General features: G+C 62.8%; 55 protein-coding genes (3 of these 55 only partly in view). 20 read left to right on the top strand and 35 right to left on the bottom strand.

Going from position 1 to position 55,828, the window contains the following annotated elements:
- A protein-coding gene (locus PU634_RS15765; RefSeq protein WP_306761765.1) for a PilN domain-containing protein crosses the window boundary here: on the bottom strand, positions 1–61 show its 5' end (the start). 1,013 nt of this gene lie to the left of the window's left edge; only the first 61 of its 1,074 coding nucleotides appear in the window; the start codon lies at positions 59–61; its stop codon lies beyond the left edge, outside the window.
- Positions 1–984, bottom strand: the 5' portion of a protein-coding gene (locus PU634_RS15760) for a type II secretion system minor pseudopilin (protein ID WP_306761763.1). The gene continues 3 nt to the left of window position 1, outside the view; 984 of the gene's 987 nt are visible here — the first part of the coding sequence; the start codon lies at positions 982–984; its stop codon lies off the left edge, out of view. Before PU634_RS15760 ends, PU634_RS15765 begins: the two co-directional genes overlap by 64 nt.
- Positions 962–1,636, bottom strand: coding sequence for a prepilin-type N-terminal cleavage/methylation domain-containing protein (locus PU634_RS15755; protein WP_306761761.1), 675 nt, complete (start codon positions 1,634–1,636; stop codon positions 962–964). Before PU634_RS15755 ends, PU634_RS15760 begins: the two co-directional genes overlap by 23 nt.
- Positions 1,633–2,034 (bottom strand): type IV pilus modification PilV family protein, encoded by a 402-nt coding sequence (locus PU634_RS15750; RefSeq protein WP_306761759.1) that lies wholly within the window; start codon positions 2,032–2,034, stop codon positions 1,633–1,635. Before PU634_RS15750 ends, PU634_RS15755 begins: the two co-directional genes overlap by 4 nt.
- The gene (locus tag PU634_RS15745; RefSeq protein ID WP_306761758.1) at positions 2,027–2,497 is read right to left on the bottom strand and encodes a GspH/FimT family protein; all 471 of its coding nucleotides are present in this window, start codon (positions 2,495–2,497) and stop codon (positions 2,027–2,029) included. Before PU634_RS15745 ends, PU634_RS15750 begins: the two co-directional genes overlap by 8 nt.
- Positions 2,466–2,894 (bottom strand): type II secretion system major pseudopilin GspG, encoded by a 429-nt coding sequence (gspG, locus tag PU634_RS15740; protein ID WP_306761757.1) that lies wholly within the window; start codon positions 2,892–2,894, stop codon positions 2,466–2,468. Before gspG ends, PU634_RS15745 begins: the two co-directional genes overlap by 32 nt.
- 24 nt (positions 2,895–2,918) lie before the next feature.
- Complete coding sequence (locus PU634_RS15735; protein ID WP_306761755.1) at positions 2,919–4,139, bottom strand: type II secretion system F family protein; 1,221 nt, start codon at positions 4,137–4,139, stop codon at positions 2,919–2,921.
- A gap of 1 nt (position 4,140) precedes the next feature.
- Positions 4,141–5,853 (bottom strand): type II secretion system ATPase GspE, encoded by a 1,713-nt coding sequence (gspE, locus tag PU634_RS15730; protein WP_306761754.1) that lies wholly within the window; start codon positions 5,851–5,853, stop codon positions 4,141–4,143.
- Positions 5,854–6,079: 226 nt separating this feature from the next.
- On the opposite strand from gspE, the gene gdhA reads away from it, so the two are divergent.
- Positions 6,080–7,432 carry an NADP-specific glutamate dehydrogenase gene (gene gdhA, locus PU634_RS15725; protein WP_306761753.1) on the top strand — a complete coding sequence of 451 codons (1,353 nt, stop codon included), beginning with the start codon at positions 6,080–6,082 and terminating at the stop codon, positions 7,430–7,432.
- Between the two features lie 118 nt (positions 7,433–7,550).
- Here gdhA and PU634_RS15720 read toward each other — a convergent pair whose 3' ends face one another.
- The 6 genes from PU634_RS15720 to PU634_RS15695 all read right to left on the bottom strand — a co-directional run bounded on the left by PU634_RS15720 (position 7,551) and on the right by PU634_RS15695 (position 15,452).
- Positions 7,551–7,901 carry a RidA family protein gene (locus PU634_RS15720; protein ID WP_306761752.1) on the bottom strand — a complete coding sequence of 117 codons (351 nt, stop codon included), beginning with the start codon at positions 7,899–7,901 and terminating at the stop codon, positions 7,551–7,553.
- A 157-nt stretch (positions 7,902–8,058) separates the two neighbouring features.
- A complete protein-coding gene (locus PU634_RS15715) occupies positions 8,059–10,860 on the bottom strand; it encodes an FAD-binding and (Fe-S)-binding domain-containing protein (protein WP_306761751.1) in 2,802 nt (933 codons plus the stop codon).
- On the bottom strand, positions 10,860–11,513 hold the full coding sequence (locus tag PU634_RS15710; RefSeq protein WP_306761750.1) for a LutC/YkgG family protein: 654 nt from the start codon (positions 11,511–11,513) through the stop codon (positions 10,860–10,862). Before PU634_RS15710 ends, PU634_RS15715 begins: the two co-directional genes overlap by 1 nt.
- A complete protein-coding gene (locus PU634_RS15705) occupies positions 11,513–12,931 on the bottom strand; it encodes a LutB/LldF family L-lactate oxidation iron-sulfur protein (RefSeq protein ID WP_306761749.1) in 1,419 nt (472 codons plus the stop codon). The genes PU634_RS15710 and PU634_RS15705 overlap by 1 nt, the downstream gene beginning before the upstream one ends.
- Positions 12,924–13,694: a (Fe-S)-binding protein gene (locus tag PU634_RS15700; protein WP_306761747.1), complete on the bottom strand. Its 771-nt coding sequence runs from the start codon at positions 13,692–13,694 to the stop codon at positions 12,924–12,926. The genes PU634_RS15705 and PU634_RS15700 overlap by 8 nt, the downstream gene beginning before the upstream one ends.
- Before the next feature lie 57 nt (positions 13,695–13,751).
- A complete protein-coding gene (locus PU634_RS15695) occupies positions 13,752–15,452 on the bottom strand; it encodes an L-lactate permease (RefSeq protein ID WP_442604699.1) in 1,701 nt (566 codons plus the stop codon).
- Positions 15,453–15,619: 167 nt separating this feature from the next.
- Between PU634_RS15695 and PU634_RS15690 the strand changes: the two genes are divergently transcribed.
- The gene (locus PU634_RS15690; protein ID WP_306761746.1) at positions 15,620–16,525 is read left to right on the top strand and encodes a LysR family transcriptional regulator; all 906 of its coding nucleotides are present in this window, start codon (positions 15,620–15,622) and stop codon (positions 16,523–16,525) included.
- Positions 16,526–16,540: 15 nt separating this feature from the next.
- Here the strand turns inward: PU634_RS15690 and glcF are convergent, their stop codons facing one another.
- The 3 genes from glcF to PU634_RS15675 are packed head-to-tail and all read right to left on the bottom strand — an operon-like array spanning position 16,541 to position 20,270.
- Complete coding sequence (glcF, locus tag PU634_RS15685) at positions 16,541–17,755, bottom strand: glycolate oxidase subunit GlcF (RefSeq protein ID WP_306761745.1); 1,215 nt, start codon at positions 17,753–17,755, stop codon at positions 16,541–16,543.
- A gap of 11 nt (positions 17,756–17,766) precedes the next feature.
- The gene (gene glcE / locus PU634_RS15680) at positions 17,767–18,825 is read right to left on the bottom strand and encodes a glycolate oxidase subunit GlcE (RefSeq protein ID WP_306761743.1); all 1,059 of its coding nucleotides are present in this window, start codon (positions 18,823–18,825) and stop codon (positions 17,767–17,769) included.
- Positions 18,825–20,270 carry an FAD-linked oxidase C-terminal domain-containing protein gene (locus PU634_RS15675; RefSeq protein ID WP_306761742.1) on the bottom strand — a complete coding sequence of 482 codons (1,446 nt, stop codon included), beginning with the start codon at positions 20,268–20,270 and terminating at the stop codon, positions 18,825–18,827. The genes glcE and PU634_RS15675 overlap by 1 nt, the downstream gene beginning before the upstream one ends.
- Here PU634_RS15675 and PU634_RS15670 point away from each other — a divergent pair.
- A complete protein-coding gene (locus PU634_RS15670) occupies positions 20,269–20,433 on the top strand; it encodes a hypothetical protein (protein WP_306761741.1) in 165 nt (54 codons plus the stop codon). The two genes, PU634_RS15675 and PU634_RS15670, sit on opposite strands and share 2 nt — an antisense overlap.
- Positions 20,434–20,665: 232 nt before the next feature.
- A complete protein-coding gene (locus tag PU634_RS15665) occupies positions 20,666–21,700 on the top strand; it encodes a Gfo/Idh/MocA family oxidoreductase (protein WP_306761740.1) in 1,035 nt (344 codons plus the stop codon).
- Here PU634_RS15665 and PU634_RS15660 read toward each other — a convergent pair.
- Positions 21,694–22,665, bottom strand: coding sequence for a TDT family transporter (locus tag PU634_RS15660; protein ID WP_306761739.1), 972 nt, complete (start codon positions 22,663–22,665; stop codon positions 21,694–21,696). The genes PU634_RS15665 and PU634_RS15660 overlap by 7 nt on opposite strands.
- A gap of 91 nt (positions 22,666–22,756) precedes the next feature.
- Between PU634_RS15660 and PU634_RS15655 the strand changes: the two genes are divergently transcribed.
- From PU634_RS15655 to PU634_RS15635, 5 genes are read left to right on the top strand one after another with little or no spacing between them, the layout of a single operon-like run.
- Positions 22,757–23,629 (top strand): LysR substrate-binding domain-containing protein, encoded by an 873-nt coding sequence (locus tag PU634_RS15655; RefSeq protein WP_306761737.1) that lies wholly within the window; start codon positions 22,757–22,759, stop codon positions 23,627–23,629.
- A 52-nt stretch (positions 23,630–23,681) separates the two neighbouring features.
- A complete protein-coding gene (locus PU634_RS15650) occupies positions 23,682–24,590 on the top strand; it encodes a metal ABC transporter substrate-binding protein (RefSeq protein ID WP_306761736.1) in 909 nt (302 codons plus the stop codon).
- Positions 24,587–25,480, top strand: a complete 894-nt coding sequence (locus tag PU634_RS15645) for a manganese/iron ABC transporter ATP-binding protein (protein ID WP_306761735.1) — start codon at positions 24,587–24,589, stop codon at positions 25,478–25,480. Before PU634_RS15650 ends, PU634_RS15645 begins: the two co-directional genes overlap by 4 nt.
- Positions 25,464–26,321, top strand: coding sequence for a metal ABC transporter permease (locus PU634_RS15640; protein WP_306761734.1), 858 nt, complete (start codon positions 25,464–25,466; stop codon positions 26,319–26,321). Before PU634_RS15645 ends, PU634_RS15640 begins: the two co-directional genes overlap by 17 nt.
- Entirely contained in the window at positions 26,318–27,142 is an 825-nt protein-coding gene (locus tag PU634_RS15635) for a metal ABC transporter permease (RefSeq protein ID WP_306761732.1), read from the top strand. The genes PU634_RS15640 and PU634_RS15635 overlap by 4 nt, the downstream gene beginning before the upstream one ends.
- Here the strand turns inward: PU634_RS15635 and PU634_RS15630 are convergent.
- The 9 genes from PU634_RS15630 to PU634_RS15590 all read right to left on the bottom strand — a co-directional run bounded on the left by PU634_RS15630 (position 27,096) and on the right by PU634_RS15590 (position 33,756).
- Positions 27,096–27,461, bottom strand: a complete 366-nt coding sequence (locus PU634_RS15630) for a DnaJ family domain-containing protein (RefSeq protein WP_306761730.1) — start codon at positions 27,459–27,461, stop codon at positions 27,096–27,098. The two genes, PU634_RS15635 and PU634_RS15630, sit on opposite strands and share 47 nt — an antisense overlap.
- Before the next feature lie 19 nt (positions 27,462–27,480).
- Positions 27,481–28,842: a tRNA uridine-5-carboxymethylaminomethyl(34) synthesis GTPase MnmE gene (gene mnmE / locus PU634_RS15625; protein ID WP_306761729.1), complete on the bottom strand. Its 1,362-nt coding sequence runs from the start codon at positions 28,840–28,842 to the stop codon at positions 27,481–27,483.
- A 118-nt stretch (positions 28,843–28,960) separates the two neighbouring features.
- The gene (gene yidC, locus PU634_RS15620) at positions 28,961–30,622 is read right to left on the bottom strand and encodes a membrane protein insertase YidC (RefSeq protein WP_306761727.1); all 1,662 of its coding nucleotides are present in this window, start codon (positions 30,620–30,622) and stop codon (positions 28,961–28,963) included.
- Between the two features lie 4 nt (positions 30,623–30,626).
- On the bottom strand, positions 30,627–30,872 hold the full coding sequence (gene yidD, locus PU634_RS15615) for a membrane protein insertion efficiency factor YidD (protein WP_306761726.1): 246 nt from the start codon (positions 30,870–30,872) through the stop codon (positions 30,627–30,629).
- Entirely contained in the window at positions 30,833–31,195 is a 363-nt protein-coding gene (gene rnpA / locus PU634_RS15610; RefSeq protein ID WP_306761724.1) for a ribonuclease P protein component, read from the bottom strand. The genes yidD and rnpA overlap by 40 nt, the downstream gene beginning before the upstream one ends.
- Entirely contained in the window at positions 31,195–31,329 is a 135-nt protein-coding gene (gene rpmH / locus PU634_RS15605) for a 50S ribosomal protein L34 (protein ID WP_014290886.1), read from the bottom strand. Before rpmH ends, rnpA begins: the two co-directional genes overlap by 1 nt.
- A 249-nt stretch (positions 31,330–31,578) precedes the next feature.
- Positions 31,579–32,319 carry an amino acid ABC transporter ATP-binding protein gene (locus PU634_RS15600; protein WP_306761701.1) on the bottom strand — a complete coding sequence of 247 codons (741 nt, stop codon included), beginning with the start codon at positions 32,317–32,319 and terminating at the stop codon, positions 31,579–31,581.
- 10 nt (positions 32,320–32,329) lie between these two features.
- Positions 32,330–32,995, bottom strand: coding sequence for an amino acid ABC transporter permease (locus PU634_RS15595; protein WP_306761700.1), 666 nt, complete (start codon positions 32,993–32,995; stop codon positions 32,330–32,332).
- A 2-nt stretch (positions 32,996–32,997) separates the two neighbouring features.
- Positions 32,998–33,756 (bottom strand): amino acid ABC transporter substrate-binding protein, encoded by a 759-nt coding sequence (locus PU634_RS15590; RefSeq protein ID WP_306761699.1) that lies wholly within the window; start codon positions 33,754–33,756, stop codon positions 32,998–33,000.
- A gap of 461 nt (positions 33,757–34,217) precedes the next feature.
- Between PU634_RS15590 and dnaA the strand changes: the two genes are divergently transcribed.
- From dnaA to PU634_RS15555, 7 genes are all read left to right on the top strand, one after another.
- Entirely contained in the window at positions 34,218–35,600 is a 1,383-nt protein-coding gene (gene dnaA / locus PU634_RS15585; RefSeq protein WP_306761698.1) for a chromosomal replication initiator protein DnaA, read from the top strand.
- Between the two features lie 12 nt (positions 35,601–35,612).
- Positions 35,613–36,713 (top strand): DNA polymerase III subunit beta, encoded by a 1,101-nt coding sequence (dnaN, locus tag PU634_RS15580; protein ID WP_306761697.1) that lies wholly within the window; start codon positions 35,613–35,615, stop codon positions 36,711–36,713.
- Position 36,714: 1 nt separating this feature from the next.
- Positions 36,715–37,821, top strand: coding sequence for a DNA replication/repair protein RecF (gene recF, locus PU634_RS15575; protein WP_306761695.1), 1,107 nt, complete (start codon positions 36,715–36,717; stop codon positions 37,819–37,821).
- Positions 37,814–40,231: a DNA topoisomerase (ATP-hydrolyzing) subunit B gene (gene gyrB, locus PU634_RS15570; RefSeq protein WP_306761693.1), complete on the top strand. Its 2,418-nt coding sequence runs from the start codon at positions 37,814–37,816 to the stop codon at positions 40,229–40,231. The genes recF and gyrB overlap by 8 nt, the downstream gene beginning before the upstream one ends.
- Before the next feature lie 157 nt (positions 40,232–40,388).
- Positions 40,389–42,074, top strand: coding sequence for a dihydroxy-acid dehydratase (ilvD, locus tag PU634_RS15565; protein WP_306761692.1), 1,686 nt, complete (start codon positions 40,389–40,391; stop codon positions 42,072–42,074).
- Positions 42,075–42,222: 148 nt separating this feature from the next.
- The gene (locus tag PU634_RS15560) at positions 42,223–42,645 is read left to right on the top strand and encodes an Hsp20 family protein (protein ID WP_306761691.1); all 423 of its coding nucleotides are present in this window, start codon (positions 42,223–42,225) and stop codon (positions 42,643–42,645) included.
- A gap of 59 nt (positions 42,646–42,704) precedes the next feature.
- The gene (locus PU634_RS15555; protein WP_306761690.1) at positions 42,705–43,148 is read left to right on the top strand and encodes an Hsp20 family protein; all 444 of its coding nucleotides are present in this window, start codon (positions 42,705–42,707) and stop codon (positions 43,146–43,148) included.
- A gap of 308 nt (positions 43,149–43,456) precedes the next feature.
- On the opposite strand, the gene PU634_RS15550 is transcribed toward PU634_RS15555, so the two are convergent.
- The 4 genes from PU634_RS15550 to glyQ form a co-directional block, all read right to left on the bottom strand.
- A complete protein-coding gene (locus tag PU634_RS15550) occupies positions 43,457–44,716 on the bottom strand; it encodes a valine--pyruvate transaminase (protein ID WP_306761689.1) in 1,260 nt (419 codons plus the stop codon).
- A gap of 121 nt (positions 44,717–44,837) precedes the next feature.
- The gene (locus tag PU634_RS15545; protein WP_306761688.1) at positions 44,838–45,179 is read right to left on the bottom strand and encodes an antibiotic biosynthesis monooxygenase family protein; all 342 of its coding nucleotides are present in this window, start codon (positions 45,177–45,179) and stop codon (positions 44,838–44,840) included.
- A 201-nt stretch (positions 45,180–45,380) separates the two neighbouring features.
- Positions 45,381–47,450, bottom strand: a complete 2,070-nt coding sequence (gene glyS, locus PU634_RS15540; protein WP_306761687.1) for a glycine--tRNA ligase subunit beta — start codon at positions 47,448–47,450, stop codon at positions 45,381–45,383.
- A 3-nt stretch (positions 47,451–47,453) separates the two neighbouring features.
- The gene (gene glyQ, locus PU634_RS15535) at positions 47,454–48,365 is read right to left on the bottom strand and encodes a glycine--tRNA ligase subunit alpha (RefSeq protein WP_306761685.1); all 912 of its coding nucleotides are present in this window, start codon (positions 48,363–48,365) and stop codon (positions 47,454–47,456) included.
- A 100-nt stretch (positions 48,366–48,465) separates the two neighbouring features.
- Here glyQ and PU634_RS15530 point away from each other — a divergent pair, with 100 nt between their 5' ends.
- Both PU634_RS15530 and PU634_RS15525 read left to right on the top strand, forming a co-directional pair.
- The gene (locus PU634_RS15530; RefSeq protein WP_306761683.1) at positions 48,466–49,035 is read left to right on the top strand and encodes a DNA-3-methyladenine glycosylase I; all 570 of its coding nucleotides are present in this window, start codon (positions 48,466–48,468) and stop codon (positions 49,033–49,035) included.
- Positions 49,036–49,119: 84 nt separating this feature from the next.
- Positions 49,120–49,770: an OmpA family lipoprotein gene (locus tag PU634_RS15525; RefSeq protein WP_306761681.1), complete on the top strand. Its 651-nt coding sequence runs from the start codon at positions 49,120–49,122 to the stop codon at positions 49,768–49,770.
- Between the two features lie 50 nt (positions 49,771–49,820).
- On the opposite strand, the gene PU634_RS15520 is transcribed toward PU634_RS15525, so the two are convergent.
- The 4 genes from PU634_RS15520 to fadB all read right to left on the bottom strand — a co-directional run bounded on the left by PU634_RS15520 (position 49,821) and on the right by fadB (position 54,514).
- Positions 49,821–50,738: an AEC family transporter gene (locus PU634_RS15520; RefSeq protein WP_306761680.1), complete on the bottom strand. Its 918-nt coding sequence runs from the start codon at positions 50,736–50,738 to the stop codon at positions 49,821–49,823.
- Positions 50,739–50,811: 73 nt separating this feature from the next.
- A complete protein-coding gene (gene tusA / locus PU634_RS15515) occupies positions 50,812–51,057 on the bottom strand; it encodes a sulfurtransferase TusA (RefSeq protein ID WP_306761679.1) in 246 nt (81 codons plus the stop codon).
- A gap of 134 nt (positions 51,058–51,191) precedes the next feature.
- Positions 51,192–52,355 (bottom strand): acetyl-CoA C-acyltransferase FadA, encoded by a 1,164-nt coding sequence (gene fadA, locus PU634_RS15510; protein WP_306761677.1) that lies wholly within the window; start codon positions 52,353–52,355, stop codon positions 51,192–51,194.
- Positions 52,356–52,375: 20 nt separating this feature from the next.
- On the bottom strand, positions 52,376–54,514 hold the full coding sequence (gene fadB, locus PU634_RS15505) for a fatty acid oxidation complex subunit alpha FadB (RefSeq protein ID WP_306761676.1): 2,139 nt from the start codon (positions 54,512–54,514) through the stop codon (positions 52,376–52,378).
- Positions 54,515–54,743: 229 nt separating this feature from the next.
- Between fadB and PU634_RS15500 the strand changes: the two genes are divergently transcribed.
- Positions 54,744–55,364 carry a YigZ family protein gene (locus PU634_RS15500; protein WP_306761674.1) on the top strand — a complete coding sequence of 207 codons (621 nt, stop codon included), beginning with the start codon at positions 54,744–54,746 and terminating at the stop codon, positions 55,362–55,364.
- Positions 55,365–55,385: 21 nt separating this feature from the next.
- Positions 55,386–55,828, top strand: partial view of a TrkH family potassium uptake protein gene (locus tag PU634_RS15495; protein ID WP_306761673.1) — the beginning only. Its footprint extends 1,015 nt past the window's final position; only the first 443 of its 1,458 coding nucleotides appear in the window; it begins with the start codon at positions 55,386–55,388; its stop codon lies off the right edge, out of view.

Below are 55,828 nucleotides of genomic sequence, written 5' to 3'. Positions count from 1 at the left end.
GTTGCTGCGCCAGGTGGCGGCCATACCGGCCAAGCCGGCGGGCAGTTTGCTCCCCATCCATAGGGCGTCTCCGTCAGGGGGAATGTCGGTAAACAGCGGAACGAATTCCTGCTCCGCTTTCAGTACCAGGGGCCGGCCACGGCGGTTAAGCAGGCTGGCGGTCAGCCGGTAGCGATATACCGTATTCATTCGGGCTTCGGTATAAATAGTGTAGTTAACCCCGGGGGCACCGCCAGAGAGCAGCCCGGAAGGAAACAGCTCGGTGGCCGGGGGCGGCTGGCCCGCCTCAAAGCGGGCGCGTCTGTCTTCAATAAACTGATCCACCGTGGCCTCGCTTACCCCGGGCAGGGCCAGCAGCACCTGGCGGGGGGCGAACTGGGGGTTGATGCCCGGGCGCGGATTGCGCAGGGTCAGGCTGTGGCGAATTTGCCGGTACAGCTCCGGGGTCATTTCCAGCACCTTTTGCAGCTCTTCCACCGAGGTGAAGGGGGCATTGGCGGGGCCATAGTCCAGGCCCGCGGCCAGGTAATCGTCGAGCTCGGCACCGTTGAGCCGGCGCAGATCGTCGCCGTCGCGCCAGTCCATAATGGCGTCGGTCAGCCGGGCGCGCAGGGCGTCGTCGGGCTCCACCGTGGCCAGCAGGCCGTTCAGCAGTTCGGGGCCGGCGGTGTTGAGATCGATGCGGCCACTTTCGTTGAACAGCGCCAGGTATACTTCCATGTCGTTGAACGGCACGCCGTGGAGGCTGCCATCCGCCAGCCAGGGTTGCTGTTCGGCACTCTGGGCCAGGGCCAGCAGCGCCAGCTGCAGGCCGGCCTCGGCGCCTTGTTGCAGCCGGGTGGCAATGGCAATGTTGCCGCTCTGGCGGGCCTGGTTGCGACTGTTCACCGACAGCCCGGAGGCCAGCACCGTCAGCAGCAGCAGCAGCCACAGCACGCTGATCAGGGCGATGCCCCCCTGCCTATTCGAGTTGCTTGATAACATGGGGTTGCTCTCCGGGCGACACCACCAGCGCCGGCCAGTGGTCGTTCAGTTGCAGCTTCACCAGTGCCGGCAGCGTCTCCTGCTGCTGCCAGTCGCCCTGCCAGCCGGGTTGCAGTCCGTCTTCCTCCCGGGGCAGATACTCCAGGCTGAACGCGTCGGCGGGCAGGATGAGCAGCGGTGGTGTACCGTCGGGGCGCTGAAAGTCATCCACCAATTGGTACCAGTCAAAGATCAGGTCCGGCTGCTCCGGGGTGGGTTCGTCCAGTCCGGCCAGGGGCTGAGTTTTCAGCACCAGCCAGGGTGCCTCGGGATCGGCATCGTCCAGCGCCAGGTAGAACCAGGCGGTCTGGCTGACCCGGCTGTGGCGCTGGGGCAGGGCCGAGAGAAAAATCAGCGAGCGCTCATCGCCCTGGAACGACAGCAGCGAGGTGTTGCGGGTTTCCGGCACCAGGCGTGCTTCACTGCGCGCCAGCAGCCGGCGCAGAAAGCGCTGGGCCTGTACCGTTTCGCTCAGCTCGGTGTTGTGCTCGTCCACGGTCTGCCAGGCGCGGCTGGCAATGCGAAAGCCGCCGAACATCAGTCCCGCCAGCAGGGTGAGCAGGCTCAGGGCCACCATCAGCTCCAGCAGGGTAAAGCCGCGCGAGCGTGTCATCGGGCCTCCGTACGCACCAGCCGCAGGGTAGCGAGTTCATAGCGGCGGTGGTCGCTCCAGCTCACCACCACCGACAGCCGGTAGGGCAGCAGCAGGGTCTGGTTGTCCATCAGGGCTCTGCTGTCGTATTCCTCAATGCGGGTTTCCCAGGCAAAGCGGTCGTCGAACTCGCCCCGCTCCACCCCGGGGCGCAGGGTCGCGCCGGCGTCCAGCTCCGCCAGTTTCGACTCCGCCAGCAGCACCGCCTTTTGCTGATCCTGGGCGGTCCGGCTGGTCTGAATCGCCAGGGAAAAAAGATTGAGCAGTATCCCCAGGGTAACGGTGAGCACGGCAAAGGCCACCAGCACCTCCAGCAGGGTGAAGCCGGCCTGGTGTTGGCGCGCGCGGGGGCTAGTCATCGAAAACCACCCGGCCGGTGAGCCAGTCGACCCGAATGCGGTAGTGCCGGCCGTTGCCCGCTACCCGTACTGTGCCGCCGCTGCTGGCGCCATCGGGGTAAAACACCAGCCCGGCGGGAACATCGGGAACCGGCAGCGGGCCTGTGCCGGACAGGCTCAAGGTCACGGCCGCCGGCCAGGCATGTCCCCGGGCCTGCCCCGACAACTGGGTTTGCCGTTGCTCGCTGTTCAGCGTCAGGGTGACCGGCTCACCGGTGGCTATGGCCTGGCTGCGGGCCAGCCGCAGCAGCGCGGCGGTTTGCCGGCTATAGCTTTTCAGCTCGGCGCCGGGCAGCAGGGCGGCAAAGCGGGGCAGGGCCACCGCCAGCGCCAGCACGGCGATGGTCAGCACCACCAGCAGTTCCAGCAGGGTAAAGCCAAAGCCGGTGGCGTTACTCCCAGCTGACCACATCCTGAGCTTCACCCGAGCCTCCTTGCTGATTGTCGGACCCCAGGCTGAACAGATCGAACTCGCCGTGCTGGCCGGGAGAGCGATACTGGTAGTCGTTGCCCCAGGGGTCCTGTGGCACCGATTTCTTGTTCAGATAGGGGCCGTTCCAGCCCCTGGCACCGGCGGGGGCGCTGATCAGGGCTTCCAGTCCTTCGGCGGTGGTGGGATGACGGCCCACCTCCAGGCGATAAAGATCCAGCGCCGTGCTCAGCTCCTTGATCTGCAGCGCCGCCGTCTTGGTTTTGGAACCGCCCAGCTGGCGCAGCACCTGAGGGCCCGCCAGGCTGGCCAGCAGCCCCAGGATCACCAGCACCACCAGCAGTTCCAGCAGGGTAAAGCCGAGTCCGAATGGTTTAGGTTGATAACGCACATTTACCTCCCAGGATGGGTCACTTTATATGGGCAGTTCGTTAATGCCGAGAATGGCCACCAGCATGGAAATGATAATGCCGGCGATCAGCACCCCCAGTCCCAGGATCAGCACCGGCTCCAGTATGGTCAGCAGGCGCTGAATGGCGTTTTCCACTTCCCGGTCGTAGGTGTCGGCCACCCGCAGCAGCATGTCTTCAAGCTGGCCGGTTTCCTCGCCCACCCGAATCATCTGTATGGCCAGGGGCGGAAACCGGCCCGAGGCCTGCAGCGGCTCCGCCAGTCGTTTGCCCTCTTTCAGATCGTGGCCGGCCTCCGCCAGCACCTTCATCAGCTGCTGGTTGCCCAGGGTCTGGCGGGCGATGTCGAGGGCGGCCAGCAGGGGCACGCCGCCTTTCATCAGGGTGCCCAGGCTGCGGCTGCAGCGGGCCACCTCCAGCCGCTGAATAAGCGGGCCGGCCAGGGGCAGGCGCAACAGCAGAGTGTGCCAGGCCAGTCGCACTCCGGGCTCGCGCAGCCGGCGGCGGGCATAAAGCAGCCCCAGCAGCAGCCCCAGCAGCAGCCAGAGCCCAAAGCGTTTGATGAAATCGGCGGTGTCGATCACAATGCGGGTTGGCAGGGGCATGGCCTGGCCCATGTCGGCAAACAGTTGCTGAAACTGGGGGATCACGTAGGTGAGAATGATCAGCAGCGAGGCCGCCGACACCAGCAGCAGGATCAGCGGGTAGATCAGGGCCGACAGGGCTTTGTCCCGCAACAGCCGGCTGCGCTCCAGATATTGCGCCAGATCCGCCAGACCCTGCTCCAGGTTGCCCGAGATCTCGGCGGCCCGGATCATGTTGAGGTAAAAGGGCGAGAAGCCGGCGTTTTGCTCCGCCAGCACCGCCGACAGCGCCTGGCCGCGCTGTATGCCCTCGCGAATGCGGCTGAGCAGGCGGGTGTCGTCGTTGCGGTTGCGCACCTGGATCATGATGCCCAGGGCCCGTTCCAGGGGCACGCCGGCCTTGAGCAGGGCCGCCAGATCCTGGGTCAGGGCCTGAATCTGCCGCTCGCTGGTGCCGTTGCGGCCCGGGCCGAGCTTTATGCTCAGCAGGCCGGTGTTGCGTTCGCCGGCGGGCTTCACGCTGAGGGGGATCAGGCCCCTCTGCTGCAGCTGCAGTACTATGGCCTGCTGATCGGCCCCTTCCAGCCGGCCTTCCTGCTCCTCGCCGCTGTGGCTGACCGCCCGAAAGTGAAACAGTGCCATCTCAGGCCTCCTGGGTAACCCGAATCACCTCTTCCACATTGGTGATCCCCTGCCGGGCCTTGAGCAGGCCGTCGCCATACATGGTGCGCATGCCGCCAGCCACGGCGGCGCGCTGGATCTGGCCGGCGTCGGCATGGCTCAGCACCAGCTTGCGAATGTCATCGTTCATCACCAGCAACTCCTGAATGGCCAGCCGGCCGTGATAGCCGGTGTGGGCGCAGTGGCCGCAGCCCACCGGGCGGAACAGCCGCAGCGGCTCGCCGGGCACCAGTGGTTCCAGCTTCAGCTCGCGCACCAGCTCCGGCAGCGGTTCATAGCCTTCCTTGCAGTGGGGGCAGAGCACGCGGATCAGGCGCTGGCCGACCACGCCATTGAGGGTGGAAGTGAGCAGGTAGTCTTCCACCCCCATTTCCAGCAGCCGGGTGACACTGCTGGCGGCGTCGTTGGTGTGCAGGGTGGACAGCACCAGGTGGCCGGTGAGCGCCGACTGCACGCAGATGCGGGCGGTTTCCAGATCGCGCATTTCCCCTACCATGATCACGTCCGGATCCTGGCGCACAATGGCGCGCAGGGCGCTGGCAAAGGTCAGGCCGATGGCGGGCTTGACGTGGATCTGGTTAATGCCCTCCATCTGGTATTCCACCGGGTCTTCCACCGTGATCAGCTTGCGCTCGGTGGTATTGAGCCGGTTCAGCGCGGTATAGAGGGTGGTGGTTTTGCCGCTGCCGGTGGGGCCGGTGACCAGCAGCACGCCGTGGGGAATGGCCAGTACCTGTTGCAACCGCTGGCGGGTGTCGCCGGCAAAGCCCAGGGCGTCGAAGTCGAGCACCACGCTTTCCCGGTTGAGCAGGCGCATCACCAGGCTTTCGCCGTGCATGGTGGGCACGGTGGACACCCGAATGTCGAGATCCTGGCCCTGCACCTTCAGCTCGATGCGACCGTCCTGGGGCAGGCGGCGTTCGGCAATATTGAGCCGGGCCAGGATCTTGATGCGCGAGATAATGGCCGGGGTCATGTTCACCGGCGGCGCCTCGCCCTGTTGCAGTACGCCGTCGATGCGGTAACGAATGTTAAGCCGGTTTTCAAAGGGCTCCACGTGAATGTCCGACGCCCTCAGCTCCACCGCTTTCTGAATGAGAAGGTTCACCAGCCTTATTACCGGCGCCTCGCTGGCCATGTCTTTCAGCTGGGCGATGCGTTCCTCGGTTTCCTCCTCTTGCTGCACCGCCGACAGTATGTCGCCCATCTTGCTCTGGCCTTCGCCGTAGAGCCGCTCGATGGCGGCGTCTATTTCCGATCCGACACCCACCTGGGCCCGCACCGGCTGGCCGCAGAGCATGGCCATGGCCTGCAGGGCAAAGTCGTCGTCCGGATCCACCATGGCCAGCGCCAGGGTATTGTCCTGCTGATAAAGGGGTACCAGGTGGTGCTCCTTGAGAAAACGGTAGGGCAGGGGGTGCTCCAGTGGCGGGGCCAGGGGGTAGCGGTCGGTTTCGGTCAGAGGCAGCTTATGCAGTTCGGCCAGGGTACGGGCCAGCTCCCGCTCCGACATCATGCCGAGGTTGAGCAGCAAACGGGGCAGGGGCACGGCTTCCTGCTGGCCCTGTTGCATGCGTGTCAGCCGGCTCAGCTCCTTGTCGGTGAGTTGGCCCTGCTCGATCAGTTTTTGGCCGAGGGCTTGATCCCGTGCCGACCAGGCTCCGCTGACATCCATATCGATTGCCTCCCTGTGTTCTGATCAAGCATAGACCGCCGGCGACAGGTTGAAGAAAGGCTGTGATCAGGCTCAAAGTTCTAAGGAAGCATAAATATTCTTCTTTTTAGTATATGTATTTGAAAATTAGTCATTGACCCGAGCGCGGCGCCATATTTCAATAGTGCGGGGTCTCGTAAAGGTGCATCCCCAATAGAGGTTTAGAAACAATAACAAGGAAGACATCGTGACGTATATCCATGACACCATTGTCAAACTGCAGAAGACCAGCCCGGCGCAAGCAGAGTTCTACCAGGCCGTAGAGGAAGTGCTCGACTCCCTGCAGCCCATTCTCGAAACCAACGAAAAGTACAAGAAGCATGCCATCATCGAGCGCATGGTGGAGCCCGAGCGCCAGATCATGTTCCGGGTGCCCTGGGTGGACGATCAGGGCAACGTGCAGGTGAACAAGGGTTACCGCATCGAGTTCAATTCCGCCCTGGGCCCGTACAAGGGCGGCCTGCGTTTTCACCCCAGCGTGAACGCCGGCATCATCAAGTTCCTTGGTTTTGAGCAGATTTTCAAAAACGCCCTCACCGGCCTGCCCATCGGCGGCGGCAAGGGTGGCGCCAACTTCGATCCCAAGGGCAAGTCCGACGGCGAAATCATGCGCTTCTGCCAGTCCTTCATCAATGAGCTGTACCGTCACATCGGCCCGACCACCGACGTACCCGCCGGCGACATTGGCGTGGGTGCCCGTGAAATCGGCTACATGTTCGGCCAGTACAAGCGCCTGACCGGCAACTACGACGGCGTGTTCACCGGCAAGAGCCTGCTGTGGGGCGGCTCCCTGGTGCGCAAGGAAGCCACCGGCTACGGTTGCGTTTACTTCGCCCAGTACATGCTGGAAGCCAAGGGCGACACCCTGGCCGGCAAGCGCTGCCTGGTGTCCGGTGCCGGCAACGTGGCCATCTACACCATCGAAAAGCTGTATCAGCTGGGCGCCATTCCGGTGACCTGCTCCGACTCCAGCGGCACCATCTATCACGAGACCGGCATCAACCTGGAGACCCTGAAGGAGCTGAAGGAAGTGCGCAAGGTACGCCTGAACGAGTACGTGACCGCCCATCCGGAAGCCAAGTTCATTCCCGCCGCCGACTACCCGGCCGACGGCCATGCGGTATGGCGCATTCCGGCCCAGCTGGCCTTCCCCTGTGCCACCCAGAACGAACTGACCGAAGCCGATGCCCAGGCCCTGATCGCCAATGGCGTGATCGGTGTGTCTGAAGGTGCCAACATGCCCTCTACCCAGGAAGCGGTGGAAGTGTTCCTGGATGCCAGGATCAGCTACGGCCCGGGCAAGGCGGCCAACGCCGGCGGTGTGGCCACCAGCCAGCTGGAAATGGCCCAGAACGCCAGCATGCAGCGCTGGAGCTTTGAGGAAGTGGACGAGAAGCTGAAGGTGATCATGAAGAACATTTTCCTGAGCGCCAGCGAAACCGCCGCCGAGTTCGGCGAGCCCCACAACCTGGTGCTGGGTGCCAACATTGCCGGTTTCCGCAAGGTGGCCGACGCCATGATCGAGCAGGGCGTGGTGTAACCGCCAGCTCCCTTCGAATAACGTCTAAAGGCCCGGCAGACCGGGCTTTTATTTTTTGTGGCAGTGGTTATTGCAGACTGAACATGCCGGGCTGGTCCCGGCATGTTGCGTTTTATCTTCAGGCCTCGGCGGCCACCACGGAGATTTCCACCAGCAGCTCGGGGCGGGCCATGGCGGCTTCCACACAGGCCCGGGCCGGGGCATGGCCTTCCGGCACCCAGGCGTCCCATACCGCGTTCATGGCGGCGAAGTCGGCCATGGTCTTCAGGTAAATGGTGGCGGACAGAATGTGCTCGCGATCGGAGCCGGCTTCCTGCAGCAACTCGTCCACTTTTTCCAGCATGGTTACCGTCTGTTCGGTAATGTCCTTGGTGGCGTCCTTGCATACCTGACCGCACAGGTAGATGGTGCCGTTGTGCTTGACGATACGGCTCATGCGCTGGCCGATCTGCTGGCGTTCAATAGTCATTTGTATCTCTCTTTGGGGTTATGTCGGTGGTAAAAACACGACCTTACCGCCACGGTCAGCGTTGTAAACCACAGATATGCAGCAATGCCAAACAACCGGGGGTTGATCACGCTGCGGAAGCCGAAATAGTCAAACGCCCCAGCAGGGGCGTTGAGGGTTACTGGCTGGCTTCATCCACCAGGTAGAGAATGGACTCGTAGTGAATGCCGCTGTGGTGGCTGAGCCCCAGCTCGCAGGTGCGGCTGTTGCTCACACCCCGGGTGCAACCCGCCGGCACCTGTTCCCGCAGCGGTTTGAGCGCGGCGGCGTTCAGCTCCGGGGTGGTAAAGCCCTTGTCGCCGGCAAAGCCGCAGCATTCGATGTGTTCGGGCACCACCACCTCTTGTGCGCAGCGCCGGGCCAGCGCCAGCATGGGCTCGGCCAGCCCCATGCGCCGGCTGCTGCAGGTAATGTGCAGCATCACAGTCTCATCCACCGGTTCGATCGCCAGCCGCTCCAGGGCGTGTTCCAGCACAAACTGCACCGGCTCATAAATCTTGAGCGGCCGGCTTGCGGTTTCCAGGCTGCGCTTGGCGCAGGGGCTGGTGTCCATCAGCACCGGCCAGCGGCCCTGTTCACTGGCCTGCCACAGGGCGGATTCCAGCTCGGCGGCCTTGCCGCTGGCCAGCGCCGCCATCCCCTTGCTCTGATAGGGCATGCCGCAGCACAGGCCGGTGAGCGACTCGGGCAGGATCACCTCAAAACCGGCCTTGTTGAGCACCGCCAGGGTGACCTCGGTGAGGGAACGGGGGTCTCGCGCGCCCGGCGACTGCCCCAGAGTGCGGCTGGCGCAGGACGGAAAATACACTACCTTTTCCGGCCCGGAGCCGCCGGCCCTGGGCCGGTGCGGGTTGGCGCCCGGGGTTTCCGGCAGCCACAGCGGCACCTTGTTTTTGCTCGCCTTGCGCAGCCCGGCATTCAGCCGGGTCATGGTGTGGTCGCCAAGCAGCCGGCGACCAAGGTGGGCGGCATTCAGCCCCAGGGCCACGGCCCGGGTGGTGGCGGTAAAGTGGCTGGCGGTCCAGCGGGCGATGGGCTCGAATTTCTGGTAGCGCACGGTGCGCAGCTGGCGTACCAGATCCCCGGTGTTGATGCCCACCGGGCAGCGCTGGGCGCACAGGCCGGTGGCGGCGCAGGTATCCACGCCCTGTTTATCAAACACGCGTTGCAGCGAGTCGGCGGTGGACTCGCCGGCGGCGGCCCGGCGTTGCAGCTCGCGAAACAGCACAATGCGCTGGCGCGGGGTCAGGCTCAGATCCCGGGACGGGCACACCGCCTCGCAAAAGCCGCATTCAATGCACTTGTCGACGATGGCATCGGCGGCGGGCAGGGGCTTCAGGTCTTTCAGGTGGGCCTGGTGATCGTCGTTGAGGATCACCCCGGGGTTGAGCAGGCCGTCCGGGTCGAACAGCGCCTTGATGCGTTGCATCAGGGCATACCCCTCCTTGCCCCACTCCAGCTCCACATAGGGGGCCATGTTGCGGCCGGTGCCGTGCTCGGCCTTGAGCGAGCCGCCGTAGTCCACCGCCACCAGCTGCGCCACGGCGTCCATAAAGCCGCCGTAGCGCTCCAGCTCGGCCTGAGTATCAAACCCCTGAGTGAACACGAAGTGCAGGTTGCCCGCCAGGGCATGGCCGAAGATGATGGCCTCATGGTAGCCAAAGCGCTCAAACAGGGCGGTGAGTTTACGCACCGCCGGGGCCAGCTCTTCTACCGGAAAGGCCACGTCTTCAATGATCACGGTGGTGCCGGTTTCCCGCACCGCGCCCACCGCCGGAAACATGCCCTTGCGCATGGCCCAGAGGGTGGCGCAGGTGGCCTTGTCCTGGGTGAAGGCCACCTGGTTGCGGCGCTCAAAGGGAGTGACGGCGGCCATGGCCCGCTCGCATTTCTGCAGCAGCTCGGCCTCATCGGCGCCGTGCACTTCCACCAGCAGGGCGGCGGCTTCCGTGTCGAGCTCGCGCACAAAGCCGGGCATGCCCGGCTTGTCGGCAATGGAGGCCAGGGCCCGGCCGTCCATCAGTTCCACCGCCGCCACTTCGGTGCCGGCCAGGGCGGTCACCGCCCGGCAGGTGGTTTCAATGTCGGCATACACCAGCAGGCAGGAGGCCTTGAACGGGTGATCGGGCACCGTGTTATAGCTGACCTCGGCCATAAAGCCGAGGGTGCCTTCGGAGCCGATCATCAGGTGGGCCAGCATGTCGACGGGATCGTCAAAGTCGAGCAGGGCGTTCAGGCTGTAGCCGGTGGTGTTCTTCAGCCGGTACTTGTGGCGAATGCGCTCGCTGAGCTCAGGGTTGGCTTTTACTTCTTCGCTCAGTTGTTTGAGCCCGGCCAGCAGCTCGGGCCTGTGCTCGGCAAAACGGGCCCGGCTGGCGGCGTCCCGGGTGTCGAGCCGAGTGCCGTCGGCCAGCACCAGGCTCAGGCCGTGCAGGGTGCGGTAGGAGTTCTGGGCGGTGCCGCAGCACATGCCGGAGGCGTTGTTGGCGGCAATGCCGCCGATCTTGCAGCTGTTGATGGACGCCGGATCCGGGCCAATCTTGCGGCCATAGGGGGCCAGATAGCGGTTGGCGTCGGCGCCGATCACCCCGGGTTGCAGGGCGATCCGTTTGCCGTCGTCCTCGATGCGGTGGCCGCGCCAGTCGTCGGTGAGGGTGATCAGCACCGAGTCGGACACCGCCTGCCCCGACAGGCTGGTGCCGGCGGCACGAAAGGTGCAGGGAATGCCATGCCGGCGGCAGGCCGCCAGCACTCGCACCACTTCGTCCTGGCTTGCCAGCCGCAGCACCAGTTTGGGCAGCAGCCGGTAAAAGCTGGCATCGGTGCCGTAGGCCAGGCACAGGGACGGATCGGCAATAATACGTTCACTCGGCAAAAAGCCGGCCAGCTCGTCGGCCAGCCGCTGGTAGCGTGCCTCCATCAGGCATCCTCCAGAATCAATACCGTCAGGGCGCTGGGGCCGTGGGCGCCGTAGGCCAGGGTTTGCTGTATGTCGGCGGTCTTGGACGGGCCCGACACCAGCAGCAGGTTGGTGGGCATGCCCTGGTTCCAGCCTTCGCTGGCCATCATGGCCGGCAGGTTGGCGTGCAGGGTGGAGGCCTTGAGAATGGCAATGTGATGGGGCGGCACCAGCGACAGGGTGCGCGGCTCTTCCGGCCCCGGCCACAGCACCAGGCTGCCGCTGGCGGCAATGGCGCCGTGGCAGCCGGTGATGCCGGCATCCATGGTGTTGAACAGCTCGTCTTTCCACTCTTCCAGCGGGCGGTCAAAGCAGACCCGCTCGGCGGTGCCGTTCAAGGCCTGGGTGATTTCGTCAAAAAATTCACCGCCGGTGCCGGTGGCCACCCGCTTGATGCCGGCTTCAGCCAGCCGCTCCCGCAGGGTGGACACCAGGGCGGTGCGGGACAGGCGCAGCACCTCGGCATGGTTCTGTTCCAGCAGCCCGGTGAGCCGGGCCAGCATGGTGTCGGGGTCGGAGTCGTTCCAGATGGGGTAGTCCGGCTCCGGCGCGGACAGCGGCAGCGCATTGACCCGGCGCAGCCGGTCAAGAATGGCGGTTCGGGCGGTCGACATTATTTGTTCCTCTCGGCCATGAGTTCACGCAGGGTGCGGGCGGCAGGTTTTGGGGCGGTGCGGCAGCGGGTCCAGGGGCCCAGCTTGCGCGGGATCAGCCAGCGCAGCCGGGTGGCGCACCAGGTCAGCATACGGTACAGCGCCGGCTGGCGGGTGGCCAGGGCAAAGCTGCGCCAGACAAAGGCCTCGGTGTTGCTGGCCGCCGCCTTCTGGCCGCGCAGGGGCAGGGCGCCGGGAGCGGGATCCTGCTTGGCCTCGTGGCGCAGCCGCTGCAGCAGCTCGGGAATGGGAATGCGCACCGGGCACACCTCGCCGCAGGCGCCGCACAGGCTGGAAGCGGTGGGCAGATCCCGGGTTGCCTCCAGGCCCATCAGGTGCGGCGAGATGATCTTGCCGATGGGGCCGGGATACACGGTGCCGTAGGCATGGCCACCAATGCGGGTGTACACCGGACAGTGGTTCATGCAGGCACCGCAGCGAATGCATTGCAGGGTCTTGCGCAGCTCCTCGTCGGCAAAGGCCTGGCTGCGGCCGTTGTCGAGCAGCACCAGGTGCACTTCCTTGGGGCCGTCGAGCTCATTTTCCTTGCGCGGGCCACTGATCATGTTGAAGTAGGTGGTGATCAGCTGGCCGGTGGCGGAGCGGGTGAGGGCGCTGAACAGCGGCGGCACGTCGGCCAGAAATTCCACCACCTTCTCGATGCCGGTAATGGCAATATGCACTTCGGGCACTGTGGTGCACATGCGGCCGTTGCCTTCGTTTTCCACCAGGCACAGGGTGCCGGTTTCCGCCACCGCAAAGTTGACCCCGGACACGCCCACGTCGGCGGTGCGGTATTTTTCCCGCAGCACCCGCCGGCCGGTCTGGATCAGGGTATCCACGTCCAGGGTGTGTTCAAAGCCGGGCACATGCTCGGCGAACAAATCGGCCACCTGCTGCTTGTTCTTGTGAATGGCGGGCATGATGATGTGGGACGGCGTTTCCCGGCCGAGCTGGACTATGTATTCGCCCATGTCGCTTTCCAGGCAGGTGATGCCTTCCTTGGCCATGGCGTCGTTCAGCTCGATTTCCTCGCTCACCATTGACTTGCCCTTCACGGCCAGGGTGCCGCCGTGAGACTGGATGATGTCGGTGAAAATGGCGTTGGCCTGCTCGGCGTTTTCCGCCCAGTGCACGCGAATGCCGTTGGCGATGCAGTTGCTTTCCAGTTGTTCCAGCAGTTCGGGCAGCTTGCTCAGGCAGCGCCGGCGAATGGCCTCGGCCCGATCGCGAATGGCGCTTTCCTCACCGGCGTCGGCAAAGGCGGTTTTGCGCTTGTCGCGCAGGTAGTCCATGGCGCCGCGAAAGTTGGCGCGCAGCTCCTTGTCGGCCAGGGCCGCCTCGGCCTGGGCGTGAAAGTGTTGAGGCTGGTTATGCATGGCTTCCCTCCAGCCGGCTCAGCAGAAAGCTGGCCAGGTGAATGCCTTTGAGGGTGCGGCCCTGGTATTCCAGGGCGCCGTTGATATTGAGCAGGCAGCCCCAGTCGGCACTGACCAGCTGTTCGGCCTGGGTGTCGTTCAGATGCCGGGTCTTGTCCTGCACCATGGCCTCGCTGATGGCCGGGTGGCGCACCGCAAAGGTGCCGCCAAAGCCGCAGCACTCGCTTTCGTAGGCCTGCTCGCGCAGCTCCACCTGCTCCAGCTGGCCCAGCAGCTGGCGGGCGGTGACATGCACCTTCATTTCCCGGCGGGCGGCGCAGGAGGTGTGCAGTACCACTGAGGTGCTGGGGCCCTGATCCTTCAGCCGAATGCGGCAGACGTGCACCAGAAACTCGGTGAGTTCAAATACCCGATCACAGAATTGATTGACGCGGGCCTCGTGCTCGCTGCCGGCAAACAGCCGGCGGTAATGATGGTGCATCATGCCGCCGCAGGAGCCCGACAGCACGATCACCGGCCAGGGCTCGGGAAACAGCGCCATCTGGCTGAGGGCCGTGGTGCGGGCGTCGTCGTTATAGCCGGAGGAATAGGCGGGCTGGCCGCAGCAACTCTGCTTGGGCACGTAGATAACCTCAACCCCGGCCAGTTCCAGCAGGCGAATGGCATCCAGCCCGCTTTGGGGCGAAAACAGATCCACCAGGCAGGTGGCGTAGACGTAGACCTTTTCCGGTCTGGGCGGGTAGAGGCGAATAGCGGACGACATAGGGCAATTCCTGTCAGGGTTACAACAAGGCCGCCAGCGGGCGCCGGCGGCATGGCATCAGGACAGCTGCAGCAGCGGATCCGAGATGCCCATTCCGTAGATGGCAATCATGCCGATGATGCCGATGGCCACCAGGTAATAGAGGGTGGGCAGGGCGGTTTTGCGCAGCGTGGTGCCTTCCCGGCCCAGCAGTCCCACGGTGGCCGAGGCCGCCACCACGTTGTGAATGGCGATCATGTTGCCGGCGGCGGCGCCCACCGCCTGCAGTGCCACCACCATGGCGGTGGACACCCCAAGGGTCTGGGCCACCTCGAACTGGAACTGGGAAAACATCATGTTCGATACCGTATTGGAGCCGGCGATAAAGGCCCCGAGGGCGCCGATGACGCCGCTGATGGCGGGAAAGAACCCGCCCACCAGATCGGCGGCCACCTTGGCGGTCATCACCGGCATGCTGGCAATATCGGCCTCGTTAACGCCGGAGTTGATGAAGATACGCACCATGGGCACGGTGAACATCAGCACAAAGCCGGCGCCGATCAGGGTTCTGCTCGACTCGTGAATGGCCGGGCCCAGATCCTTAAGCGAGCGGGTCTGGCTCAGCACCGCCACCAGCGACACGAACACCAGAATGCCGCCGGGCAGGTACAGGGGCTGAATGCCGGCGCTGATGCCCGCTTCGCCCAGCAGATCGGTAAAAGCGATGTTCCAGCCGGTGAGCATTGCCTTGAAGCCGTCACTGGTGCGGCTCAGCACCAGCAGGGCCGGCAGCAGCAGGTAGGGGAACCAGGCCAGGGCCAGGCCGATGGGCTTTTTCTGCAGATCTTCCTTGTGAATGACCAGGGAACCCAGCCATTCCGCCGGCCAGTCTTTTTCATCGGGAAAATCAAAGGTGTGTTTGGGCACCAGAAAGCCCTTGCGGGCGGCGGTGACGACTATGGCCAGCCCCACCAGGCCACCGATCAGGGACGGAAACTCGGGGCCGAGAAACACGCCGGTGAGGGCGTAGGGCACGGTAAAGGCCAGCCCGGCGAAAATGGCAAAGGGCAGAATTTCCAGACCCTGCTTCCAGCTTTTTTCCTTGCCGAAAAAGCGGGTCAGCATCATGCACATGAACAGCGGCATCAGAATGCCGACAATGGCGTGAGTGACGGCCACGTTGCTGGTGACCGTTTGCAGGTACACCGGCCAGCCCGAGCCGGCGGCACTCAGGGTGCTGTTGATGGCGGCGTTGTCGAGGCCGGTGGTCACGCCCACGATAATGGGGGTGCCCACGGCACCGAAGGAGACCGGTGTGCTCTGAATCATCATGCCCATCAGCACTGCGCCCAGGGCCGGAAAGCCCAGCGCCACCATCAAGGGGGCCGCCACCGCCGCCGGAGTGCCAAAGCCCGAGGCGCCTTCAATAAAGCAGCCGAAACACCAGGCCACAATAATGGCCTGAATGCGCCGGTCCGGGCTGATGGCGGTAAAGCCGTTGCGAATGGTGGTAATGGCACCGGTATGCTTGAGGGTGTTGAGCAGCAGAATGGCGCCAAAGATGATCCACAGCAGCGAGACGGAGATCACCAGCCCCTGCAGGGTGGAGGCCAGCACCCGGGTTCCGGTCATGTCCCAGGCCCAGAGGGCAATGATGACGGTCAGCAGAAAGGCCAGCGGCATGGCGCGTTTGGCCGGCCATTGCAGGCCCACCAGCAGCACGGCGGCGAGCAGTATGGGAGAAAAGGCCAGCAATGCCAGCAGCGTATCATTCATCATGAGTGTTTATCCTTGTCACCTTGTTCTTGGGCGGCGTCTCTCCACCCGTATCCTTAATACTGTAGAGTACGATGGCACTCGGGGTGTTAAACGAATGTAAACTTTAATCCCTTGTTTTTTGTGGATATATAGACTTAATGAAACTCATTGTTTCCAAAACTGGTTAAATGATGCCGAGAACCGACGATCTCATTCTGTTTGCCCAGGTAATTGAGCTGGGATCCTTCAGCAGGGCCGCCGAGGCCCACGGCCTGACCAACTCGGTGGTGAGCAAGCGCATCGCCCGGCTTGAAGCCGAGCTGGGCAGCACCCTGATCCACCGTACCACGCGGCGCCTGACCCTGACCGAGGCGGGCCGGGTGCTGTTTGAGCGGGCTCAGGCGGTGGCGCAGTCGGCTCAGGAGGCCTTCGATGCGGTCACCGGCTACAGCGACACCCTGCAGGGGCACATTCGCATGTCGGTGCCCACCATTTCCGGTGAGCTGCTGCTGGCGGAGGCGGTGGCGCAATTTTGTGAGCTGCATCCGGCCATCAGCGTCGACATGTCGCTGGACAACCGGTTTGTGGACCTGATTGGGGAAGGTTACGACCTGGTGATCCGCACCGGTCATCTGGAGGACTCCAGCCTGATTGCCCGCCATATTCTGGACTCGCGCTGGACCATCTGCGCCGCGCCCGCCTATCTCAGCCGTCACGGCAAGCCCCAGGTGCCGGAAGATCTGCTGCAGCATAACTGCCTGATCTACAGCTATCAGGAGAGCGGCGCCCGGGACTGGCTGTTCAACCGCTTTGGTGAGACCTATTCACTGCGGGTGAGCGGCAACTTCTCCACCGACAACGCCGCCGCCCTGCGCAAGGCCGCCCTGGCCGGCCATGGCCTGGCCTATGTGCCCCGCTGCCTGGTGTATCCGGATCTGCAGGCGGGCCGGCTGATGGAGCTGTTGCCCAGCCGGGTGGGCAAGGTGCTGGGCATTTACGCCGTCTACCCCTACAACCGCCAGCCGCCCCGCAAGATAAAACTGCTGATCGAACACATTCGCGCCCGCTACATGGCAATCAGGCATTACTTCTGACGGTCCCGGCGCGGCTTATTCGCCGGGATCGAGCAGCTCAATCCAGTGTTTTACCGGCACCGTTGCCTTGCTGGCCAGATGCAGCTGGCAGCCCACGTTGGCGGTGACGATCTGCTCGGGCCCACCCGCGGTGAGGGCGTCCAGCTTGTTGCTGAGCAGCTGTTGGCTGAGCTTCGGCTGCAGGATGGAATAGGTGCCCGCCGAGCCACAACAGAGGTGGCCGTCCTTGACCGGGGTCAGCTCCAGTCCGGCCCGGCGCAGTATGGCCTCGACCTGACCGCCCAGTTTGAGCGCATGTTGCAGGGTGCAGGGGCAGTGCACCGCAGTTTTGCGGCCCCGGCCGGCCAGGGGCAGCTTGCTGAGGTCTTCTCCTGCCAGCACCTCGCTCAGATCCCGGGCCAGCTCACTCACCCGGCGTGCCTTGTCGGCATAGGCCGGGTCATGGGCCAGCTTGTCGCCGTACTCCTTCACCATGGCGCCGCAGCCGGATGCGCTGATCACGATGGCCTCGGCGCCGGCCTGAAGATGGGGCCACCAGGCGTCGATGTTGCGGCGCATAAAACCGAGCCCTTCCTCATGGGCCGAGAGGTGATAGCTGACCGCGCCGCAGCAGCCCGCCTCGGGGGCCTGCATCAGGCTGATGCCAAGCCGGTCCAGCACCCGGGCCGCCGCCCCGTGGGTGTTGGGGGTGGCCGCCGCCTGGGCACAGCCGCCCAGCGCCAGCATCACTCTGGCGTGACGACGTTGAGGCAGGGCAGCCGTTGCCTGTGCCGGGGGAACCTTGGCCGCCAGCACCCCGGGCAACAGTGGCCGGGTCATGCGTCCCAGCACCAGCAGCGGCCGCAGCCGGGCCGGAAACGGCAGCACCTTACGCAGCAGCCAGCGCAGCAGGCGCCGGCCCTTGGAGCGGGGTAACTGCTGCTCCATGATGCCGCGGCCGATCTCCGCCAGCCGGCCGTAGCGCACTCCGGACGGGCAGGTGGTCTCGCAGCTGCGGCAGGTCAGGCAACGGTCCAGGTGAGTCTGTGATTTTTCGCTGATCTCGCCGCTTTCCAGCATCTGCTTGATCAGGTAAATACGCCCGCGCGGGCCGTCCCGTTCGTCGCCCAGCTCTTGGTAAGTGGGGCAGGTGGCGGTGCAGAAGCCGCAGTGCACGCAGCTGCGCAGAATCGACTCGGCTTCCTGAATGTCGGGGTGATCCTGGTAGTTCACATGAATGTCTGTACGCATGATGTCGTCCTTTACAGCCAGCGGTAGAGCCGGCCCGGATTGAACAGGCCGTCCGGATCCAGCGCCGCCTTGAGCCGGCGCTGCAGGGCCTGCATGGGGGCCGGCAGGGTATGCAGCACTTCGCCGCTGCGATCGCCGCCCCGGTACCGGGCCACCTGGCCGCCGGCGGCTTCGGCCAGGATTTCCAGCTCTCTTTGGTCGAATTCGCCCCGCAGCCAGCGCTGGCTGCCGGCCCAGTCCAGCAACCAGGGGGCGTCGGGCAATACATGGGCGGCGGTGGAGCCCACTGAAAAGCGCCACAGGGGCGCATTGCCGGCAAAGAACGCCAGCCGCTGCTCGCGCAGATCCCGCCAGAAGGTGTCGCCGTCTTCCAGTACTTTCCCCGGCCACAGCCTGGCGGTGTTGTTGACCGCACTGGCGGCACCGGACAGCCGCAGATAGAGCCGGTTGTCCAGCCAGCAGGCGGCGGTGAGCGGCCGGGGCTGGCCCGCCAGCCGGTTCATTTCCTGTATGGCGGCACCGGCATCCAGCTCGCGCACCAGGGTGAGGCTGCAGTCCGGCACCGGCATTACCTTGAGGCTGAGCTCGGTGATCACCCCCAGGGTGCCCATGGCCCCGGCCTGCAGCCGGGACACGTCGTAGCCGGCCACGTTTTTCATCACCTGGCCGCCAAAGCGCAGGTGCTCGCCCCGGCCGTTGATGAGCCGAATGCCCAGCAGCTGATCCCGAACCGAGCCGGTCCAGGGCCGGCCCGGGCCGGACAGGTGGCAGGCCAGAGTGCCGCCCAGGGTGGCTCGGCCGTCGAACAACGGCGGGTCGCAGGCCAGCATCTGACCCCGCTCCGCCAGGGTGGCCTGCACTTCGGCAAGGGGGGTGCCGGCGCGGGCGGTGAGCACCAGCTCCACCGGCTGATAACTGACAATGCCGCTGTGGCCGGAAAGTGGCAGCGGTTCGCCCTTGGGGACTCTGCCCATAAAGGCCTTGCTGTTGCCGCCGATGATTTGCAGCGGTGTGCCCTCGGCCCGGGCCTGTTGCACTTGCGCCAGCAGGGATGAAGTCAAATCCGCCATCAGCGTGCCTCCTTGTGATCGAGGGTGCGGTATTCCTGGCAGTGTTTGAGCAGGGGAATGCCCTTGCCCGGGTTGAGGGTGCCGAGGGGGTCAAAGGCCGCCTTGATGGCGTGAAACTGGGCCAGCTCCAGCTCGCTGAACTGCACCCGCATCTGCCGGATTTTCTCGATGCCAACGCCGTGCTCGCCGGTAATGCAGCCGCCCACCGCCACGCACAGCTCCAGAATTTTGCCGCCGAATTCTTCGGTTTTCTCGAATTCACCGGGCACGTTGGCGTCGAACAGGATCAGCGGGTGCAGGTTGCCGTCGCCGGCGTGAAACACGTTGGCCACCCGCAGGCCGTAGTGTTCCGACATGGCCTGCATCTCGGTCAGCACATGGGCCAGCTGGCCCCGGGGTATGGTGCCGTCCATGCAGTAATAGTCGGGAGAGAGTCGCCCCACGGCGGGAAAGGCCGACTTGCGGCCCTTCCACAGCAGGGCCCGCTCGGCCTCGCTCTGGGACACGCGAATTTGGGTGGCGCCCTGCTCCCGAAAAATAGCTTCTACCCGGGCTATGTATTCGGCCACTTCCTCTGCGGTGCCGTCCAGCTCGCACAACAGCAGGGCCTGGGCGTCGGTGGGGTAGCCGGCTTGGGCAAAGGCCTCGGCGGCGATGATGGCGTGGCTGTCCATCATCTCCAGTCCGGCGGGAATAATGCCCTCGGCGATCACCGCGCCCACGGCATCGCCGGCCTGCTGCACCCGCTCAAAGCCGGCCATCACCACCTGGGCTTTTTCCGGCAGCGGCAGCAGCTTGACCGTCACTTCGGTGATGATGCCGAGCAGTCCCTCGGAGCCGGTGAGCAGCGCCAGCAGATCCGGCCCCTGGCTGTCGAGACCGTCTCCGCCGAACACCAGCCGCTCGCCGTCCACCGTGAGCAGCTCCACCTTTTGCAGGTTGTGCACCGTCAGGCCGTATTTGAGGCAGTGCACGCCGCCGGAGTTTTCCGCCACGTTGCCGCCGATGGTGCAGGCTATCTGGGAAGAAGGATCCGGCCCGTAATAGAGGCCATAAGGCGCGGCGGCCTCGCTGATGGCCAGGTTGCGCACCCCGGGCTGCAGCCGGGCGGTGCGCGCCAGCGGGTCGATGTCGAGAATATCCTTGAAGCGGGCCATCGACAGCAACACGCCATCGGCACTGGGCATGGCACCGGCGCACAGGCCGGTGCCGGCACCCCGGGCCACCACCGGCACTTGGTGCTGGTGGCACAGCCGCAGCACGTGCTGCACCGCGGCCACCGTGCCCGGCAGCACCACCAGCATGGGCATCTCGCAATACATGGAGAGGCCGTCGCATTCGTAGGGTTTCTGGGTTTCGGCATCGGCTATCACGTATTCCGGCTCGATAAAGGCGCGAAAGGCCTCGGCCAGGGTGTCGCGCAATGCCGTGTGAGGGCTGGTCATGAATTCCTTCTCCCTGCTGGGGCCGGGGCGGGCCCGCTGGTTGATCGGTCACCAGGTCGTCCGGTCGCCGGATCAGCATGGCACCGCCACCGCCGGCCATGCCATGTTTATCTGTACCCAAAACGCTGTTTTTGTCTCGATTTCCGCCTGGATCACAATTTAAGTGTATGTATAAAAAGGAGTATTTTTAACTTCCCCCCGCTCGTGAAGCGACCCGGATGCTTGCTTCCCGTGCTCGTATCCCGCCCCATCATGCCTCGGCACCGGTGCCGCTTGAGCCGCCGGGCGGAAACCGCGAGCCTTGACCCGGTGGCAGGGACTGTGGTTTTTTGTGAGGCCGAATTTCTTTATTTCCTGCCGCGCAAGGACGTGCCGGTGCTCGATGAGGTTTTATCATGATCAAAACCGCCGTGATCGGTTATGGCCAGTCGGCCAGCATTTATCATTTGCCCTTTATCGACAGCCTGCCCGAATTTGAGCTGGTCGCCATTCATACCTCCCGGCCGGAACGGGTGGAGCGGGACTGGCCCGATGTGCGGGTGTATACCGACGTGGATGAGATGCTGCGTGAGTCCGGCGCCCGGCTGGTGGTGATCACCGCGCCCAACGAGGTGCACTACGAGCTGGGGCGCAAGGCCCTGAGCCTGGGCCTGCACGTGGTGATGGAAAACCCGGCGGTGACCCAGCTGCATCAGGGCAGCGAGCTGATGCGCCTGGCCGAGACCAGCCGGCTGTGTCTGATCCCCTTTCACAACCGCCGCTGGGACAGCGACTTTCTCACCATCAAGCGGTTGCTGGCAGAGGGCAAGGTAGGCCCGGTGCATGCCTTTGAATCCCACTTTGATCGTTTTCGCCCCACGCCCAGGGGGCTGGAGGATCAGCCCGGCGTGGGGGCCGGCGCCTGGTTCGATCTGGGGGGGCACCTGGTGGATCAGACCCTGGAGCTGTTTGGCAAGCCGCTGGCGGTGACCGGCCGGTGTCTGTCCCAGCGTCCGGGTTCGAATGTGACCGATTACTTTCACGTGCAGCTGCATTACGCCGACAAGGAAGTGGTGCTGCACTCCAGCTCCTACCACCCCGGGCCGACCCTGCGCTTCAAGCTGCAGGGCGAGCTGGGCTGTTACATCAAGCGGGGTTTCGATCCCCAGGAAGAACGGCTGCGGGACGGCATAGTGCCTGGCTCCCCCTTTCTGGCCAAGGAGGCGGAAAGCGATTACGGGGTGTTTTATTCCGATGGCGAGCCGGAGGTGATCGTGTCGGAAGTGGGCGGCTACCGCCACTTTTACGAAGACACCGCCCGGGCTATTCGTGGCGAAGGCCCGCTGCCGGTCACCATGCGTGAGGCGCTCAACGGGCTCAACATTATTCATCTGGCGGAAAAGAGCAGCAGCGAAGGCCGCACCCTGCCGGTGCCCGACGTCAATTACTGAGCCGGCTGCCGGCCCGGTACCCGCAGCCGGCCAAGGGCGGTGAAGCGCAGGGCGTAGCGCAGCGCCACATAGCTTACCATCAGGGTGGCCACCACCAGCTCCAGTTGTGCCAGACCTTCCAACCGGGCCAGCAGGGTGCCGTCCAGCCCCAGGCCGCTGGCCAGGGCCGCCACCTTGAACAGGGCGGTGGCGCCGATCACCAGCGGAAAGGTGAAGGCGGCATAGCCCGGGCTGAACGGCAGCCGCAGCAGGTGCAGCAGCGCCAGGTAGATGAGTGCCGTCATCAGCACCGCTATGCCCAGCAGCACCGCCACCAGCAGCGGATCCGGCTGAGTGATCACGGTGAGGTAACCGGCCAGCGACAGGCTGGCCGGTGCCGCCAGAATGGCGATGGTGGGCTTGGCGGCATCGGGCACCTGGTCACAGAAGATCAGCCGGTACAGCATCGGCGGCAGCAACAGGCCGTAGCACCCCAGACCGAACCACATCAGCCCTTGCGCCAGGGGGGCCAGCTCGCCTCCCGGGCTGGCCACGGCGGCCACAATAATGCCCACCGGCGGTACAAACCAGCTGGGCACCATGTGGTGCAGACGAAAGGCCTGCAGCCGGTGGCGGGCAAAGGCCAGCAGAAATACCCCGTGCAGCCCGGTGGCCAGCAGCCACAGCAGATCGCGGGCGGTGCCGTCGAGCGATGCCGACACCACCATGGTGGCCATGGCAAAGGTGGGCACCACACTGCCCACCACCGGGTGGGCCAGATCCTCCGCCAGCCGGCGCGGATGCAGCACAAACTTGGCGGCGAGGATCAGCAGCAGCACGGCGGCAATGGCGGCCCCCAGGCTTTGGGCCAGGCCGGCAAACAGGCCGGTGTTTTCCCAGCACCAGCCCAGGCTGGCAATGCCCAGGGCCAGTCCGGCCATGGGGGTGGGGGCGGCGGCAAGACGATGGCGAGTGGTGTTCAGCATAACGGCGCTCCTCAGTGACTGCCGCCATCATAAAAAAGCCACCTCGTTTATAATATCCAAATGATTTAAAGCAACCATTTGGAAAAATCAAATGATCACCCTGAAACAACTGCAGGTGTTTGCCAGCATTGCCCGTCACGGCAACCTGGGCAAGGCGGCGGAAGAAGTCTGTCTGAGCCGGGGGGCGGTGTCCCAGTCGCTGAGCGAGCTGGAACGGCGCCTGGGCAGTCCGCTGTTCGACCGGGTGCACCCCCGGCTGCAGCTCAACGATCAGGGCCTGCGGCTGCAACCGCTGGCGGAAGACGTGCTCAGCCGGGTGGCAGATATTGAACGGCAGTTCGAGGGCGGCGGCGAGCTCGCCGGCCAGCTGCGCCTGGGTGCCAGCCAGACCATCGGCAACTACCTGCTGCCGGCACTGCTGGCGCGCCAGCCCTGGTTGCAGGCGGCGGTCACCATTACCAATACCCAGACCCTGTGCGACATGGTGGCCCGCTTTGAGCTGGACATGGCGCTGATTGAGGGGGAGAGCCGCCATGCCGAGCTGGAAACTCACCCCTGGCTGCAGGATGAAATGCTGATCATCGCCGCCCCGGCTCATGGACTGGCGGGGCAGTCGTGCCTGACGCCCGCCTGCCTGACCGGCTGTGACTGGGTGCTGCGCGAGCCCCGCTCCGGCAGCCGGGAACAGTTCGATCGTGAACTGGCACCGCACCTGGCCGGGCCGGGCAGGGTGCTGGAGCTGAACACGCCGGAAGCGGTGATGCAGGCGGTGGAGCAGGGGCTGGGGCTGGCGCTGATCTCCCGGCTGGCGGCGGCGGACCGGCTGGCCCGGGGGCGGCTGGCGGTGATTGATGTGGGCCTTGAGTTGCCGCGCACGCTCAGGCTGGTGTGGCACCGGCAAAAGTTCCATTCCGCCCTGTTGCGCCGGTTTGTGGAAATCTGTCGCGACACGGCCGAGCCCTGAGGCTGGCCGGAACGCCGGTCAGGCACCATCATAGAGTAATAAGGGAGGGGCCATGGCTGACAGCATCATCAAACACGCATTGCGAGCTCTGGCGCTGTTGCTGGTGCTGGCAACAGCGCCGGTCGGCGCGCAGGAAAAGTTCCGGGTGGTGACCACCTTTACCGTGATCGCCGACATGGCACAGAACGTGGCCGGCAGCGCCGCCGTGGTGGAGTCCATCACCAGGCCGGGGGCCGAAATCCACGAATACCAGCCCACGCCCGGCGACATGCTGCGCGCCCACGATGCCCGGTTGTTGCTGTCCAACGGCCTTAATCTGGAGCTGTGGTTCGAGCGCTTCTACCAGAACCTGAAAAACGTGCCGGAGGTGGTGGTGAGCGAGGGCATCACGCCCATCGGCATTGATGAAGGCCCCTATCGCGGCAAGCCCAATCCGCACGCCTGGATGTCGCCCGACAACGCCCTGATTTACGTCGACAACATTCTCGCCGCCCTGGTGCAATACGACCCGGCCAATGCCGCGGTCTACCGGGCCAATGCCGAGGCCTACAAGGCGCGCATCATCGCCGAGACCGCCCCCCTGCGGGCCCTGTTTGCCACCATTCCCGAACATCAGCGCTGGCTGGTGACCAGCGAGGGCGCCTTTTCCTACCTGGCCCGGGATTATGGTTTGAAGGAGCTGTATCTGTGGCCGATCAATGCCGATCAACAGGGCACCCCCCAGCAGGTGCGCCGGGTTATCGACACCGTGCGCGAGCACCGTATTCCGGCGGTGTTCAGCGAAAGCACCATTTCCGACAAGTCAGCCCGCCAGGTAGCCCGGGAAACCGGAGCGCACTACGGTGGCGTGCTTTATGTGGATTCCCTGAGCGAGCCGGACGGCCCCGTGCCCACCTACCTCGATTTGCTGCGGGTGACTTCGCAGACCATTGCTCGGGGGCTGACCGAGGGGCTGAAATGAGCACCATCGACACCCTGGCCGCCTCGCCCGATGGCGCCGGCCTGGTGGTGCAGCGGGTAACCGTGACCTACCGCAACGGTCACAGCGGCCTGCGCGACGCCAGTTTTCACCTGCCCCTGGGCACTATTGCCGCCCTGGTGGGGGTGAACGGCTCCGGCAAGTCGACCCTGTTCAAGGCGATTATGGGCTTTGTGCGGCTGGCGACCGGCGATATTCGCGTGCTGGGCCAGCCGGTGGCGGCGGCACTGCGCAGCAATGCGGTGGCCTATGTGCCTCAGTCGGAGGAGGTGGACTGGAATTTTCCGGTGCTGGTGGAAGACGTGGTGATGATGGGCCGCTACGGCCACATGGGCCTGCTGCGCCGGCCGAAACAGGCGGATCACCGTGCGGTGGAGCGGGCGCTGGCGCGAGTGGGCATGAGCGACTGCCGTTATCGCCAGATCGGCGAGCTTTCCGGCGGCCAGAAGAAGCGGGTGTTTCTGGCCCGGGCCCTGGCTCAGGACGGCCGGGTGATCCTGCTCGATGAGCCCTTTACCGGAGTGGACGTGAAAACCGAGGATCGCATCATCACCCTGCTGCGGGAGTTGCGCGACGAGGGCCGGGTGATGCTGGTGTCTACCCACAATCTGGGCTCGGTGCCCGAGTTCTGTGACCGCACCATTCTCATCAAGGGTACGGTACTGGCTCACGGCACTACCGCCAGCACTTTTAACCAGGCCAACCTGGAGCAGGCCTTTGGCGGCGTGCTGCGTCATTTCATGCTCACCGGAAAAAGCGCCTCCATCGGTGTGATCAGCGACGACGAGCGGCCGCTGATCATAGAGGGCGGCCAGGTGCAGAGCCGGAAAGGCCGGGCCGAACGGGAGCGAAGCGATGACGACTCTGCTTGAGCCCTTTGGTTACGGTTACATGATCAACGCCATCTGGGTGTCGGCGCTGGTGGGGGGGGTGTGCGCCTTTCTGTCCTGCTACCTGATGCTCAAGGGCTGGTCGCTGATCGGCGATGCCCTGTCCCACGCCATCGTGCCCGGGGTGGCCGGCGCCTACCTGCTGGGGCTGCCGTTTTCCCTGGGCGCCTTTGTGGCCGGTGGCCTGGCCGCCGGTGCCATGCTGCTGCTGCATCAGCGCAGCAAACTCAGGGAAGACGTGATCATCGGCCTGATTTTCTCGGGCTTTTTCGCTCTCGGGCTGTTCATGATGTCGCTCAGGCCGATGGCGGTGAACATTCGTACCATAGTGCTGGGCAACATTCTGGCCATCGATCCCTTTGATATTATCCAGCTGGTGATCATCGCTGTGACCTCCCTGCTGGTGCTGCTGTGCAAATGGAAGGATCTGCTGGTGGTGTTTTTTGACGAGCACCAGGCTCGCTCGGTGGGCATTAATCCCATGCACATCAAACTGCTGTTCTTTACCCTGCTGGCGGCCTGCACGGTGGCTGCCATGCAGACGGTGGGCGCCTTTCTGGTGGTCTGCATGGTGGTGACCCCCGGCGCCACCGCCTATTTGCTCACCGACCGCTTTCCGGTGCTGCTGGTGATCGCCGTTGGCCTTGGCACGCTTACCAGTGGCCTGGGGGCCTATGCCAGTTATTTTCTCGACGGCGCCACCGGCGGCCTGATCGTGGTGCTGCAGACCCTGATCTTTGTGCTGGTCTTTGTGTTTGCTCCCAGGCACGGCTATCTGGCCGCCCGCCGGCGTGCCGGGCTGGCACGGGAAGGGCGCTCATGAGCCTGCCGGATTTGCTGCTGCCCTTTCAGTTCGCCTTTATGACCCAGGCGCTGATCATTTCGGCCCTGATTGCGGTGCCGGCGGCGCTGCTGTCGTGTTTTCTGGTGCTCAGAGGCTGGGCGCTGATGGGGGATGCCATGAGCCATGGCGTGTTTCCCGGTGTGGTGCTGGCCTATCTGGCGGGCGTGCCGCTGGCGTTGGGCGCCTTTGGCGCCGGCATGGTGTGCGCCCTCAGCATCGGCTTTCTTTCCGCCAACAGCCGTGTGCGCCAGGACACCGTGATGGGCATTGTATTTTCCGGCATGTTCGGGCTCGGTCTGCTGGTGTATGTGAGCATCAGCACCGAGGTGCATCTGGATCATATTCTGTTTGGCGACATGCTCGGGGTGGGCCGTTGGGACATTATGGAAACCGGGGCCGTGGCCCTGCTCACCGTGCTGGTGCTGGCCATGAAGTGGAAGGACTTTTTGCTGCACGCCTTTGATCCGGTGCAGGCCAGGGCGGTGGGGCTCAGGGTAGGCTGGCTGCACTACGGTTTGTTGTGCCTGCTTACCCTGACCATAGTGGCGGCACTGAAGTCGGTGGGCATTTTGCTGGCCATCGCCCTGCTGATCACCCCCGGTGCCACCGCCTTTCTGCTGACCCGCCGTTTTGGCCTGATGCTGCTGTGGGCGGTGCTGGCGGCGGTGCTGGCGTCTCTGGCGGGCGTCTATCTGTCGTTCTTTCTCGACAGCGCCCCGGCACCCACCATAGTGCTGCTGATGATGGTGTTGTTTATGCTGGCCCTGATGTTTTCCGGACGTGCAGCACCCGCTGCGTGAGCGCCACCGGCAGCTCGCGAAAGCGCTCGCCCAGCAGGATCTCCAGCCGGCGCAAATCGCGCTCCAGTTTTTCCCTCTCGGTGTGATGCTCGGTGGCGGCCAGCAGATCCGTCAGCCGCAGGTATTCCTTGCGGGCTTCCAGCTCCGGCGGCAGGTAGCCGGCGTTTTTCAGCAGCCGGTAACCGGCGCGCAGGTGCGCGGGCACCAGGCTGTCGTCTTCCAGCTGCTGGGGCCGGCCGGCACCGGACAGGTGGTCGAACAGCCCTTCCCGCCGAGCCTGACTGATGGCCTGTTCGGCCCGTTGATCGATTAACCACATGGTTGCCTCCCGGCAAGGGTTACTTGCCGATACAAAACGACGAAAAAATCCTGCCCAGCAAATCATCGGAGGTGAACTCGCCGGTGATCTGGCTGAGTTGCTCCTGGGCCAGGCGCAGTTCTTCCGCCACCAGCTCGCCGGCCATGTATACTTCCAGCTGCTCTCTGGCCATGATCAGGTGCTGATCGGCGTGGTGCAGGGCGTCCAGGTGGCGCTGTCGGGCGCTGAAGCCACCTTCGCCGCCGCCCTGAAAGCCCATGCAGGCTTTCAGGTGCTCCTTGAGCGCCTCCACCCCTTCGCCGGTGCGGGCGGAGATGGGATATACCGGGTGCTCGCCGTCGCTGCTCACGGTGAGCGGCTCGCCGGTGAGATCCGCCTTGTTGCGTACCACGGTCAGGCCGATATGGGCCGGCAGCCGGTCGATAAAGTCGGGCCAGATGTCTTTCGGGTGCAGCGCCGTGGTGGTGGTGCCGTCCACCATAAACAGAATGCGGTCGGCCTGCTCGATTTCGGCCCAGGCCCGCTCGATGCCGATGCGCTCCACCGCGTCGCTGGCCTCGCGCAGGCCGGCGGTGTCGATAATGTGCAGGGGCATGCCGTCCAGGTGAATGTACTCCCGCAGCACGTCCCGGGTGGTGCCGGCAATGTCGGTGACAATGGCGGATTCCTTGCCGGCCAGGGCGTTGAGCAGGCTGGACTTGCCGGCGTTGGGCCGGCCGGCGATCACCACCTTCATGCCTTCACGCATGATGGCACCCTGGCGGGCCTCCCGCTGCACCTCGGCCAGCCGGTCCATGATGCCGTACAGCTCGCCGGCAATCTTGCCGTCGGAAAGAAAGTCCACTTCCTCGTCGGGAAAGTCGATGGCGGCTTCTACATAGATGCGCAGGTGAGTAAGCGCTTCCACCAGGCCGTGCACCCGGGTGGAAAACTCCCCCTGCAGCGACTGCAGCGCCGAGCGGGCGGCCTGCTCGCTGGACGCTTCAATCAGATCGGCAATGGCCTCGGCCTGGGCCAGATCCAGCTTGTCGTTGAGAAAGGCCCGCTCGCTGAACTCGCCGGCCCGGGCCGGGCGCAGGCCGGGCAGGGCCAGAATGCGGCGCACCAGCATGTCCAGCACCACGGGACCGCCGTGCCCCTGCAGTTCGAGTACGTCTTCGCCGGTAAAGCTGTTGGGCCCCTTGAACAGCAGGGCGATGCCCTGATCCAGCACCGTGCCCTGTTCGTCCCTGAACGGCAGGTAGTCGGCGTAGCGCACTCTGGGCACCTTGCCCAGCACGGCCCGGGCCACGGCCTCGGCCCGGGGGCCGGAAACGCGAATAATGCCGACGCCGCCGCGTCCGGGGGCGGTGGCCTGAGCGACAATGGTGTCGTTGGACATGGGTTCTGTTACTCCGGAATTAGCTGTTCGGTTCAGTATGGCGGTGATGTCCGCCAATAAAAAAGGCGGCCCTCAGGCCGCCCAGTGTATTGCGTTAACGCCGCTCGGGCCAGTGACCTCAGGAGGCGGCCTTGCTGTGCAGGCCCTTCTTCTCCAGCTGGCGGAAGATGTACCACTGCTGGGAGATGGTGACCACGTTGCTCACCAGCCAGTACAGGGTCAGACCGGCGGGGAACCACAGGAAGAAGAAGGTAAAGATGATGGGCATAAACTGCATCACCTTCTGCTGCATCGGGTCGGTGATGGTGGTCGGGCTCATCTTCTGAATCACGTACATGCTGGCACCCATCAGAATGGGCAGCACGAAGTAGGGATCGCGCACCGACAGATCGTCAATCCACAGCATGAAGGGGGCGTGACGCAGCTCAACGGATTCCATCAGCACCCAGTACAGGGAGATGAAGATGGGCATCTGGATCAGGATGGGCAGACAGCCGCCGAGCGGGTTGACCTTTTCCTTCTTGTACAGCTCCATCATGCCCTGAGACATCTTCTGGCGGTCGTCGCCGTAGCGCTCGCGCAGGGCCATCAGCTTGGGCTGCAGCATACGCATCTTGGCCATGGAGGTGTACTGGGCCTTGGTCAGCGGATACATGATGCCGCGCACCACAAAGGTGGTGAGCACGATGGCCAGACCCCAGTTGACCACAAAGCTCTGCAGGAACTGCAGCAGCTTGAACAGCGGCTGGGCGATGAACCACAGCCAGCCGTAGTCCACGGTCAGATCCAGGTTGGGAGCCACCACGGCCATTTCATCCTGCAGCTTGGGACCCAGCCACAGCCTGGCGCTCAGGCTCTGCTCGGCACCCGGCGCTACGGTAGTGACCGGGGCCTTGAAGCCGATAATGCCCTGGCCCTGATTGTTCAGGAAGCGGGTATACAGCTGGTTTTCGCCGTTTTCCGGGGCCACCCAGGCAGACACGAAGTAGTGCTGCAGCATGCCGACCCAGCCGCCTTCGGTGGTCTGGTTGAGATTGGCTTCACGCACGTCCTGGAAGGTGTACTTGCTGTAGCGGGTTTCGCTGGTGGAGTAGGCCGGGCCGCGGTAGGCGGAGGCCATCAGCATGCTGCCGCCGTCGTCACCGGGCTTGCTCTCGCTTTGTTTGAGCTGGGCGTAGAGCTGGGCCTGAACCGGCTTGTCGCTCTGGTTGCGAATGTCGTAGCTCACTCCCACCACGTAGCGGCCGCGCTCCAGGGTGAAGGTTTTGGTGAAGGTGACGCCGGCCTCGTTGGTGAAGGTCAGCGGCACGCTCAGGCGGTCTGCATCTTCGGCCAGGCGGTATTCGCCCTGCTCGGCCTGGTAGACCGGGCGTCCGTCGGCGCTGGCGTCGGGGCCGTCGCGGCCGATAAGACCGCTTTGCGCCACGTTGACGAAGTTGGCGCCATTGCTCAGCAGCACGAACTTGTCGTCGGAATTGAGCTCGTCGTTATGTTCCAGCAGCTCGGCACGCACAATGTCGCCGCCCTGGGTGTCGATGGTCAGCTCCAGGGTGTCGGAGACAATGGTGACCAGCTGGCGGCTGGCGACCACGGGGGCGTCGGCGGGCACTTCGCCGCCGGCCTGGTCCGACTCGGGAATAAAGCTGTCATCGCCCGTGCTGGTTTGAGTGCTTTGCTGCGCCGTTTCTGGCTGGGGCGCCTTATCCGTCTGCCACTGTTGCCAGATGAGAAAGCTCACCAGCAGCAGCGCAATAACAAGTATGTTGCGTTGGGATTCCATAGTGTCAGTTTCTTCGCTTTGTCGGGACCGGATCGTGGCCGCTTGGACCTAAAGGGTGGCATTTTAATAGACGTTTGATGGTTAACCAACCGCCTTTTGCAAAACCGTGGAGCCGGATGGCTTCAATGGCGTATTGAGAGCAGGTGGGAGTAAAGCGGCACCTGGGACCGAGCAGGGGACTGATGACCAGCTGGTAGAGCCTGACCAGGCCTATGCCGAGTCTTTGCAACGGCGAGAGAGGGTGCGCCATAGCCTTTCCAGCAGCTCGAACAACTCGTCGTTGGGCACGTCTCCGATGCCTTTCTTGGCGATCACCACAATGTCGACCGGGGGCAGCTTGTGCTGCTTCAGACGAAAGGATTCGCGCGCTACCCGCTTTACCCGGTTGCGCCACACGGCGCGCTTGAGCGCTTTCTTGGGCACGGCAAGACCGAGTCGGGGATGTTCCAGACCATTGGGTTTGGCCAGCAGGGTAAGGTGGGGAGAGGCGGCTCTGACGGGGTTGTCGAAGACGTTTTTGAATTGAGCGGGAGTTAACAGACGTAACTCCCGTGAAAAGGCATGCCGGGCCATCAGGCGCTCAGACGGGCACGACCTTTGGCGCGACGGGCAGCCAGTACCTTGCGACCGTTTTTGGTGGCCATGCGGGCACGGAAACCGTGGCTGCGCTTACGCTTCAGATTTGAAGGTTGAAAAGTGCGTTTCATTGTTATTACCGCTTCAGTTAACTGTACAGTTTGACCGCCATGGCGAAATGCCGTGCACTCACCGAGACGACCCATAAAAGAGGCCGAATTCTAAACAGTTAAGTGCGTGTCGTCAATCGACATGGCATGAATACCGAGCCGTCGCCGTTGCATGCATGGCAGAGCGGATCGATCCCGGATCCGAAAGGATCGCGGGGCAGGCATTATACCCATGCCTGCGCCCTTGGCAACCACCAGCCGTTGCCGGCCTCAGCCGGCGGGCAGTACCTTGCGCAAAAAGGCGCGGGTGCGCGGATCCTGCGGATTGGTGAGCAACTCGGCCGGTGGGCCCTGCTCCACGATGCGGCCGCCATCCATAAAGATGACGCGGTCGGCCACGTCCCGGGCAAAGCCGATTTCGTGGGTCACCACCACCATGGTCTGGTGCGCCAGCGCCAGCTTTTTCATCAGCCCCAGCACCTCGTCCACCCATTCCGGATCCAGCGCCGAGGTGGGTTCGTCAAACAGCATGACCCTGGCGTGGCTGGCCATGGCCCGGCCAATGCCCACCCGTTGCTGCTGGCCGCCGGACAGGGATGACGGATAGGCGTTGGCCTTGTCTTCCAGACCGATGTCGCCAAGAATGCGCAGGGCTTCCGCCCGGGCTTCGGCCTTTGGCTTTTTCCATACGGTGATCAGCCCCTCGGCGATGTTGTCGCGGGCGGTCTTGTTGGCGAACAGGGCGTAGTTCTGAAATACAAAAGAGGTGCGCTTGCGCAGCTCGATGGCCTGCTTGCCGCTGTGTCTGGCCAGATCGATGGCAAAGCCGTCTATCTCCAGGCTGCCGGCTTCCGGGGTTTCCAGCAGGTTGAGGCAGCGCAGCAGGGTGGACTTGCCGGTGCCCGAGGGCCCCAGGATCACCACGATTTCGCCCTTGTCGATGTCCAGGCTGATGTCGTTCAGTACCGTCTGGCCATGATAGACCTTGGTCAGATTGCGTAACTTGATCATGTTGCCTCGGTCAGTAAGCCGCATTCAGGCGGCGTTCCAGCCGGCCCTGCAGGTGGGTAAAGAACACCACCACCGCCCAGTAGATCAGCGCCACGGCAATGAAGGACTCAAAGAACTTGAAGCTGCTTGAGGCTTCCTTCTGGGCCGAGGCCATGATTTCGGCCACCCCCAGGGTAAAGGCCAGGGAGGTGCTCTTGATCATGTCGATGAAGTAGTTCATCAGCGAGGGCGTGGCAATACGCGCCGCCTGGGGCAGGATAATGCGTTGCATGGCCTGGCCCCGGGTCATGCCGATGCTCATGGCCGCTTCCATCTGGCTTTTGTGAATGCCCAGAATGGCGGCACGGATCGACTCGGCCATGTAGGCGGCAAAGTGCAGGGTCAGCCCGATCACCGCGGCGGTAAAGGCGTTCATGCCAATAAAAATGGGCATGATCTGGGGCAGGCCGTAATACAGCAGAAACAACTGCACCAGCAGGGGCGTGCCGCGGAAAAACGAGATAAACAGCCGGGCCAGGGCGTTCAGCCCCGGCAGCTCAAAGGTTCTGATCACCGCCAGAAAGCCGGCGATGATCAGCGCGAATACAAAGCCCAGCAGCGCCATTTCCATGGTGGTGCCCAGATACCTGAACAGGATGGGAAACAGCGCCAGGGTGTAGTCGAGATCGAACTGCATGTTTATTTACTGGTGATGTCGGCGTTCAGCCATTTTTCGGAAATGGCTTTCAGGGTGCCGTCGGCGCGCATGTCGGCCAGCGCCTGGTTCACCTCGGCCAGCAGCGCCTGTTGCTCGGGCTTTTTCACGAACGGAAAGGCGTTCTCCATGGTTTCAAAAGGCTTGCCCGCCAGCTGCAGCGGCAGGCCGGCTTCCTTGATCAGCTGGGCGGAGCCCACCCGGTCCATTACGAAGGCGTCAATCCGGCCCAGGGCCACGTCCTGTTCCAGGTTGGTTTCGTAGGTGATGATGTCGATCTCGTTATTGGTGTCGTGCTTGCGCATCAGCTGCTCGAAGTTGGAGCCCAGGTTGACCGCCACCTTCTTGCCCTTGAGATCCTCAAGGCCCTGAATGCTGTCATTGCCCTGCCGAACCACGATCTGCGCGCCGTCATACACATAGGGCTCGGCGAAGTCGTATTTCTCCTGGCGCTCGGGAGTAATGGTGATCTGGTTGGAAATGGTGTCGATGCGGCCGGTGTCGAGCATGCCGAACAGGCCGGAGAAGTTGGTGGTTACAAACTCCACGTCCCGCCCGATGCGCTTGCCGATCTCGTTCCATACATCCACTTCAAAGCCCTGCAGTTCATCCTGCTTGACGAAGGTGAAGGGAAAATAGCGGCCGGACATGCCCACCTTGACCGGATCGGCGGCCATGGCGGGGGTGACAAGGGTGGCGGACAGGGCCAAGGCGGCGCCCAGACGACGAAGGGATGCGAACATGGTAACTCTCCTTATTATGAACCCGGACGAAAACAACAGCGCCCGGCATCATTACAGCATAAATGACGGGGGTCTTTTTATACCAGCCGGGGCCATGAGGCCAGTTTTTTACAATTCAACAACCTGAAAAACGACCTGGGTGCGGCAAACGCCGAAAAAATGCGCCGCCCATGAGGTGAATACTTACTTCGGCAGGCCGCTCCCCCTTCTTCTCTGCCTGGGTCAGGATCGCCGGCATCGGCGTTGACCTGCCGGCCATCGGATCCTCTGTTCACCCGGCGGTATACAAAATGTGTGTAGCTTGTTTATAAGGTTGAGGATCCTGTGCATTGCGGTGTGGTTTATTCACATAAGTCAAGGATCATATTTTTCAGGATCGGCATGATCCGGCTAGAGATCCTGAAGTCGGGCAAGTAGAATGACGTCCCCCTTGATTGATCCCTTTTGTTTCAGGAGTTCGAATGAGCGCTATGCTTTGGCAGCAGTGTCTTGCCCGGCTACAGGACGAATTGCCTTCCGCGGAATTCAGCATGTGGATCCGGCCGCTGCAGGCGGAGCAGGGCGACGACACCCTGACCCTGTTCGCCCCCAACCGTTTTGTGCTCGACTGGGTGCGTGACAAGTACCTGATCCGCATCAACGGTCTGCTGGGCGAGTTTTGCGGCAACCAGTGCCCCCAGCTCAAGTTCGAGGTGGGCAACAAGCGCGCCCAGGTGAACCTGATGGCCAGCAGCGCCAGCCCCAACGGCAGCAAGCCCCAGGCCCGGCCGCAGCTGGTGCCGTCCTGGAGCGAACAGGCGGACGACAGGCCGCAGATCAATCACAAGAGCAACATGAACACCAACTACACCTTTGACAACTTCGTTGAAGGTAAGTCGAACCAGCTGGCCCGGGCCGCCGCCCGTCAGGTGGCCGACAACCCGGGTGGCGCCTACAATCCGCTGTTTCTCTACGGCGGCACCGGCCTGGGCAAGACCCACCTGCTGCACGCGGTGGGCAACGGCATTCGCGAGCGCAAGGCCGATGCCCGGGTGATCTACATGCACTCCGAGCGCTTTGTGCAGGACATGGTGAAGGCGCTGCAGAACAACGCCATTGAAGAGTTCAAGCGCTATTACCGCAGCGTGGACGCCCTGCTGATCGACGACATTCAGTTTTTCGCCAACAAGGAGCGCTCCCAGGAGGAGTTTTTCCACACCTTCAATGCCTTGCTGGAAGGCAATCAGCAGATCATTCTGACCTCGGATCGTTACCCCAAGGAGATCGACGGGGTGGAGGATCGGCTCAAGTCCCGCTTTGGCTGGGGACTGACGGTGGCGATCGAACCCCCCGAGCTGGAAACCCGGGTGGCGATCCTGATGCGCAAGGCCGCCGAGAACAAGATCCACCTGCCCGACGAAGTGGCCTTCTTTATCGCCAAGCGCCTGCGCTCCAATGTGCGTGAGCTGGAAGGGGCGCTGAACCGGGTGATTGCCAACGCCAACTTTACCGGTCGCTCCATCAATATCGACTTTGTGCGCGAGGCGCTGCGGGACTTGCTGGCGCTGCAGGAAAAGCTGGTCACCATCGACAACATTCAGAAGACGGTGGCGGAGTATTACAAGATCAAGGTGGCGGATCTGCTGTCCAAGCGCCGCTCCCGCTCCGTGGCCCGGCCCCGCCAGCTGGCCATGGCCCTGGCCAAGGAGCTGACCAACCATTCATTGCCCGAGATCGGCGACGCCTTTGGCGGCCGGGATCACACTACCGTGCTGCATGCCTGCCGCAAAATTGGCCAGCTGCGGGAAGAGAGTCATGATATAAAGGAAGATTATTCCAACCTGATTCGAACCCTGTCTTCCTGATCGGAGAGCCCCATGCAGTTTACCATCAGCCGCGAAGCCCTGTTGCGCCCCCTGCAACTGGTATCCAGTGCCCTGGGAGGCCGGCCCAACCTGCCGATCCTCAACAATATTCTGCTGAGCGTCGGCGACGATGCCCTGTCGATGACCGGCACCGATACCGAGGTGGAAATGGTGGCCAGAGTGCCGCTGGAAGGGGCGGTGACCGCCGGCCGCACTACCGTGCCGGCGCGCAAGCTGCTGGATATCTGCCGGGGCCTGCCCGATGGCGCCGGGCTGACCTTCAGCCAGGAAGGGGATCGTCTGCTGCTGCGCTCCGGGCGCAGCCGCTTTAACCTGTCCACCCTGCCGGCGGAAGACTTTCCCAATATCGAGGAGTGGAGCTCGGAACTGGAATTCGACATCAACCAGCTGGCGCTGAAAAAGCTGATCGAGGCCACTCAGTTCTCCATGGCCATTCAGGATGTGCGTTATTACCTCAACGGCATGCTGTTTGAAACCGACGGCAACAGTCTGCGCACCGTGGCCACCGACGGCCACCGCCTGGCCACCTGTCAGCGCGAGCTGGAGCAGGAACTGCCGGCCCAGCAGGTGATAGTGCCGCGCAAGGGCGTACTGGAACTGGGCAAGCTGCTGGAGCACGAGGATCAGGACGTGCGCCTGCAGGTGGGCAAGAACAATCTGCGTGCCGTGACCCAGGGGTTTATTTTCACCTCCAAGCTGGTGGACGGCCGCTTTCCCGATTACCGCCGGGTGCTGCCCCGGGAGAGTGACAAGACCCTGATCTGCGATCGGGAAGGGCTCAAGCAGGCCTTTACCCGGGCGGCGATCCTGTCCAACGAAAAATTCCGCGGCGTGCGCCTCAACCTGCAGCAGCAGACCCTGAAGATCACGGCCAACAACCCGGAGCAGGAAGAGGCGGAAGAGGTGCTGGATGTCAACTACCAGGGCAGTGACCTGGAGATTGGCTTTAACGTCTCCTATGTGCTCGACGTGCTGGGCACCCTCAAGTCGGAGCAGGTCAAAATCAGCCTGAAGGACGCCAGCAGCAGTGGCCTGATCGAAGCCGAAGACAACGGCGATGCCCTCTACGTGGTGATGCCCATGCGGCTGTAACATGGCCCTGCTCAACCTTCAGCTCAAAGACTTTCGCAATATTCGCCATGGCCGGCTGGTGCCGGCCTCAGGCATCAATGTGCTGGCCGGGCCCAATGGCAGCGGCAAGACCAGCATTCTGGAAGCCATTCACTATCTCGGCGTTGGCCGCTCTTTTCGCACTCATCTCACCGGCCGGGTGATCCAGCAGGGTGAGCCGGCCTTTACCCTGTTTGCCCGGGTGCAGCAAAGTGAGGGTGAGGGCCTGCCGGTGGGTCTGTCCAAAACCCGGAGTGGCGACACCCGGCTCAAGGTGGCGGGGCGCCAGGCCGAGCGCCTGGCCGATCTCGCCCATATTCTGCCCATTCAGTTGATCCACCCGGAAGGGTATAATCTTCTGACCGGCGGACCCAAATTGCGGCGGGCCTATCTGGACTGGGGGCTGTTTTATTCCCGGCCGGAATTTTTTGCCGCCTGGGGGCGCTACCGGCGCCTGCTCAAGCAGCGCAACGCCCTGCTGCGGCAGCTGCGGCCCTGGCGGGAGCTGGGCTACTGGGATCCGCAGCTGGTGGCGGCGGGCGAGGCGCTGAGTGCCCACCGCCAGGACTATGCCGACGCCATTGCCCCGGTGATTGCGGCCATGGCCGCCGACTTTTTGCCGGAATTCGAGTTCAGCTTTGATTTTTTTCGGGGCTGGGACCGGCAGACCGGCCTGGCCACGGTGCTGGAGCAGGGCTTTGAGCGGGACGCCAGCCTGGGCTACACCCAGGCGGGGCCGCATAAGGCCGAGATAAGAATAAAGGCCCGGGGCATGCCGGTGCAGGATTTGCTGTCGCGCGGCCAGCTCAAGCTGCTGGTGTGCGCCATGCGTCTGGCCCAGGGGCTGTATTTAAAGCAGCAGTCCGGACAGGACTGTATTTTTTTGATCGACGACTTTGCGTCCGAGCTGGACCAACACAAGCGGGGATTGCTGGCGGCACGGCTGAAGGAGCTGCAGGCCCAGGTGTTTATCTCCGCCATCGACATTAACCAGCTCGGTGACATGATCACACGGGATAACAGTAAGCTGTTTCACGTGAAACAGGGTGAAATCACCGAAACCCAGGAGTGCAAGCAAGCCAATGAGTGAACACACTTACGACTCTTCGAGTATCAAGGTATTGAAAGGTCTGGATGCGGTCCGCAAGCGTCCGGGCATGTATATCGGCGACACGGATGATGGCACTGGCCTGCACCACATGGTGTTTGAGGTGGTGGACAACTCGATCGACGAGGCCCTGGCCGGCCACTGTAAAGATATCGTCGTGACCATTCATGCCGACGGCTCGGTGTCGGTGTCCGATGACGGCCGGGGCATTCCGGTAGACATTCACGAAGAGGAAGGTCGCTCCGCCGCCGAGGTGATCCTCACCGTGCTGCATGCCGGCGGCAAGTTTGACGACAACTCCTACAAGGTCTCCGGCGGTCTGCACGGGGTGGGGGTGTCGGTGGTCAACGCCCTGTCGGAAAAGCTGCAGCTCACCATCTGGCGCCACGGCAAGGTGCATGAGCAAACCTACCGTCACGGCGAGCCCCTGGCTCCCCTGGCGGCGGTGGGAGAAACCACTCGTTCCGGCACCCAGATCCGGTTCTGGCCCAGTGCCGAGACCTTTACCGACACCAATTTCCATTACGACATTCTGGCCAAGCGCCTGCGCGAGCTGTCGTTCCTCAACTCCGGCGTATCCATCAAGCTGCTGGACGAGCGTGATGGCAAGGAAGTGCACTTTCAGTACGAGGGTGGCATTCAGGCCTTTGTGGAATACCTGAACCGCAACAAGACGCCGATCCATCCCAAGGCGTTTCACTTCACCACAGAGCGGGAAGACGGCATTTCGGTGGAGGTGTCCATGCAGTGGAACGACTCCTATCAGGAGAATATCTTCTGCTTTACCAACAACATTCCCCAGCGCGATGGCGGTACTCACCTGGCCGGTTTCCGGGCGGCGCTGACCCGTACCCTGAACGGCTACATGGACAAGGAAGGTTTCAGCAAGAAGGCCAAGACCTCCGCCTCCGGTGACGACGCCCGGGAAGGCCTGACCGCGGTGATTTCGGTCAAGGTGCCGGATCCCAAGTTCTCGTCCCAGACCAAGGACAAGCTGGTGTCTTCCGAGGTGAAAACCGCGGTGGAGCAGGCCATGGCCGAGCGTCTGCAGGAATTCCTGCTGGAAAACCCCAACGACGCCAAGATCGTGGTCAACAAGATCATCGATGCGGCCCGGGCCCGGGAAGCGGCGCGCAAGGCGCGGGAAATGACCCGCCGCAAGGGTGCGCTGGATCTGGCCGGTCTGCCCGGCAAGCTGGCCGACTGCCAGGAGAAGGATCCGGCGCTGTCCGAACTCTACATAGTGGAGGGTGACTCGGCGGGCGGCTCCGCCAAGCAGGGTCGTAACCGCAAGTATCAGGCCATTCTGCCGCTCAAGGGCAAGATCCTGAACGTGGAAAAGGCTCGTTTTGACAAGATGCTGTCGTCTCAGGAAGTGGCCACCCTGATCACCGCCCTGGGCTGTGGCATCGGCCGGGACGAGTACAACCCCGACAAGATGCGCTATCACCACATCATCATCATGACCGATGCGGACGTGGACGGTGCTCACATTCGTACCCTGCTGCTGACCTTCTTCTACCGGCAGATGCCGGAGATCATCGAGCGTGGCTACGTCTATATTGCCCAGCCGCCGCTGTACAAGGTGAAGAAGGGCAAGCAGGAGCAGTACCTGAAGGACGAGCCGGCCATGCTGCAGTACCAGACCAGCCTGGCGCTGGACGGCGCCACCCTGCACGTGAACGAGTCGGCCCCGGCCATCGGTGGCGAGCAGCTGGAGAAGCTGGTGAACGACTATCGCAAGGTGCAGGAGCTGATTGTGCGGCTGTCGCGCCGGGCGCCGGAAGTGGTGCTGAACGAGCTGATTTACCAGCCCGAGCTGAGTCTGGAAGCCCTGACCGATCAGGCTCGAGTGAACGCCTGGATTGAGGCCATCAATCAGTCTCTGGAAAACAGCAATACCAATGGTACCCAATACCTGCTGGATGCGGTGTTCTCGGAAGAGCGCAACTGCTATCTGCCGCGGGTGAAGGTGCGTCAGCACGGCATCGAGCGCGAGTTCCCGATCAGTTACGACTTCTTTGCTTCCGGCGAATACCGCAGCATTGTGGAGCTGGGCAAGGGCATCGCCAACCTGATCGAGGAGGGCGGTTACGTCAAGCGCGGTGAGAAGACCAAGGCCGTGGACAGCTTTGCCGAGGCCCTGGAGTGGCTGATGAACGAGAGCAAGCGCGGCCTCTATGTGCAGCGCTACAAGGGGCTGGGCGAGATGAATCCGGAGCAGCTGTGGGAAACCACCATGGATCCGGAAACCCGCCGCATGCTGCGGGTGACCATCGAGGACGCCGTGGCCGCCGATCAGCTGTTCTCCACCCTGATGGGCGATCACGTGGAGCCGCGCCGCGACTTTATCGAGACCAATGCCCTCAAGGTGGCCAACCTGGATATCTGATAACGGGTTTGTGCACCCTGACCAAAGGCAGCCTGCGGGCTGCCTTTTTTATTGGTTGTCGACTCGCTCCAGCCGGGCAATCAGGGCGACCTTGCCGCCGATAAAACGGGCCTGCACTAGACTGGAATAAGTCAGATGCAACGATAAGGGGAGCACCATGAGCAACCACAGCCGCAAGTATTCCAGCCGGGTGGTGGACGGGCTCGAACGAGCGCCGGCCCGGGCCATGCTGCGGGCCACCGGCTTTACCGACGACGACTTTCATAAGCCTCAGGTAGGCATAGCGTCCACCTGGAGTAATCTGACTCCCTGTAACATGCATATCAACGGTCTGGCGGAAGCCGCGGCACGCGGGGCTGACGGCGCTGGTGGCAAGAGTATTATCTTTAACACCATCACCATTTCCGACGGCATCGCCAACGGCACCGAGGGCATGAAATATTCCCTGGTGTCCCGGGAGATCATCGCCGACTCCATCGAGGCAGTGGCCGGCTGCGAGGGCTTTGACGGCCTGGTGGCCATTGGCGGCTGCGACAAGAACATGCCCGGTTGCCTGATTGGTCTGGCCCGGCTCAACCGGCCGGCGGTGTTCGTGTATGGCGGCACCATAGCGCCCGGGGACAATCACACCGACATTATTTCGGTGTTCGAGGCGGTGGGCGCCCATGCCAAGGGCGACATGAGCGCCATTGAGGTAAAGCAGATTGAAGATACCGCCATTCCCGGCCCGGGCTCCTGCGGCGGCATGTATACCGCCAACACCATGGCCTCGGCCATTGAGGTGATGGGCATGAGCCTGCCGGGCAGCTCGGCCCAGAACGCCACTTCCGACACCAAGCTGAAAGACTGCCAGCGGGCCGGTGCGACTGTGCTGCAACTGCTCAAACGCAACATTCGCCCGTCCGACATCATGACCAAACCCGCCTTTGAAAACGCCATTACCTTGGTGATTGCTCTTGGAGGGTCTACCAATGCGGTGCTGCACCTGCTGGCCATGGCCCATGCGGTGGGGGTGGAGCTGACCCTGGACGACTTTACCCGCATTGGCAAGCGGGTGCCGGTGCTGGCGGATCTGCGCCCCAGCGGCCATTACATGATGTCGGAGCTGGTGGACATCGGCGGCATACTGCCGCTGATGAAAATGCTGCTCGACGCCGGGCTGCTGCATGGCGACTGTCTGACGGTGACCGGCAAAACCCTGGCCGAGAACCTGGCCGGGGTCAAACCTTACCCCGACGGCCAGAACATCATTCGCCCCCTCAATAATCCCATCAAGCCCGACAGCCATCTGCGCATTCTTTATGGCAATCTCGCCCCCGGCGGTGCCGTGGCCAAAATCACCGGCAAGGAAGGCCTGAGCTTTACCGGCCCGGCCCGGGTGTTTGACTCGGAAGAGGAAACCCTGGCGTGCATTCTCGATGGTACGGTACAAAAGGGTGATGTGGTGGTGATCCGCTATGAAGGCCCCAGGGGAGGGCCGGGCATGCGGGAAATGCTGAGTCCCACCTCGGCCATCATGGGCCGGGGGCTGGGCAAGGGGGTGGCGCTGATCACCGACGGCCGTTTTTCCGGTGGCAGCCATGGTTTTGTGGTGGGCCATGTCACTCCGGAAGCCCGCCAGGGCGGTCCGCTGGCCATTGTGGAAGACGGCGATATCATCACCATAGACGCCGAGCACAACCGGCTGGAGATGGAGCTGACCGACAGCGTGATCGCCGAACGGCTGGCCCGCTGGCAGCCCCCCGAGCCCCGCTATCGCCGGGGCGTGCTGGCCAAGTATGCCCGCACCGTGGGCTCGGCGTCTCACGGTGCGGTCACCGATGGTCACGAGGAGGGACACTAAGCGGGCAAAAAATCATCGAGTTACCGCTTGAAAGCGTAAAAGTCCGTCCCTATATCTGTTAGTGAACAAGGCGGGTTGCTCGGTTGAGGGCCCGCACCGCCCGTCCGGTTGGAGGGCAAATCCATATCGCTCACAGGAGGATAGATTTATGTCACGCTTCGATTTTTCACCCCTGTACCGCTCCGCCATCGGCTTTGATCGCCTGGCGTCACTGATGGAAAACGCCGCCAGCAATGGCAGCAACGGCAACAGCGGTTATCCCCCCTACAATATTGAGCTGCTCAGCGAGAATCAGTACCGCATTTCCATGGCGGTGGCCGGCTTCGCCCGGAATGAGCTGGAAATCACCAGCCATGAAAACACCCTGACCGTGAAGGGGCACAAGACTCCCGAGCAGCAGAGCCGCAATTATCTGTATCAGGGCATTGCCGAGCGTGGCTTTGAGCGACGTTTTCAGCTGGCCGATCACATAAAAGTGACCGGCGCCGATCTGGAAAACGGCCTGCTGCACATCGACCTGGTGCGGGAAGTGCCGGAAGCCGCCAAGCCGAGAACCATCAGCATCGGCTGACAGCAAGACCGCTTGTTACAACACCATTAACCTATTGCTTGCGATTGGAGGATAGGATTATGAGTCGTTTTGATTTGAGCCCCCTGTACCGTTCCGCCATTGGGTTTGATCGTCTGGTGGGCGATCTGGAGCACCTGCTGCATGGCAAGAGCAGTGAGCAGCCACCCTACAACATTGAAAAGCAGGACGATGATCGCTATCTGATCACGGTGGCGGTGGCCGGCTTCGCCGAGCCGGAGCTGGAACTGTCGGTGGAGCAGAATACCCTGCTGGTGAAGGGCAAGCGAGAACAGCCTGCCGAAGAGCGCCGCTATCTGTATCAGGGCATCAGCGAAGGGAACTTTGAACTCAAGTTCCGGCTGGCGGATCACGTGCAGGTAAAAGACGCCAAACTGGAGCACGGCTTGCTGCGTATCAGCCTGCTGCGGGAAGTGCCGGAAGCGCTCAAGCCACGCCGTATTGAAATTGGCGAAGGGCGCACCCTGGAGCACAAGAGCGAATAACCTGCAGTCCGAAAACAACAACGCCGGCGGAAGCCGGCGTTGTTGTATGTGAGGGAGGTGAAGCGAAGCCGCAGCAGGGTTACCTCCACCGACACGCTGCGAGCCCATCCCTGGGGCGCTCGGCACATGCCGTCCCTGGCATGTGACGGTCGGTTACGGCAATCCCTGCTGCAGCTTCGAGCAACATTGGTGTTGTCTGCATGAAGCCAGTACGTAGGTTGGGATGAGTTTACGAATCCCAACACTTTGCCGACAGCTTTATGTTGGGATTCGCTGCGCTCATCGCCAACCTACGCCATAAGCCCATTTCAGTTTTGGCTCTCGCCGTAAATCGCCAGCACTTCCTTCGCCAGGATTTCGATGCCGGCTTTGACGTCCGCTTCCGGCTGGGCGTAGTTGAGGCGAATGCATTGCTTGCTGTGGGCCCAGTCGCCGTCTTCGATACCGGGGAAGAAGTAGTGCCCCGGCACCACCAGCAGGCCTTTTTGCTTGAGGCGCTGATACAGCTCCTGGCAGTGTACCGGCAAATCCTCAAACCACAGCCACAGAAACAGCGCGCCTTCTGGTTTGTGAATATGGAACTGGGGCAGGGGAATGGCCTGTTGCAGCCATTCTACTGCCTGTTGCGCCTTGGCCTGGTAGAAGGGTTTGATAACGTCGTTGCTCAGGCGAATGATGTCACCATTCTGAATCATCGGCAGGGTCAGGGCCGGGCCCATGCTGCCCGGCGCCAGGTTGACGATGCCGCTGATGTTGGTGATGGCCTGCACTATGGTGGGGTTGGCGATTACAATGCCGCAGCGCACCCCGGGCAGGCCCAGCTTGGACAGGCTCATGCACAGTATGGTGTTGTCGTTCCAGAACGGCGTGGCGTTGCTGAAAATGATATTGGGAAAGGGCGTACCGTAGGCATTGTCGATCAGCAACGGAATGCCCTTGTCTTGAGCAATCTGATCCAGGTGGCGAATTTCTTCGTCGGTGAGCACGTTGCCGGTGGGGTTGGTGGGGCGGGACACGCAGATAAGACCGATATCGTCGCCCACTTCCAGCCGGTCAAAGTCCACGTAATATTTGAACAAGCCATTGTCGAATCGGCGGATCTCCGGCTTGCAGGCCACAAAGTGGTCTTCGTCCAGAGCGCTGTCGCCATAGCCGATGTATTCCGGTGCCAGGGGGAACAGCACCTTCTTTTTGCGGCCATCCGGGAACTCCCCCGCCAGCAGGTTGAACAGATAAAAGAAGGCGGTCTGGCTGCCGTTGGTGAGGGCGATGTTTTCCGGACCCACCTGCCAGCCCAGCTCTTTGGAGAGCAGATCGGCCAGGGCGCGAATAAAGCTGTCCTTTCCTTGCGGGCCGTCGTAATTGGCAATGGCTTTCAGCAGATCTCCGGTTTTCAGCAGTTGCTGGGCCTGAGTATCCAGGTAGGCCATCACTTCGGGAATGGCGGCCGGGTTGCCGCCGCCCAGCATAATGGTGTTGGGGGCGGTGAGGCCCTGGTTGAGATCGTCCATCAGCTGAGTAATGCCGGAGTGACGGGTAAACTTCTGTCCGAAGGCTGAAAATTCCATGTTCGAGCTACCAATTGCGATACGGTTACCAAAGCTTCACGGTATCCGATATTGCCATGGGTGTCGACCGGACGAAGGTCGGTATGAACCCCCTGTTTCACGTGAAACAGGGGAAGAAGGATTAATAGGTATAGGTCTGGGTGGGGCGGACAAATTTTGAGGGTTTGGCTTCGTAGCTGACCTTCAATGCCAGTACCGTGCATTTCTCGTCCTGCTCCAGCAGCGGCGCCAGTTCACTGAGCAGGCGCTGGCGTTCCGGTGAGTTTTGCCAGTGTTCCCAGCTTTCTATGCTCTGCCAGTTGGAGATCACGTAGAAATGGTTGGGGTGGTGCACATCCCGGTAGGCATCGCCCTTGAGGAAGCCGGGGCGCTCGGTGATCTGCAGCATCAGGTTGCGAATGGTTTCCTGGTAAACGGTCTCCAGCCCTTCCGCCACGTGGCGTTCAATAATGACCTTGATCATCGGCATCGTCCTTGTGCGAGTTGAGTCACATTAAGTATTAACACAAATCCCGACATTATTGGTAAGACCAGGAAAACAAAAAGGCTGGGTGCAGGGGGGCCAGAGCCACAGCAGGGTTACCTTCACCTGCACGCTTCATTGATAGCCACTGTAAAAAGCCCCACAGATGCGGGGCTTTGAACAATTGCCTTGCTTGTCGGCTTATTGCAGCAGAGAAATGTCGGCTACCCGCAGGAACAGGTTGCGCAGCTGATTGAGCAGGGCCAGGCGGTTGAGGCGAATGGTGTCGTCCTCGGCCATCACCATCACCTGGTCAAAGAAGGCATCCACGCCCTCACGCAGGGACGCCAGCTCGGCCAGGGCCTTGCTGTAATCGCCGTCGGCAAACAGCGGTGCCAGGCGTTCGGTCAGTTCGGCGACCTGGCCGGCCAGTACCTTCTCGGCCTCGTCCTGCAGCAGGCTGGCATTTACCTCGGCGGGAATATCACCCTCGAACTTGGCCAGAATATTACCCACCCGTTTGTTGGCGGCGGCCAGAGCGGCGGCGGCCTCCAGCTCGCGGAAGGCGCTGACCGCTTTTACCCGGGCGTCGAAGTCGGCGGGGCGGGTGGGGCGGCGGGCCAGTACGGCCTGGATCACATCCACGCCGTAGCCCAGATCCTGATACCAGGAACGGAACCGGCCCAGCATGAACTCGAGCACGTCTTCGGCCACATTGTCGTTGGAGATCTTGTGGCCGTAGAGAGCCCGGGCCTGGTCGATCAGCATCAGCAGATCGAGGCGGTAGCCTTTCTCCACAATGATGCGCAGGGCGCCCAGGGCGGCGCGGCGCAGGGCAAAGGGATCCTTGTCGCCCTTGGGCGCCTGACCGATGCCGAAGATGCCTACCAGGGTGTCCAGCTTGTCGGCCAGGGCCACGGCGGCAGATACGTCCTGGCCGGGCAGAGAGTCACCGGCAAAGCGCGGCTGATACTGCTCCTTCAGCGCCAGGGCCACGGCTTCCGGCTCGCCGTCGTGACGGGCGTAGTGCATGCCCATCACACCCTGGGTGTCGGTGAATTCAAACACCATGTTGGTGACCAGGTCGCACTTGGACAGCAGGCCGGCACGCTCGGCCAGCGCCTGATCGGCACCGATGGCGGCCGCCACGTAGCTGGCCAGGGCGCTGATGCGCTCGGACTTTTCCTTTACCGTGCCCAGCTGCTGCTGGAACAGCACGTTGTCGAGCTGTTCCAGGCGGGACGCCAGGGTAGTCTTGCGGTCGGTGTTGAAGAAGAACTCGGCATCGGCCAGGCGCGGGCGTACCACTTTCTCGTTGCCCTGTACGATCTGGCTCGGGTCCTTCGACTCGATATTGGTGACGAAGATGAACTTCGGCAGCAGCTTGCCGTCGGTGTCGTACACCGGAAAGTATTTCTGGTCGCCCTTCATGGTATACACCAGGGCTTCGGCCGGCACCTTGAGGAATGCTTCCTCAAAGGACGCGGTCAGTACCACCGGCCATTCCACCAGCGAGGTGACTTCTTCCAGCAGGTCGTCGTCCAGATCGGCAATTCCCCCCACCACGGCGGCGGCGTCCTTGACGCCGGCTTCGATAATGGCCTTGCGGCGCTCGAAGTCGGCCAGCACCCGGCCGCGTTTTTCCAGTTGCTCCAGGTAATGGTCGGCGTGATCCAGCTGGAATTCCCGCTCGCCCATAAAGCGGTGGCCGCGAATGGTGCGGGCCGAGTCCACGCCCAGAATGGTGGCGGGCAGCAGTTGCTCACCCAGCAGCAGGGTAAGGGTATGTACCGGGCGAATAAACTGGGTGGCCTTGTCGCCCCAGCGCATGGCCTTGGGGATCGGCAGCCTGTTCAGGGCCTGCTCCACCATGGCGGGCAGCAGCTCGGCGGCGGCTTTGCCCTTAATATCGGCCACGTGTACCAGCCATTCGCCCTTGTCGGTTTTCAGGCGACCGGCCTGCTCCACACTGATGCCGTTACCACGGGCCCAGCCCTCAGCGGCCTTGGTGGGGTTGCCATCGGCGTCAAAGGCGGCCTGCACGGCGGGGCCGCGTTTTTCAATTTGCTTGTCGGGCTGGGCTTCGGCCAGGTGAGTGACCTGTACCGCCAGCCGGCGGGGGGCGGCGAACCAGCGAATGCTGTCAAAGGCCAGATCGGCACTATTGAGTTCGTTCTGCAGGTTGTCGGCAAAGGCCTGGCCCAGGCTGCGCAGGGCCTTGGGCGGCAGCTCTTCGGTACCGATTTCTACCAGGAAATTCTGTTCTGCCATGCCTTATCCTTCCTTCTTGCACATGGGGAAACCGAGGGCCTCGCGGGAGGCGTAATAGGCTTCGGCAACGGCCTTGGTCAGGGTGCGAATGCGCAATATGTAGCGCTGACGCTCGGTCACCGAAATAGCCTTGCGGGCATCCAGCAGGTTAAAGGCGTGACCGGCCTTGAGAATGCGCTCGTAGGCGGGCAGGGGCAGGGGCTTTTCCAGCTCCAGCAGTCGCTGGCACTCCTTCTCGCACTGCTCGAAAAAGCCGAACAGAAAGTCGACGTCGGCGTGCTCGAAGTTGTAAGTGGACTGCTCCACCTCGTTCTGGTGGAAGATGTCACCGTAGGTGGTCTTGCCCAGGGGGCCGTCGCACCACACCAGATCGTAGACCGAGTCGACGCCCTGAATGTACATGGCCAGACGCTCCAGGCCATAGGTGATCTCGCCGGTTACGGGTTTGCACTCCAGGCCGCCTACCTGCTGGAAGTAGGTGAACTGGGTGACTTCCATGCCGTTGAGCCAGACTTCCCAGCCCAGACCCCAGGCGCCGAGGGTGGGGTTTTCCCAGTTGTCTTCCACGAAGCGAATATCATGCACCTGAGGGTCCAGGCCCAGCGCCTCGAGCGAGCCCAGATACAGCTCCTGCAGGTTGTCGGGCGATGGCTTGATGATTACCTGAAACTGGTAATAGTGCTGCAGGCGGTTGGGGTTTTCGCCGTAACGGCCGTCGGTGGGACGGCGGGAAGGCTGTACGTAGGCGGCCGCCATGGGCTCGGGGCCGATGGCCCGCAGGCAGGTCATGGGGTGGGAGGTGCCGGCACCCACTTCCATGTCCAGCGGCTGCACCACGGTGCAGCCCTGGCGGGCCCAGTAATCCTGCAAAGTGAGGATCAGACCCTGAAAGGTATTGATATCGAATTTTTGCATGATGATAGCGCCTTGATATAGGTGCGTTTGCTGAGTGAAACTAGGTTACCGAGTATACCCGCTGACCCGGTGTGAATATAGGCTGAATTGGGGAGGAGCCATGGTGCCACGCTGTGCCTGGGTCAGTCAGGACCCGCGTTACATTCATTATCACGACAACGAATGGGGCGTGCCCGAGTACGACAGCCGGGCGCTGTTTGAGAAGCTGTGCCTCGACGGTCAGCAGGCGGGTCTGAGCTGGTTTACCATTCTTTGCAAGATCCCGGCCTACCGCGAGGCCTTTGCCGGCTTTGAGCCGAGCAAGATCAGCACCTTTACGCCACAGGATGTGGAGCGGTTGATGCAAAATGCCGGCATCGTGCGCAACCGGCGCAAGATTGAGGCCATTATCACCAATGCCCGCGCCTATTTGGCCATGGAGCGAGAAGGTATCGACTTCAGCCGCTGGCTGTGGGCATTTGTGGGGGGGCAGCCGGTCATCAATCACTGGGTCGAGGCCGCCACTGTGCCGGTGACCACGCCCGAGTCCGATGCCATGGCCCGGGCGCTGAAGAAGCGGGGGTTTGCCTTTGTGGGCAGCACCAGCTGTTACGCCTTTATGCAGGCCACCGGCATGGTGAACGATCATCTGCTGGGCTGCCATTGCCATCCCGAACACGTCAGCCGTTGACCACAAGCCCCAATCCGGACTTGGTTTAATGCATGACACAGGGCTATATTGTCGGTTACTTGTGCTTTTTGAACGGGATTTACCATGAAGAAGATTTGTCTGGCCGTGGCGGCGGCCCTGGCTCTTTCCGCCTGTACCACCAACCCCTACACCGGTGAGCGTCAGGCCTCCAAGGCGGCCATCGGCAGTGGCATTGGCGCCCTGGCCGGTGCCGTGATCGGCGGTGCCTCCGCCAGCTCCAGCGACCGTGAAAAAGGCATTCTGATCGGTGCCGCCAGCGGTGCGGCCCTGGGCGGCGGTGTGGGTTACTACATGGATGTGCAGGAAGCCAAGCTGCGGGATCGCATGCAGGGCACCGGCGTGAGTGTGACCCGCAATGGTGACCAGATCATTCTCAACATGCCCAGCAACGTCACCTTTGCGGTCGACAGCGCCGATATTTCCCCCAGTTTCTACAACACCCTGAGCGGCGTGGCCATGGTGCTGAAAGAGTACGACAAGACCTGGGTGAACGTAGTGGGTCACACCGACAACACCGGCTCTGCCAGCTATAACCAGGCGCTGTCCGAGCGTCGCGCCGCCGCCGTGGGTCAGTTCCTGATCAGCCAGGGTGCCGCCGCCAACCGCTTCAACATTCGCGGTGTGGGCTTTAACCAGCCTGTTGCCAGCAACGCCACCGAGCAGGGCCGGGCCCAGAACCGCCGGGTGGAGATTACCCTGAGCCCCATGGGTTAACCGACGATAGCCGCACATTGATGAAAAATGCCCGCCTATGCGGGCATTTTTTATTGCACCAGGGGCAGCAGTGCCATCCAGGCCGGCAGCACCGCCATGGCCAGCAGGGTTTGTCCGGTGATGATGGCGGCCATCAGCGGCGCGTTGCCGCCCATCTGCCGCGCCAGAATATAGGAGGAAGTGGCGGTGGGCAGGGCACTGAACAGCACCACCACCCCCAGCTCCACCGGAGCCAGGTTGATTGCCCGGCCGATCCCCGCTGCCAGTAGCGGAAACAGGCCGAACTTGATGGCGCAGGCCTGCCAGAAGGCGGCACCGGTGCCGCGCAGCGCCCTGGGCTGCAGTGCCACACCCACGGCAATCAGCCCCAGAGGCAGGGCCGCCTTGCCGGCCAGAGCCAGAGTATCCCGGCTCCAGCCGGGCAGGCCTATACCGCTGAGGTTGAGTGCGATGCCGGCGGCACAGGCGAGCAGCAGGGGATTACGGGTCAGTGCCTTGAGGGCACGCCATGGGCCGGGGGCCCCGTGGCGGTCACCGGCCACAAATATCAATACGCAGAGCATGTTGACCAGGGGCACCATCACCGCAATGGCCACGGCGGCAGCGGTGATGCCGGCCTCGCCATACAGGGCGGCGGCGCCGGCCAGGCCAACATAGGTGTTAAAGCGCAGTGCCCCCTGAAACACCGAACTGAACGAGGCCGGATCCGACCGGTGACGTTGCAGCCAGAGCAGGGCGGCCAGCAGCACCAGCAGGATGCTCAGCAGGCCGATCATGCCCCCAAAGGCCACCTGGCTGAAATCGGCCGTGGCCAGAGTGCTGATCAGCATGGCCGGAAACAGCAGAAAATAAATAAAACGCTCTGCCCCGGGCCAGAACTGATCGTCGGGAAAGTGCAACCGGCGCAGCACAACACCGGCCAGGATCAGCAGAAACAGGGGGCCTAGGGCATGAATCACGTCCAGCATGGGGGCTCCGGCACAACGAGGGGAGCCCAGCATAGCAGCTTGCCGGGGCGGGCGGCGTGCGCCCGCTCGCGGTTCAGTTACCTTTCTGGATCAGAAACTGGTAGGGCAGTTCGCTCACCTGGCTGGACAGCAGCCGGTGATCCATAAAGCGGCAGAAACTGGGAATGTCGCGGGTGGTGGACGGATCGTCGGCGGTGATCAGCAGGGTCTCGCCGGCGGCCATGGTGCGCACCTGTTTGCGCACCATCATCACCGGCTCCGGGCAGCGCAGGCCGGTGGCGTCGAGGTGATGGTGAGCATCGGAAAGAGAAACGGTCATATCGGTCAACCAGATGGTAAAAACCCGCCTATCTTAATGCTGCCGAAAAAATGGTCAACCCTAAATCAGTGAGGAGACAAGCGTGAGGGGGGAGGCGAAAACCGAACTTCGTCTCACCCTTTATGTCCCACGTCTCACGTTCTTTCAAATACGGTGGCGATACCCTGACCCATGCCGATGCACATGGTGGCCAGGCCCAGGGTGGCGTTTTGCTGCTCCATCAGATTAATCAGTGTGGTGCAGATACGCGCTCCCGAACAGCCCAGGGGGTGCCCCAGGGCGATGGCGCCGCCGTTAAGGTTGACCCTGTCGTCCATGGTGTCGAGCAGGTTCAGCTCCTTCAATACCGCCAGCGACTGGGCAGCAAAGGCCTCGTTCAGTTCAAACAGTTCAATGTCATCAAGAGTAAGTCCGGCACGTTGCAACACCTTGTGCACCGCCGGCACCGGGCCCATGCCCATGATGGACGGATCGCAGCCGGCCACCGCCATGGCGCGCACCCGGGCTCTGGGCCTGAGCCCAAGGGCGGTGGCCCGCTCGGCAGACATCACCAGCATGGCGGCGGCGCCGTCCGACAGTGCCGAGGCGCTGCCGGCGGTGACGGTGCCGCTGGCGGGGTCAAACACCGGGCGAAGGGCGGCCAGGGATTCCGGGCTGGTGTCGGGGCGAATGACCTCGTCGCTTTCCAGCAGAAACGGCGCACCGTCGGCGTCGTGACCGTGCGTGGCCAGAATTTCGTGACTGAAGCGGCCCTGCACCGTGGCATCATGGGCTTTCTGATGAGAACGCAGGGCAAAGGCGTCCTGCTGCGCACGGCTGATATGGTGCATTCTGGCCAGCATTTCCGCGGTCAGGCCCATCATGCCGGCGGCTCTGGCCACGTTCAGGGCCAGCCCGGGATGCAGGTCCACGCCGTGATCCATGGGCACATGGCCCATGTGTTCCACGCCGCCCACCACAAAGATATCGCCGTCGCCCACCATAATGGCGCGGGCGGCATCGTGCAGTGCCTGCATCGAGCTGCCACACAGCCGGTTGACGGTGACCGCGCTCACCGATTTGGGCAGGCCGGCCAGCAGGGCGGCGTTTCGGCCAATATTAAAGCCCTGTTCCAGGGTTTGCTGCACGCAGCCCCAGATGATGTCTTCAATGTCGCCGGCATTGATCGCCGGATTGCGGGCCAGCAGGCCCAGCATCAGGTGGGCCGACAGATCCTCGGCGCGCACATGGCGAAAGGCGCCGCCCTTTGAGCGGCCCATGGGGGTGCGAATGCAGTCCACAATAACCACGTCTTTCATGCTCTGTCTCCTGCCGCCAGTCAGTAAAAGGTGTCACCGCTTTGTGCCATGTGGCGCAGCCGGTCGCTGACCTGATAAAGCGGGCCGAGGTGGGCGTGGCGATCCGCCATGGTCAGGTATTCGTTCAGGCCAATGGTATCCAGCCAACGGAACACGCCGCCGCGAAAGGGTGGAAAGCCCAGACCGTAGACCAGCGCCATGTCGGCTTCGGCAGGAGAGGCGATAATGCCTTCCTCCAGGCAGCGCACCACCTCGTTGACCATGGGCACCATGATACGGGCAATAATATCGTCGGCTTCAAAAGGGTGGGGCTCACCAAACGCTTGTTTTAGCAGAGTTTGCCCTTGTTCGTTGGTGGTTTTTTGCAACCGGCCTTTTTTGTCCGGCTGCCAGGCATAAAAGCCAGCACCGCTTTTTTGCCCCAGACGACCCTGCTCAAACATAAGGTCGATGGCGGTGTGGCCGTGCTGGCGCATGCGCTCGGGAAAGCCCTCGGCCATCACGGTGGCGGCATGGTGGGCGGTGTCCATGCCCACCACGTCCAGCAGCCGGGCCGGGCCCATGGGCCAGCCAAAGTTTTGTTCCATGACCCGGTCGATTTCAACAAAATCGGCACCGTCGGCCAGCAGCCGGTTAAAGCCAAAAAAGTAGGGGAACAGCACCCGGTTAACAAAAAAGCCGGGACAGTCGTTCACCACAATCGGGGTTTTGCCCATGGCCGCGGCGCAGGCCACCACCCGGTTTAGGGTGGCCTCGCTGGTGTGCTCGCCACGAATGACTTCCACCAGGGGCATGCGGTGCACCGGATTGAAAAAGTGCATGCCGCAGAATTGCTCGGGGCGCTTAAGGTTTTTCGCCAGAGTGGAGATGGGAATGGTGGAGGTATTGGAGGCGATCACCGTATGCTCACCGACCTTGTGCTCCGCCTCGGCCAGCACCCGCACCTTGATGGCGGGGTTTTCCACCACGGCTTCCACCACCAGATCCACCCCGGCCAGTTCGTCATCACTCAGGGTGGGACGAATGCTGGACAGCACTTCGGCCAGACGGGGACCGTCGATCTTGCCCCGCTCCAGCTGCCGGTTGAGCCGCTTGCCGGCCTCAGCCATGCCCAGGGCCAGAGCCTTGTTGTTAATGTCTTTCATCACCGCCGGAATGCCCTTCACCGCCGCCTGACAGGCGATGCCGCCGCCCATGATGCCGGCGCCCAGTACCGCCAGCCGCGTTACCGGGGGGGCGGTGCTGGCCGCCTGTTTGGCCTTGCTCTTCACCACCTGATCATTGAGAAAAATGCCCACCAGTGCATGTGCCGCCGGTGTGCGGGTGAGCTTGATAAAGTTGTTCTGCTCCACTCGCAGGGCGTCGTCACGGCTCATGCCGGCGGTGCTTTCCATGGTCGTTACCGCCATCATGGGCGCCGGATAATGGCGCCCGGCCCTGGCCGCCACCATGCCCTTGGCGGTGGTAAAGCTCATGGCGGCCTCCGTTTCGCTCAGAGTCAGGGGCGTGGTTTTTTGCCGGCGGCGGGCCAGCCAGTCGTGCTCCTTTACCTGTTGCAGCAGGCGCTGGCCGGCATCATGAAGTTTGTCGGTGCTTACTATGCCGTCCAGCAGACCCAGACGCAGGCAGTCGTCGGCGCCGTGATCCTTGCCTGTGGTGATCCATTCCATGGCGTTATCGGCACCCAGCAGCCGGGGCAGTCGTACTGTGCCGCCAAAGCCGGGCATGATGCCCAGCCTGGTTTCCGGCAGGCCAATGCGGGCACTGGCATCGCCCAGGCGAAAGTCGGTGGCCAGAATACACTCGCAGCCGCCGCCCAGGGCATGGCCGCGCACCAGGCTTAAAGTGGGAAAGGACAGATCCTCAATGCGGTTGAAAAGGGTGTTGGCCCGGCTCAGCCAGCCGGCCAGCTCGGCCTCGGGCAGGTCGAACTTGTGGAGAAACTCGGTGATGTCGGCACCCACAATAAAGGCCTCCTTGGCGCTGGTCAGCATCAGGCCTTTTACTCCGGCGGTTTGCTCCAGCGCCGCAACGGCCGCTTCCAGCGACAGCAGGGTGTGGCTGTCCAGCTTGTTGACGCTGCCGGGAGCGTGAAAGCACAGCTCGGCGATACCGTTATCCATAAGGGTGACCGAAAGGGTTTCACCTTGGTAGATCATACACATGTCTCCTTGCATTCCCCGGTGCGGCGCCCTGTACAAGCGGCTGCGATGAAATCACTATGGACAGTAAACAGGCACTTTTCAACGTGCTTTAAAACATGTGTTTAAAAGCAAACTGCGTGATCCTGGCTCGGCGTGGCGAGCGGGCAGCTGTGCTATCATGGCCGGCCTTATTGCACATGTACCGGCCTGAACTGCGCCGGCAAGAACCGTTCAGGGACGATTCATGACCCCTTCTCCTTATCTGGTTCCGGCGGCTTCCGTGGTGTGGGAGCAGGAAATCAAAAAGAGTCGCTTTATTGCCTGCCTGGCCCACACGCCCAATGCAGAGGCGGCCAGGGCCTTTATAGAACGATTGCGCAGCGAATATCCCGGGGCGGGGCATCATTGTTCGGCCTTTATTGCGGGCGCACCGAACGATTCTCAGGCGCTGGGCTTCAGTGATGACGGCGAGCCGTCAGGCACCGCCGGCAAGCCCATGCTGGCCGTGCTGCAGGGGGCGGGCATTGGTGAAATCACCGCCGTGGTGGTGCGCTACTTCGGCGGCATCAAGCTCGGCACCGGTGGCTTGGTGCGGGCCTATGGCAGCTCGGTAAACGGCGCCCTGGCGGAGCTGACCACGGTGGAAAAGGTCATTGAAGGACGACTGGCGCTGGCTGCCGACTACAGCGATATGGCCCAGCTGGAGAGCCTGCTGGCGCAAAGCGGTGCTCAGTGGGAGCAGGTCGATTACGGCGCGGCGGTCAGTGGCGTGTTGCGGGTCGATACTCGGCTGCTCGACGGTCTGGCCCGGCAGATTAAAGACAGAACTCAGGGAAGGGTTATCGCACGCCCGCTCACCGATTGACACTCGAGCTTTGGAACAAGCATGCATATTCGCTCCATTATTCGCATTGTAGGCATTCTGGTTGCCCTGTTCAGCGTCACCATGCTGGCGCCGGCGCTGGTGGCCTACATCTACCGGGACGGTGCCGGTCTCGACTTTTTCAGTGCCTTTGTGATTTGTCTGGTGCTGGGGCTGGTGCTGTGGTTTCCCAACCGCACTCACCACAAGGATCTGCGGGCCAAGGAAGGTTTTTTAATTGTGGTACTGTTCTGGACCGTGCTGGGCAGTGTGGGGGCCATCCCCTTTCTGCTCAGTGAGGTGCCGGCCATGACGGTGGCCGAGGCGTTTTTCGAGTCCTTTTCAGGGCTGACCACCACCGGAGCCACCGTGATCAGCGGCCTCGACACCCTGCCCAAGGCTATTCTGTTTTACCGGCAGATGCTGCAGTGGCTGGGGGGCATGGGCATTATCGTGCTGGCGGTGGC

It is taken from the genome of Oceanimonas pelagia (assembly GCF_030849025.1).
Taxonomy (GTDB): domain Bacteria; phylum Pseudomonadota; class Gammaproteobacteria; order Enterobacterales; family Aeromonadaceae; genus Oceanimonas; species Oceanimonas pelagia.
This window is presented reverse-complemented; position numbering and strand designations above follow the sequence as displayed.

Bases quoted from the DNA above. Each gene is read 5' to 3' on its own strand.
- yidD (WP_306761726.1), bottom strand. From the start codon at position 30,872: ATGGCGCACCCTCTCTCGCCGTTGCAAAGACTCGGCATAGGCCTGGTC.
- recF (WP_306761695.1), top strand. From the start codon at position 36,715: ATGGCCCTGCTCAACCTTCAGCTCAAAGACTTTCGCAATATTCGCCAT.
- mnmE (WP_306761729.1), bottom strand. From the start codon at position 28,842: ATGTCCAACGACACCATTGTCGCTCAGGCCACCGCCCCCGGACGCGGC.
- PU634_RS15690 (WP_306761746.1), top strand. From the start codon at position 15,620: ATGATGCCGAGAACCGACGATCTCATTCTGTTTGCCCAGGTAATTGAG.
- PU634_RS15735 (WP_306761755.1), bottom strand. From the start codon at position 4,139: ATGGCACTGTTTCACTTTCGGGCGGTCAGCCACAGCGGCGAGGAGCAG.
- PU634_RS15675 (WP_306761742.1), bottom strand. From the start codon at position 20,270: ATGACCAGCCCTCACACGGCATTGCGCGACACCCTGGCCGAGGCCTTT.
- gyrB (WP_306761693.1), top strand. From the start codon at position 37,814: ATGAGTGAACACACTTACGACTCTTCGAGTATCAAGGTATTGAAAGGT.
- PU634_RS15650 (WP_306761736.1), top strand. From the start codon at position 23,682: ATGGCTGACAGCATCATCAAACACGCATTGCGAGCTCTGGCGCTGTTG.
- PU634_RS15670 (WP_306761741.1), top strand. From the start codon at position 20,269: ATGAATTCCTTCTCCCTGCTGGGGCCGGGGCGGGCCCGCTGGTTGATC.
- PU634_RS15660 (WP_306761739.1), bottom strand. From the start codon at position 22,665: ATGCTGAACACCACTCGCCATCGTCTTGCCGCCGCCCCCACCCCCATG.
- rpmH (WP_014290886.1), bottom strand. From the start codon at position 31,329: ATGAAACGCACTTTTCAACCTTCAAATCTGAAGCGTAAGCGCAGCCAC.
- dnaA (WP_306761698.1), top strand. From the start codon at position 34,218: ATGAGCGCTATGCTTTGGCAGCAGTGTCTTGCCCGGCTACAGGACGAA.
- PU634_RS15595 (WP_306761700.1), bottom strand. From the start codon at position 32,995: ATGCAGTTCGATCTCGACTACACCCTGGCGCTGTTTCCCATCCTGTTC.
- PU634_RS15710 (WP_306761750.1), bottom strand. From the start codon at position 11,513: ATGTCGACCGCCCGAACCGCCATTCTTGACCGGCTGCGCCGGGTCAAT.
- PU634_RS15530 (WP_306761683.1), top strand. From the start codon at position 48,466: ATGGTGCCACGCTGTGCCTGGGTCAGTCAGGACCCGCGTTACATTCAT.
- PU634_RS15560 (WP_306761691.1), top strand. From the start codon at position 42,223: ATGTCACGCTTCGATTTTTCACCCCTGTACCGCTCCGCCATCGGCTTT.
- PU634_RS15630 (WP_306761730.1), bottom strand. From the start codon at position 27,461: ATGTGGTTAATCGATCAACGGGCCGAACAGGCCATCAGTCAGGCTCGG.
- PU634_RS15635 (WP_306761732.1), top strand. From the start codon at position 26,318: ATGAGCCTGCCGGATTTGCTGCTGCCCTTTCAGTTCGCCTTTATGACC.
- dnaN (WP_306761697.1), top strand. From the start codon at position 35,613: ATGCAGTTTACCATCAGCCGCGAAGCCCTGTTGCGCCCCCTGCAACTG.
- ilvD (WP_306761692.1), top strand. From the start codon at position 40,389: ATGAGCAACCACAGCCGCAAGTATTCCAGCCGGGTGGTGGACGGGCTC.
- glcF (WP_306761745.1), bottom strand. From the start codon at position 17,755: ATGCGTACAGACATTCATGTGAACTACCAGGATCACCCCGACATTCAG.
- PU634_RS15715 (WP_306761751.1), bottom strand. From the start codon at position 10,860: ATGGAGGCACGCTACCAGCGGCTGGCCGACGAGCTGGCCGGCTTTTTG.
- PU634_RS15640 (WP_306761734.1), top strand. From the start codon at position 25,464: ATGACGACTCTGCTTGAGCCCTTTGGTTACGGTTACATGATCAACGCC.
- glyQ (WP_306761685.1), bottom strand. From the start codon at position 48,365: ATGCAAAAATTCGATATCAATACCTTTCAGGGTCTGATCCTCACTTTG.
- PU634_RS15750 (WP_306761759.1), bottom strand. From the start codon at position 2,034: ATGACTAGCCCCCGCGCGCGCCAACACCAGGCCGGCTTCACCCTGCTG.
- PU634_RS15545 (WP_306761688.1), bottom strand. From the start codon at position 45,179: ATGATCAAGGTCATTATTGAACGCCACGTGGCGGAAGGGCTGGAGACC.
- PU634_RS15720 (WP_306761752.1), bottom strand. From the start codon at position 7,901: ATGACTATTGAACGCCAGCAGATCGGCCAGCGCATGAGCCGTATCGTC.
- PU634_RS15500 (WP_306761674.1), top strand. From the start codon at position 54,744: ATGACCCCTTCTCCTTATCTGGTTCCGGCGGCTTCCGTGGTGTGGGAG.
- yidC (WP_306761727.1), bottom strand. From the start codon at position 30,622: ATGGAATCCCAACGCAACATACTTGTTATTGCGCTGCTGCTGGTGAGC.
- PU634_RS15755 (WP_306761761.1), bottom strand. From the start codon at position 1,636: ATGACACGCTCGCGCGGCTTTACCCTGCTGGAGCTGATGGTGGCCCTG.
- PU634_RS15600 (WP_306761701.1), bottom strand. From the start codon at position 32,319: ATGATCAAGTTACGCAATCTGACCAAGGTCTATCATGGCCAGACGGTA.
- PU634_RS15550 (WP_306761689.1), bottom strand. From the start codon at position 44,716: ATGGAATTTTCAGCCTTCGGACAGAAGTTTACCCGTCACTCCGGCATT.
- PU634_RS15705 (WP_306761749.1), bottom strand. From the start codon at position 12,931: ATGCATAACCAGCCTCAACACTTTCACGCCCAGGCCGAGGCGGCCCTG.
- rnpA (WP_306761724.1), bottom strand. From the start codon at position 31,195: ATGGCCCGGCATGCCTTTTCACGGGAGTTACGTCTGTTAACTCCCGCT.
- PU634_RS15520 (WP_306761680.1), bottom strand. From the start codon at position 50,738: ATGCTGGACGTGATTCATGCCCTAGGCCCCCTGTTTCTGCTGATCCTG.
- PU634_RS15525 (WP_306761681.1), top strand. From the start codon at position 49,120: ATGAAGAAGATTTGTCTGGCCGTGGCGGCGGCCCTGGCTCTTTCCGCC.
- fadA (WP_306761677.1), bottom strand. From the start codon at position 52,355: ATGAAAGACGTGGTTATTGTGGACTGCATTCGCACCCCCATGGGCCGC.
- PU634_RS15590 (WP_306761699.1), bottom strand. From the start codon at position 33,756: ATGTTCGCATCCCTTCGTCGTCTGGGCGCCGCCTTGGCCCTGTCCGCC.
- PU634_RS15645 (WP_306761735.1), top strand. From the start codon at position 24,587: ATGAGCACCATCGACACCCTGGCCGCCTCGCCCGATGGCGCCGGCCTG.
- PU634_RS15665 (WP_306761740.1), top strand. From the start codon at position 20,666: ATGATCAAAACCGCCGTGATCGGTTATGGCCAGTCGGCCAGCATTTAT.
- PU634_RS15700 (WP_306761747.1), bottom strand. From the start codon at position 13,694: ATGTCGTCCGCTATTCGCCTCTACCCGCCCAGACCGGAAAAGGTCTAC.
- PU634_RS15655 (WP_306761737.1), top strand. From the start codon at position 22,757: ATGATCACCCTGAAACAACTGCAGGTGTTTGCCAGCATTGCCCGTCAC.
- tusA (WP_306761679.1), bottom strand. From the start codon at position 51,057: ATGACCGTTTCTCTTTCCGATGCTCACCATCACCTCGACGCCACCGGC.
- fadB (WP_306761676.1), bottom strand. From the start codon at position 54,514: ATGATCTACCAAGGTGAAACCCTTTCGGTCACCCTTATGGATAACGGT.
- PU634_RS15695 (WP_442604699.1), bottom strand. From the start codon at position 15,452: ATGATGAATGATACGCTGCTGGCATTGCTGGCCTTTTCTCCCATACTG.
- gspE (WP_306761754.1), bottom strand. From the start codon at position 5,853: ATGGATGTCAGCGGAGCCTGGTCGGCACGGGATCAAGCCCTCGGCCAA.
- glyS (WP_306761687.1), bottom strand. From the start codon at position 47,450: ATGGCAGAACAGAATTTCCTGGTAGAAATCGGTACCGAAGAGCTGCCG.
- PU634_RS15555 (WP_306761690.1), top strand. From the start codon at position 42,705: ATGAGTCGTTTTGATTTGAGCCCCCTGTACCGTTCCGCCATTGGGTTT.
- glcE (WP_306761743.1), bottom strand. From the start codon at position 18,825: ATGGCGGATTTGACTTCATCCCTGCTGGCGCAAGTGCAACAGGCCCGG.